Here is a 50,774-nt window from a genome sequence, read left to right as displayed (position 1 = left end):
ACACCGAGTTGGGCTTGCTATTGAGCATGCTGGTGGCAGAGAGATTGTCTTTGCTCATGATCTGGCGAGTGGTGAGCGGATTCTCCGGTCTCATGCTGGTCTCCTGCTGGGGTGGCGGGTGGCGTGCTGCTTGGTGTATCTGGCGTTTGCGTGGCGGGTCCTTGCTGTGGTGGATTGCGGTCGCGGCAGCTGCCGGGAGGCGGATTGAGCCGGCGCGGCGCAGGGCTGCGCAGCAAAGGTCATGACAATGGCAATCATTAAGGCGAGTGCTGAGTGCTGCCAATCAGACAGGGAGGAGTCTGTCTGGTGAAATATCGAATTTGAGTAGTGGATGAAGATGGATTAGGGATAAGGCTAAGGAATGCTGCGGAAAAACATACTGTTCAATAACAGCAGGGACACCGGTCCGGTGTCCCTGTCGCATTGCACGGTGGTGTGTCGCAGGGCATTACGCTATTTGGTTGGCCGCTCTTGATCTGCAGCGCAGGGCTGTGAGTGCTCTTGCAGAAATACAGGGCTGCTTCACGCTTGCAGCGCCTGCTGCAGCTGGCATTCCAGCAGCCGCAAGAAGGTGCTGACCGCGGCGGGCAGGCGGCGGGCTTTCATGGTCATCAGTTGCAGCTGCCGTTGTTGCAGCAGCGGTTCATCAATGTTCTTGGCCAGCAAGCTGGCACCATCCGGCAGGCCGTGAATCGCCAGGCGGCTGCCCAGCGCAATGGTGTCGGTGTGGGTGGCAAAGCGATGCAGGGTGCTGGTGTGATCGCTGCTGAGCAGGGGTTCAAATACTTTGCCCTGGGCCGCAAAGCTCCATTCCAGCAGCTGGCGCACGGTATTGCCCCTTTCCAGAATGGCCAGCGGAAAGCGTGTCAGATCCGCCAGGGTCAGCAGCGCTTGTCCGGCCAGGGGATGGCCGGGGCGCAGCAGGGCACACACCGGCGCGCAGCTTTGCAGTATCAGCTCAATTCCATGCGTGTTTTCCATGGCAAAACCCAGCCCGATATCGGCCGCTCCGGTTTCCACCCAGTGGCGCACCTGTTCCGGAATACCGCTCTGCAAAACAAAGCGAATCTGGGGGTAGAGCCGGTGATAAGTCATCATGACATCGGGTAGAAAAACGTGAGCGAAACCATCGGTACACGCCAGCCGTACCAGGCCGTTGCTGGTGGCATGGCGTGAGGAGATTTCTCCCAGCACGCTCTGGGCATCCAGCAAGGTGCGGCGTGCATGCTCGGCCAGTAGCTGCCCGGCCTCGGTCAGCACCATGCCGCGTGGCAGGCGCTCAAACAGCGGGGTGCCGGTTTCCTGCTCCAGTTTGCTGATTTGCCGGCTGATGGCGGATACCGCCACTTGCAGGTTTTCCGAAGCGGCGGCCAATGAACCGCAGCGTGCGACTTCAACAAAATACTTCAGTGCAATGCCATGCAACATACCGCCCTCTCCTTTGCGTTTTAGGCAATGCCACTTGCTGAAATGGCAATAATGTCAATAGTCATCAAGGTATTACCTTCCATAGACTGTGCCAGTTATTCAACCTTAAACAAGGTGCGAGGTAACTGCTAATGACTCAGATGTATGCGCAACGTAGCCATGCCATTGCCAGAGCACAGGCGTATTTCGATCAGGGAGGCTTGCTGGGGGATTTGCAACGCCGTGTCGCCTTTCATACCGAAAGCCAGAATCCGGTACAGGCTGATACCCAAATCGCCTATTTCCAGCAGGAAATCATCCCGGCACTGCAGGAGATGGGATTTTCCTGCCGGCTGCTGGACAATCCGGTGGCACCGCTGGCGCCTTTTTTGCTGGCCAGGCGGCATGAGGCGGACTATCTGCCCACCGTGCTCAGCTACGGTCATGCCGATGTGGTGCGTGGCGACGAGTCGCACTGGCGCGCCGGGCTCAGTCCATGGCGGGTGGCTAGCGAGGGCGAACGCTGGTATGGCCGTGGCACGGCGGATAACAAGGGCCAGCACAGTATCAATCTGGCCGCGCTGGCGGCGGTGTACGCGCAGCGCGGTGGCCGTTTGGGCTTTAACTGCAGCTTCCTGTTCGAGAGCGGCGAGGAAATCAGCTCGCCTGGTTTGCGCGAGATTTGCCAGATCGAACAAGCGGCCTTGCGGGCGGATGTCTTTATCGCCTCGGACGGACCGCGTGTCAGTGCCGAGCGGCCGACGCTGTTTCTGGGTTCACGCGGCAGCGTGGTGTTTGAATTACAGCTGATATTGCGCGAAAGCGGCCACCATTCCGGCAATTGGGGCGGAGCGCTGCGTAACCCGGCGCTGGTGCTGGCCCATGCGCTGGCCAGCCTGGTGGATGCACATGGGGTGATTCAAGTGCCGGGCTTGCGCCCGCCGCCACTGGAAGAGGAGGTGAGGCGGGCATTGGCTGGCCTGACCCTGGGCGGGGAGCCGGACAGCCCGACGGTAGACAGCGACTGGGGCGAGCCCGGTCTGAGCCCGCTGGAGCGGGTGATAGGCTGGAACGCGCTGGAAGTGCTGGCCTTGGAATCCGGCAATGCCCGCAAGCCGGTGAATGCCATCCCGCCCAGCGCCAAGGCTGTTTGCCAACTGCGCTTTGTAGTGGGGACGGATTGGCGCAATACCCGCCAGCATATCGAGTCGCATTTGCAGCGGCACGGGCTGGGGCAGGTGCAGGTTCGCGTGTTGTCCGCCACGCCGGCGACCCGGCTGAGGCTGGACGACCCCTGGGTGACATGGGCGCTGACCTCCATCCGTCACAGTACCGACAAGCAGGCGGCCTTGCTGCCCAACCTGGGGGGCACGGTGCCCAACGATGCCTTTGCCGACATCCTGGGGCTGCCCACCTTGTGGTTGCCACATTCCTATCCTGGCTGCGGCCAGCATGCGCCCAACGAACACTTGCTGGCACCGGTGGCACGCGAGGCGCTGGCACTGATGGCGGGCATCTGGTGGGACCTGGGCGAGCAGGGCAGTCAGATCATTGCGCAACGCGCATCTTTCACTGGAGCAGCGCATGTCTGAACGCAAACCGCTCAGCCTGACCCGCATTGTGCTGGCCACTTCCATCGGCAATGCGCTGGAATGGTTTGATATTGCCATCTATGCTTTTTTTCGCCGTCCATATTGCCCATCACTTTTTCCCGGCGGGTAATGAAACCGCCTCCATGCTGCTGACCTTCGGTTCGTTTGGGGCCTCCTACCTGATCCGGCCGCTGGGCGGGGTGGTGCTGGGCAGCTATGCAGACCGCCATGGCCGCAAGGCCGCGCTGCTGCTGACAGTCAGCCTGATGATGGTGGGCACCGCCATCATCGCCTTGCTGCCCACCTATGCGCAGATCGGCGTGGCCGCGCCCATCGGCATTTTTCTGGCGCGGCTGATTCAGGGCTTTTCCGCCGGCGGCGAGTTTGGCGCGTCCACCGCCATGCTGATCGAACATGCGCCGCACCGCCGCGGGTTTCTGGCCAGCTGGCAGTTTGCCACCCAGGGCCTGGCCACCTTGTTTGCTTCGCTGTTTGGCTATGCCCTGGTCAAGCTGCTGACGCAGGAAGAACTGCTGGCCTGGGGCTGGCGCATTCCCTTCTTCTTTGGTTTGCTGATTGGCCCGGCCGGTTTGCTGATGCGGCGTTATCTGGACGATGCGCCCAGCTTCAAGCAGGCCGCGCACACCGCCACACCGGTGCGGGATGTCCTGCTAAGCCAGAAAAGCATGGTGCTGGCGGCCATCGGGGTGATTACCGTGTCCACCGCCGTCAATTACATGCTGCAATACGTGCCCACCTTTGCCATCCGCCAGCTGAAAATGGATGCCGCCACCGGTTTTGCCGCCAGCATGCTGGCCGGGGTGATTCTCACCGTGGTGACGCCGTTTTCTGGCTGGCTGTCCGACCGCATCGGGCGGCTCAAGCAAATGACTGTGGCCGGGCTGCTGTTTGCCCTCACCATTTACCCGGTGTTTTTGTATGTGTCAGTGAGCGGCAGTGCCTGGGCGCTGTATGTGCTGGTGGGCTGGCTGGCCTTGCTCAAGTCCATTTACTTTGGCGCCTTGCCCGCGCTGATGTCGGAAATCTTCCCGCCTGCCACCCGTGCCACCGGCATGGCCATTGGCTACAACGTAGGGGTGACGGTGTTTGGCGGTTTTGCCCCGGCCATCATCGTGTGGCTGATCAGCGCCACCGGCAGCAATCAGGCACCCAGCTTTTACCTGATGTTCACCACCCTGATCAGCCTGGCCGCCCTGGCCTATATCGCGCAAAGCCGACGTACACCGCAAATACAACCGTCAGCTGCCTGAGCATGGGGTGCGTGCCGTGGTCTGGTACGCACCCCCAGTCATGCAAGATGCGTTGACTTACCCCCGCCCGGCCTTGGACAATCCGCTTTTGTTTTCTCATGCCGGAATGTCATTGGAATCGCTCGCCGACTTTTTCCAGCCGGGCATCGCGCCGGATTCGCTGTCCGGCGTCAATCGCCTGCAACAGGCCTGGCCTTATCTGTCTGTCTTCGTGACCCTGTTTCGTGGGGGTGACGAGGAGGTGCTGATGCGCCTCCTGGTGCTGCGCGAGCTGGGCAGCCGCGCCGATGCGCCGCGCTGGACCCCGCAGGAAATCGCCCAGCGTTTTGCCTACCTCAACGACACCAAGCTGGCCACCATTCTGGGCCGCCTGCGCGAGGGCGAATTGCTGGTATACGACAGCGATGGCGGCCAGTACCAGCTGTCCGAAGGCGCACGCGTGGCGCTGGCCGCGCTGGCCACCTTGATTGATTTTGCCGGTGATGATGTCGAACTAGGCTACCTCACCAGCCAGGTGGCGGCCGGGCAGGCGGTGGGGCAGTTGTCCGATGACGCGCTCAAGCATTTGCTGGCGCGACTGAACGAGCTGTATGGCGAGTTTGCCGAAGCGCTGGAATCGCAATCGGAATTCCGCATCCGCGCTGCGCAGCACCGGCTGGAAGCCGTGTGGCGCTGGGTGGCCAAATCGACAGAAGTGATCCGCAGCCTCACCGCTGACGACACCCTCAGCCTGTCCGCGCTGAACCAGGCGCAGGCGGTCGCCTTGGCACAAAGCCGCATGCTGGCGCTGGCCGGTACCTTCGAGCGCCGTCTGGCGCAACTGGCGGCGCAGCGCGTGCATCTGGGCAGCTCCGGCCTGACTTCCACCGATATTGCCGACTGGCTGCGCCGTCAGGCGGTGGGCCAGCTGGCCGATCAGTTGAGCGGCTGCCTGTCCATCAACCCGGAACCGGCCTTCATTGCCACGCCGGAACTGGCCGACATGGCGGAATTCGAGCTGCTGGCGCGCGAACGTGCCAAGGCCGGCAATACCACCTTGCCCGGCAGCGTGGCCGCGCCCCTGTCCGGCGAGCTGGAAGTAGAGCGCCTGTTTGCCGCCGAGGCCATGTACGACGAATTGCTGACCCTGGGCCTGCAACTGGGCGAGAGCGGGGCGGACCACATCCCCATCCGGCAGGCAGTGCTGGCCGACAGCTACAACGAAACCGCCTACCGGCTGTCGCTGCTGTCGCTGATTGGCGACCCGGAAAGCCATGGCGATGCCAGCATTGTGGCGGCGCTGGCCAAATTGCCGTTCACCCTGCACGGCGGCGAAGCCGTGATTGAACCCGAACACCCGGAAGTCGCCACGCTGTCTGACGCGCGGCTGCTTCCTCATCCCCCGAATTGAGCCATGGAACAGCAACTGAAAACCCTCACCGCCCGCCTGCTGGCGCAGCGCGTGGTGCCGCGCGGCGATGCGCTGGCGCGCAAGGCGCTGCTGGATGACCTTTTCCGCCAGGAGCTGGACAAGCGGCTGGCCGATGTCGGCCTGCGCCTGGTGGAGAACCCCTACGCCGAATACATTGCGGTGGCGCTGCTGCCGGAGATGACCGAGCCGGTATTCGGCAGCGGCGAAGCCTGGCTGAACAATAATCTGGGCCTGCCGCGCGATGGCGTGGCGCTGCTGGTCATCCTGTGGGCGCTGATCATCCTGCCCAAGCGCGAACGGCAGATTGCCCGCGTGGAAGCCGGGCGCGAAAACCAGAGCGATATGTTCGGCGCGCAAAAGCCGCTGGAAACCGGCGAGGGCGTGTCTACCGGCGTGTCGGAAGACGCGCTGTATGCCGACTTTGGCAAGGCGCTGGGCGGCCGTACCCGCTTCAATGCCAATCTGGGCCGGCTGGTGAACCTGGGCTTTGTGGTGCGCCGTAACAAGTGGCTGGATGAAGGCCCGATGCTGGATCTGATGATCGACTACAGCCAGCTGGCTCCACGCATCATCGAAGGTGCGCTGTCCGAGGTACTGGGCCAGCGCCGCAGCCAGGCCGCCGACGCCCTGGCCGACAAGACCGCCAGCGCCATTGCCCAGGCAGTACAGCCCACGGTGGTGGATGATGGCACCAGCCTGTTCGCTGCTGTTGAAGGCCCCGAAGACGACACACAAGCCCCCGCGCAAGAGGAAGACCGCTGATGTTCCAGATGAAATCGGTAGAAATGGTGCACTGGGACTTCTGGCAACGGCTGGCGGTGCCGCTGGACGCGCAGATTGTCACCATCATCGGCCCCAATGGTTCGGGCAAGACCACCTTGCTGGATGCCATGCGCACCCTGCTGGCCATCAAATGCTCCGGCAAGCGCGACTACAAGCGCTATGTGCGCAACAACCGCGAGCCCTTTGCCTATCTGCGCGGCGTGGTGGACAACCCGCGCCGTCCATCGGGCGGCCTGTATCCCACCCCCTTCTTTCCCATCGTCAGCGAGGCGGTGACGCTGCTGTGCCGTATCAAGAAGCAGGGCGGCGACTGGGTGCGCCATTACGCCATTCTGGATGGTGATGTGCCGCTGGAACTGGCCGAAGCGCAAGCGCAATGGCTGGGCGTACAGGAATACCGTCGCCGCCTGGAAGTGGCTGGCCTCACCCCGGCAGTGGGCGAGGTGTTGGCGCTGGAGCAGGGCGATACCGACAAGCTGACCGAATACAGCCCCAAACAATTGCTGGACCTGGTGTTCCAGGTATTCGGCGACAAGGACGTGCTGGACAACTACCAACGCGCCCGTGATGAACAACGCGCCACCGAGCTGGAACTGGAAGCGCTCACCCGGCAGGAGGAAGCGCTGGAAGCGCGGGTGGAAACCATGAAAACCCGCGCCGGGCGTTTTCTGGAATGGCGTCAACTCAGCCAGACCATTCGCCGCCTGCAGGACGAAGCCTTGCCGGTGCTGGCCTATCTGGATGGCAAAAGCGCGCTGGGCCAGACCTGGCAAAACTACCGCGCCGCCTACGGCCAGCTCAGCCGTACCCGGCGCGAGCATCACGACACCCTGCAACTGGTGGCCAAGCTCAAGGCGGCCGAAGTGGCCGCTGGCGCAGCACGTCAGGCCGCCGAGCAGGCTCGTTTGCAGGCGCAAGAGCAGTTCATGGCCGCCAAGGCCGAACATGCCAGCGTCAGCGGCCAGTTGAAGGAGCGCGACCGCCTGCAAGCGCTGGCCAGCCGCGAATACGGTGCCGATGCCGCCGCGCTGTCCGACAAGCTGTCCGGCTTGCGCGGCGAGGCCGAGCAACTGAAAGACGGCCTGCGTGAGCTGAACCGCCAGCGCGTCGACCTGAAAAACCATGTCGAGGCGCTGGAAATCGGCCGTGGCCGTTCGCCGGAAGAAGTACGTCAGTTCAAGGCTGCGCTGGATGAGGCCAATATCGGCCACGCCATGCTGTCCGACATCATCGAGGTGATGGACGCTGGCTGGCAGGGCGCGGTGGAGGCCATGCTGCGCCCCTACCGCCATGTGGTGCTGCTGGAAAATCCGCAGCAAAAGGGTGAAGCCTGGCGCTTGGGCGAAAAACTGCGTTTCCGCCATTTTGTGGTGCCGGAGCGCAGCAGCCCGCCGCCAGCACGCAAGGGCAGCCTGCTGGAAGTGATCCGCTTTTCCGCCAATGCCCCGGACTGGCTGTATCAGCAGCTGAACAAGGTCAATCGGGTGGAAAACGCCCAGGCGGGCGCAGGCGTTGATGGCGACTGGATTACCCGCGACGGCTATTTCCGCGAACGCCGTGGTGCGCGCCATATTGGCGTGGCCGCGCATGAGTTCGCCTTTGGCGAAGGCGCGCGCCAGTCGCGTCTGCTGGCACTGCGCGATGAGCTGAAGCAGCTGAATGTGCGCATTCTGGCCGATGAAGAAAAACTGGTGGCCATTAGCCGCGAGGCGGCTGGGCTGGCCGAGTATCTGGGCGGCATGGATGCCATCCGTCAGCTGGACAGCCGTGCCGAAGAATTCGCCGCCCTGGCCGCCCGGCTGGATAGCCTGCAAGCGCAGCAGCAGGAACTGGGCGCACAACTGGCCGAAGCCAGTGCCACCAAGGATGCGGCAGACCAGCGATATAGCGATGCGCGGCTGGAGCACGACCGCATTTGCCAGCGCGAACAGGAAAGCCTGTCGCGTTACGACGGCAAGCGTCAGGAGGTGGAAAACAGCCGCCGCCAGCTGCGCCGCCTGCTGGCCGAACTGCGCGAGTGGGCTGGTCGTCTGCCGGCCGATGCCTTGGCCGCCGAGCATGTGGCCGCGCTGGAAGAGGAATACGAAAGCGCCGCCGATGCGCGCCATCAGTTGAATTATCTGCAAGAGCGCCTGCAAGGCGGCGAATGGGAAACCGACGAAGCCGTGCTGGCGCTGCGCGACAAGCTGGCCGACGACCTGGCGCAGATCGACCGCGAACGTCAGCGCCGCCAGAGCGAAGTGGACCGCTCGCGCGAACTCACCGACGACGCCCGCGCCGCCTATATGGGCAAGCTGCGCGCCACGGTGCGGGCTTATGGTGCCAATATCAAGCGCCTGGGCGAGCTGGCTGGCATTGGCGTGGATGTGGAACTGCCCTCACTGGAAAACGACGACGCCGCGCTGGCGCAAGCCGGGCTGACGCTGCGCTTCAACTTCGACCAGAAGGGCCTGATGGGCATGAACGACGGCGAGGCGTCCGGCGGCCAGCAGGTGATGAAGTCATTGATTCTGCTGATTGGCCTGATGATGGATGAGGCTAATCCGTCCGGTTTTGTGTTTATCGACGAGCCGTTTGCTCACCTGGATATTTTCAACATCGACCGGGTGGCGGGCTTCCTCAAGGCCACCGAGGCGCAGTATCTGATCACCACGCCCAACACCCATAACATCAATATCTTTGCCCCGTCGGAACTGACGCTGGCCACCCGCAAGAAGCGGCCGGGCGAGCAGTGGGCCCCGCCCATCCTGCAAACCCGCCGCCGGGTGGATGCGCCACCCGCAGATACGCAGGCCTGATGCCATCACGCCGGCAGGAAACTTGTTTGCTGCCGGCGGTCTACTCTTCTCACCCCCAACTCTGGCAGAACCCCATGTCCAGCTGGTTAGCCCGTATTTCCCCGGAACTGGTCGAACGCCTGCCCATTGGCGCACGCGGCCATCATCTGCTGCTACAACCCACCCTGGCGGCCACGCCGCTACTGTTGCCGCAGGCCGACCAGGCCCTGCTGCAGCGCTGGCTGGCCCTGCGCGTGATGCGCCAGCGCTGGACCACCCTGCTGGCGCAAAGTGGTGATGCGGCCCAGGCCGAAGACTTGCTGCGCCGCTTGCTGGAATGCGGCTGGTGCGAGGTGGAGCTGCATGCCGAACCCGGCCGGCCAGGCCAGTGGGAGCCGTTCTGGGTCAGCTGGCGCGAGGTGTACCAGTTGCGCAGCCTGATCGGCCTGCCGGATGCCGACGCACGCGACGAGGTGGTGCAACTGTGGCGCGGCTGGCAGCCGCAAAATCCACAACTGCAAGCGCTGGCCGCCAGCCTGGCCCAGCGCCTGCAATCGTCCACGCTGGAGCGACGGCTGAAAATCGCCCAGGCGCTGGATGGCTGGCTGACAGCCGGGCTGTGGGGTACGGAACGGCAGTTTTCCCAATATGCGCTGGGCCGCAGCAAGGCTTTTGGCGAGGCCGACCGGCGCTGGCTGGCCGAATTCGGCATTGCGCTGGAAGCCTGTGGCATCTCGCGCCATACCCCGCACGTTTTCCTGTCCGGCGCGTTGACACTCTATGCTGCGGGTCAGCCCTTGTTGTCGGCTGCCTTGTTGCAAAGCGGGCTGGCGCTGGCGCCGGAAGCACTGCAACAGGTGGATGCCGTCCGCGGCACGGTACAGATGGTGCGTATTGTGGAAAACCTCAGCGTGTTCGAGGTGCTGACCCGGCAGGCCGAACCGGTACTCACCATCTGGGTGCCGGGTTACCCGCACCGGCGCTGGCTGGCCGCGGTGGGCCATCTGCTGGCGGTATTACGCTTGCCGGTGCAAGTGGCCTGCGACCTGGATCCGGCCGGGGTGGCCATCGCCCTGCAGGTGGGCGAGCTGGCCGGGCAGGCCGGCTGCGCCTGGCAGCCCTGGCGCATGCAGGCGGACGAGCTGACGCTGGCGCATGGTGGCCAGCCGCTGAAAGAGGAAGACCAGCAGGCACTGGCCAGGCTGGCCCGCCTGCCGCTGCCGCCCATGCTGGCCGATCTGTGCGCCGCCATGCTGGAGCGCCAGCTGAAGGTGGAACAGGAGGCCTTGTTTATCGGCCATGGCGACGAGGGGCTGAGCGGCTGACCGTGGCCATGCAAAGCGGGTGACAGAACCGAGCGCTTGCTTGATAATCATCGGCACTGCATCTTGAGCGGAGCACCCATGCGTACCCTGACTTCCCTGCTTGGCAATTCCCAGAAACTGGACGGCGGCGCCATGTTCGGCAATGCGCCGCGCGCCATGTGGAGCCAGTGGCTGGCCCCGGACGAGCAACATCGCGTACCGCTGGCCTGTCGCTGCCTGCTGGTGCGCGAGGACGATGGCCGTCGCATTCTGCTGGAAGCCGGCATTGGTGCCTTTTTTGCCCCGGAGCTGAAAACCCGCTACGGCGTGGTGGAAGACGGCCATGTGCTGCTGGACAATCTGGCCGCTGCCGGCTGCAGCCACGAAGATATCGACGTGGTGGTGCTGTCCCATCTGCATTTCGATCATGTCGGCGGCCTGCTGGCGGCCTGGGATGGCGGCCCGGCGCGGCTGCTGTTTCCCAAGGCGCAGTTCGTGGTCAGCCGCAGTGCCTGGCAGCGGGCCAAAGAGCCGCATGCGCGCGACCGTGCGTCCTTCATTCCCGAACTGATTACCCTGCTGGAAAACAGTGGCCGGCTGGTGCTGACCGACGGCGAAACACCAGACTGCCTGCCAGCGGATTACCGTTTTCATCTGAGCGATGGCCATACCCCCGGCATGCTGCTGACCGAGATTCCGCTGGAAGGCGGGCCGGTGGTGTATGCCGCCGACCTCATCCCCGGCGCGTCCTGGGTGCATGTGCCCATCACCATGGGTTACGACCGTTTTCCGGAACAGCTGATCGATGAAAAGCGTGGCTTGCTGGATGATTTGCTCACCCGGCAAGGCCGGCTGTTTTTCACCCACGACCCGCAGCATGCACTGGCGCGGGTGGCGCGTGATGGCAAGGGGCGCTTCCATGCGGCAGAGCAGCTGCCGCGGCTGACGGCGCTGGCCAGCTGACTGTGGCATTTGTTTAACATTTTGCACGCGGGCCAGGGCCTTGCCGCGTGCTCATCGGCGGCGGCCTTTGCCGGTGGCGGCGGGGCGGCTGTTGCGCAAGTGATTGTATTATTTGATCAAACAATAGCGATAAATCTTGATATTGCACAGTAAGTGCTTGTTTGTATGATTGTATACAATAATGTTTGATCAATTGTGTTGGAAATATTTCACAAATCCATCGACAGACCCTCAGCGCCCGCTTATGCTGACTGCTTCTGACTGGATGCTGTCCGGCTCGCCATGGCGGTGGCCGCGGCAGCGCCTTGCAGTTTGTTGATGGGGAATACATCTCGTGGGGGATGTCGTTGACCGGGGCTACGGCTCCGGTTTTTTTTTGCCTGCCTGCGATGCAGACAACAGGCGTCGTGTCGATGCCAACCGTGATGTGATGCGCCCCAATCCCCGTGGCGCGCGCCGCGTGTTTACGTGGCGGGGCTGCCCGCCGCGCAGGCAGGGGAGCTGCGTCGCCAGCCCCCCTGCACCCCCAGGCGACCCCGGGTTGCGCGAATTCCCGCTCTTTCCGGGCCGGGCAAGGCGCCGCCGAACTCGCCATTCGCTAACGTCGAATGGCTCAAACAGAGCGGCGGCTTAAAACCTTGCCCAATCCCGGCTACAGCGGCGCGCGCCACGGGGTAATGCTGCGTTGGCCGCGTAAATTCTTAGCGACAATATCCTGAGTCGAATATGCCGTGCATTCACCAGCCAGGTAGCATAAAGCCAGTAAAAGCCTTGTCTGCAGCAGGCTGTTCAGTTTGATTGAAATGTTGCGCCGCAAAACAGTTGCCAGCCTTCCGCCCGGCATGGCATGGTTGAAACCATGAATTCACCACGTTCTTCCCACACTGCCGCTTACTGTCTGCTTAGCCTGGCCGCCCTGTTCTGGGCTGGCAACTTCGTCTTGGGCCGTGCCGTCCATGCCAGCATTCCACCGTTGACCCTGGCTTTTGGCCGCTGGTTGATTGCGCTGCTGGTGTTGCTGCCTGTCGGCCTCAAGCCCATGCTGGCGCAGCGCCCCTTGTGGCAGCCACACTGGCGCCGCATCATCCTGCTGGCCTTGCTGGGCATTGCCAGTTTCAATTCGCTGGTTTATCTGGGTTTGCAGTCCACCAGCGCCACCAATGGCGTGCTGCTCAATTCCTTCATTCCCATCCTGATCGTGCTGTTGGGCGCAGTGTTTTTCCAGCTGCCGCTTAATCGGGGCCAGCTGGCTGCCGTGCTGTTGTCCTTTGCCGGGGTGTTGCTGCTGGTGGCGCATGGCGAACCGGCACGCTTGCTGACGCTGGATATCAATCACGGCGATGCGCTGGTGTTCTGCGCCATGCTGGCCTGGGCCGTCTACACCCTTTTGCTGCGTGGCCTGCCCGCCGGGCTGGACCGCCTGGGCTTGCTGACCCTGCTGGTGGCCATCGGCCTGCTGGCCATCCTGCCGCTGTTTTTGCTGGAATATGCCCAGGGGCGGCGGCCGCTGCTGAGTGTCACCACGCTGGCGAGTTTTGCTTACGTCGGCACCCTGCCTTCGGTGCTGGCTTATCATTTTTATAATCAGGGCGTGGCGCGGGTGGGGGCGGCGCGGGCGGGCAGTTTCATCCACCTGATGCCAGCCTTTGGTGCCGTGTTGTCCATGCTGCTATTGGGTGAGGCCATTCATGCTTATCACCTGCTGGGGATTGCTGCCATTCTGGGTGGTGTGTTGTTGTCGGCGCGTAGCGCAGGACGTTAACAGCCGCTGAAAAAACTGCGTCGTCGCACCCTGCACTGTCTGCGTCGGCGCGCCTTGCATCAGGGACGCGATGCTATTTTGTTAGCCGCTCTCAATGAACTACAGGCTGCGCGGGTCGTGGCCGGGAAAGGTTGAATCATGAGTCGTTTCTGGAGTCCGGTGGTCCATCAGCTCACGCCCTATGTGCCGGGCGAGCAACCCAAGCTGGATACGCTGATCAAGCTCAATACCAATGAAAACCCCTACGGGCCGTCGCCCAGGGTGCTGGAGGCCATCCGTGCCGCCACCGACGATAGCTTGCGCCTGTACCCGGACCCCAGCGGCGACAAGCTGAAGGACGCCATTGCCAGCTACCACGGTGTCAGTCGCCCGCAGGTGTTCGTGGGTAACAGCTCGGACGAGGTGCTGGGCATCGTGTTCCAGGCCCTGCTCAAGCATGAACAACCCTTGCTGATGCCAGACATCAGCTATGGTTTTTACCCGGTGTATTGCGGCCTGTTCGGCATTCAGGCGCAACAGGTGCCACTGGACGACAGCCTGTCCATCCGCGTGGAGGACTACCGCCAGCCCTGCGGCGGGGTGATTCTGGCCAATCCGAATGCGCCCACCGGCCGCCTGCTGCCGCTCTCGGCCATCCGCCAGCTGCTGGATGATCATCCCGACCAGGTGGTGGTGATCGACGAAGCCTATGTCGATTTTGGCGGCGAGAGTGCCATCGCGCTGGTGGACGACTATCCCAACCTGCTGGTAGTGCACACCTTGTCCAAATCGCGCTCGCTGGCCGGGCTGCGCGTGGGCTATGCGGTGGGCGATGCCACGCTGATCGAGGCGCTGGAGCGGGTGAAGAACAGCTTTAACGCCTACCCGCTGGACCGCTTGGCGCTGGCCGGGGCGGTGGCCTCCTTCGAGGATGACGACTACTTCCGCCACACCTGCCAGGCGGTGATGCGCACGCGTGCACAGCTGACCACGCAATTGCAGGCGCTGGGCTTCGAGGTATTACCGTCGGCGGCCAATTTCGTGTTTGCCCGCCACCCGCAGCACGATGCCGCCATGCTGGCCAACGGCTTGCGGCAGCAGGCGGTGATCGTGCGTCACTTTACTGCGCCGCGCATCAACCAGTACCTGCGTATCAGCATTGGCACCGATGCCGAATGCGCGCGGCTGGTGCAAGTGCTGGGCAGCCTGTTGTCCTGAGACGGCTGGCCGATTTCAACCTTGGAAAGGAAGCGACATGAGCGAACAAGACCGCGCCGCCGGCAAGGCCCGCCGCACCCAGGTCATGGGTGAGGCCTTTGTCGAGCGCGCCATGAGCAATCTGGATGGCTTTTCCGCCCCCTTGCAGGACTGGCTGAACGAGCATGCCTGGGGCAGCACCTGGCAGCGCGAGGGGCTGGACCTGAAAACCCGCAGCCTGATCACCTGCGCCATGCTGGCGGCACTGGGGCGCAGCACCGAGCTGAAAGGCCATGTGCGTGGTGCCATCAATAATGGTGCCAGCCTGGTGGAAATCCGCGAGGTGCTGTTGCACAGCGCCGTCTATGGCGGTGCCCCGGCGGCGGTAGAGGCTTTCCGCAGTGCGCGTGAAGTGCTGAACGAGCTGGGACTCAAACTGGAAGAATAGGCTGACTGACGGCAGGGTTGATTTTCTGCCGCCAGGCCCCACACTGAGTGCATCTCCACCCCCGGCGACCGGTCGCAGCATTGGTCGCTCTTGCTTGAAGGACATGAAGATGGCATCTGTAACCCTGCGCGGTAACCCGGTTGAAGTGGCAGGCACCCTGCCGGTCAAGGGCGACAAGGCTCCGGCCCTGACGCTGACCAATGGCGATCTGGCCGACGTGAGCCTGGCTGATTTTGCCGGCAAGAAGAAAATCGTCAACATCTTCCCCAGCGTGGATACCCCCACCTGCGCCACTTCGGTACGCAAGTTCAACGAAAAGGCTGCCGGCAAGGCCGACACCGTGGTGCTGTGCGTTTCTGCTGACCTGCCGTTTGCGCAAAAGCGTTTCTGCGGTGCTGAAGGCATCGAGAACGTGGTGAACCTGTCCACCTTCCGCAATGCCGACTTCCTGCAAGCCTGGGGCGTGAAGCTGGCTTCCGGCCCGCTGGCCGGCCTGACTGCCCGTGCCGTGGTGGTGCTGGATGCCGACAACACCGTGCTGCACAGCGAGCTGGTAGCCGAAATCGGCAGCGAACCCGACTACGATGCCGCGCTGGCTGTGCTGTAAGCAGCCCGTCGCTACGCAGTAAATACCAACGGCAGCCCGTGATGGCTGCCGTTTTTCATGGTGCAGGGGCCGGATCAGCCGGCGTCGTGGGCCTGGGCGGTATGCGGTCCGCTGTGGCTGGCGCGGATGGTGGTCTCACCCTGGGGGCTGCCGAGCACTTCCGGGCGACTGCCCAGTTGCGACAGCTTGTCGCGGTGGCGCTCTGCCAGGCGCTGGTAGTGTTCGTCGGAGCGGCGGAAGAAAATCAGCTCCTTGTCGGTCATGCGTCTGACCTTGGTGGCCTCCACCGCCGCCTCGTGCGCCAGCAGGCTGCTCTGTTCGGCCATGTCGCGAATGCGCAGTCCCAGCTGGCTGATATCCTCGACGGCGCGGCCCAGCTTTTGCAGCTCGGCCACCGTGCTTTCCAGCTTGGCCTGCAGGCGCGCGCTGGACAGGCCGCCTGCTTCGCGGCTTTGCTGCAGGATGTCGGCACTCAGCCCGGCCAGCAGCTGGGCCACTTGCTGGCTTTGCTCGCCATACTGGATTTGCTGGCGCGTCTGTTCCACCACGCGGGTGGTCAGTTCCAGGACTTGCTGGCTCTGGCCTTCGCTATGAATGGCCGAGACATGCACGTCCTGCATCACCTCCAGCAGCTTGTCCAGTGCCAGATTGACATGGCGGGCTGCCTGGCCAAGCTCGTCCTGGCTGGTGTCGGGCAGGCGGGCGGCGGTATTGCCGGCGGCAATCTTGTCGGCAGCCTGACACATCATCAGGATGCGGTTTTTCAGGGCGCGGGCGGTCGCCAGCTGCAACAGCACCACCACGATGCCCATCAGCACCAGCGGGCCGAGAATGGCGAACAACAGCCGGCCCACCGTGGCCTGCATGTCGGCTTCGACCATGGCCAGGCCATCGTGCTCGGCCTGCAGTTGCTGATCGATGGCGGCGATCAGCGGCAACATGTGCATCTTGTAGGCGGCATCCGGAATGTTCAGCGCATCTTCCGGCGAGGTTTCGGCAATCTTCAGCGCGCTGGCAATCTGGCGGGTAAAGGCTTCCCAGCGTTGGGTCAGCGTCTGGTCGAAGCTGTCGCGCCGTTCGGCCGGCAGGGCAGGCAGGATGTCACCGCGCAGTTGCTGCACTTGCCGGCTGGTATCGGCCAGCTGGCGGGTGGTGCTGTCCAGCATGGGGTCGGCGCGCGCCAGGCTGAGCATGGCGGCTTTCAGTTGATTCAGGTGGGCCGACAGCGCCTGGCGCTGGCGGTATTGTTCGAATTGATGGGTCAGCGAATACAGTTGCACACCGGTCAGCGACAGTGCCAGCACCAGGCTGAGCAGGGTGAAGGCAATGGTAAGCCAGAGGCGTTTGACGAGCGACATGGCAGGCTGTCCACAATGGAAAGCCAACACGCTACGGCAAGATCATGACGCGGTTGTGACGGTTTTATGTCAGGTCATGCCCGCTGTCGCTGCTGTAAAACGCCTGCTGGCGCAGGCCCTAGCTTGCTTGCAGGCGGAACCAGCTGAGCGCCTGGTTCAGCACGCTGGCCGATTCTGCCAGCTGGCGCATCACCGGGCTGGCATCGCGCATCTGTTCGTCGATGGTACTGGCCAGGTGCGCCAGCTCGAAACCGTGCTGGCGGATGCTGTTGCCGGCCTCGCTCTGTTGCTGGCGCGAATGGCTGATATTGCCCATCAGCTCGTCCAGCTGCGCCAGGGTTTCATCCACACTGCTCAGCGCTGCATCCAGCGATTGCTGGGCATGCTGGTTGTCGTGGCTGGCCTTGCCTGCGGTATCGATGGCATCGCCCAGCGACTGCTTGACGGTTTCCACCTTGGCCAGGCTGTCGAAAATGCGCGAGGTGGCGCTGGCCGTGCGCTCGGACAGCTTGCGCACTTCGTCGGCCACCACGGCAAAGCCGCGGCCCTGCTCGCCGGCACGGGCGGCCTCGATGGCGGCATTCAGCGCCAGCAGATTGGTCTGGTCGGCCACATCGCGAATCAGCGTGCTGATCTGGGCGATGTCGCCAATGGACTGGTTCAGTTGCTGCATTTCCTGCATGGCAATGCCGATGCGGGCGGCCAGATGCTGCATGGCGGCGGCATTGGCATTGCCCAGCTGGCGTGCCTGTTCGGTGCGTTGCAGCGCCTGGCGCGAGCCGGCCTCGGCCTGTTCGATGAATTGCGCCACGCTGTCGGCCTGGCTGGCAATCTGCTCGGCGGCCTGATTGCTCAGATTGGCCTTGCCGGTTTGCAGGCGGCTGGCATCCGCCGCCTGGCTGGTCAGCAATTGCAGCTGCTGGCTGTCACGCTGGTTGCGGCTGGCGTGCTGGTGCACATTGGTCAGCAGCTCGCTCAGGCGCTCGAGAAAACGGTTGATGCGCGCCGACATCTGCGCCAGCTCGTCCTTGCCGTTTTCCGGCAGGCGCGAGGCCAGATTGCCTTCGCTCAGGGCATCGACAGCCCGTCCCATGGCCGCCATCTGCAATTTCAGGCGGCGCGCCAGTGCCAGCTGGATCAGCACCACGGCCAGGCTGGCCAGCGCCAGCGGCCCCAGGATGAATACGGCCAGCCGGCTCAGCATGCCGTGCATGGCGGCTTCTTCGCTGCTCTGGTTGCGGCTGGCCTGTTCCAGTTGTTTGTCGAGCAGGGCCACCAGCGGCACCAGGCTTTGCTGATAGGCCTGCTCCGGAATCGACAGCGCATCCTGCGGCGCACTCTGGGCAATGGTGAGTGCGCTTTCCAGGTTACGGGTGTATTCCTGCCATAGCTGGCCGGTCTGCTCCTTGAAGGTCTTGGCTTGCGCTTCGGGCAGGCTGGCGGCGATATTCACGCTCAGCCGTGCAACTTGCTGCTTGATCTGCTGCAGATGCTTGGCCGTGTCCGGCTGCAGGGGGTCGGCCCGCGCCAGGCTCAGCACCCCGGCCTTGAACTGGTAGAGGTTGGCCGACAGCTGCTGATGCTGGCTGTAGTCGTCCACATGCTGGGTAAGCGAGAACAACTGCTGGCTGGTGACGGCCAGCACGATAAGCAGGCTGGCCACGGTAAACAGAATGGTCAGCCATAAACGCTTGATCAGGGACATGTCATGCTGCTTCAGGACGGATGATGCTGCGCAGTGTAGACCCTGAAAATGTCAGTTCCATGACATGACTTAATGCCAAATGCTTATAATTATCTGGGGAATGGCTACATCATTTACAAGCAGGTCTTGCTAATCCGGCTGAATGCCGCGCAATACGGCCGCCGTGGCAGCCATGCCAAGGCGCTTGCCATCCCTGGCTGGCAGGGCGGCCAGCACACCGCGGTGGGGGCTGCCACGCCGCTTGTTCAACGCTCAGGTCGCGGAAGCGGAATCAGCCCGTGGCGCTCATGTTCGGCTTGGTTGCAGTCGGGCCCGTGATGGCAAATACCCGTGCCGGCAGCTTGAATTGCAACAGCTTGAGCAAGGCCAGCGGTCCTTCACCGGCGCTGGTACGCAGGATGTAGCGTGCGGTCAAACCGTCCGGCAGGGCAAAGTCCAGTTGAAAGCGTGCTTTGTCCAGTTGGACTACCCTGGCTTTTTCCAAGAGGCGGATAAAGGCCCAGCGGCCACTGAACTGCAGCGTTTGCCGCATGCCTGTCGCCAGCGACAGCCACTGCAAGTGGGTGCCGGTGTGCTGCCCGGTTTGCGGCCACTGCATGGGGACCCAGGCTTCTTGCTGGTTGAAGTACTGCAACGCCTGGCCATCAATCATCAGCGTGGTTTCGGCCAGCCCCGGCATGGCAACCGGGCGCAGCTCAAACTGATAGCCGGCATCGCCTTCGGCATACAGCAGGCTGGAGAGGCGGCTCAGTGCATTCACCGCATTGAGGAAGTCGGCATCGAAAGGGGCGGCATTCTGCAAGGTGGGGCTGGGCAGCCACTGGTCGCCCTCCTGCACCAGCGCCCCGGCCAGCGTACTACCCAGAAAGCGGGCAATCGCCCCTTGTTCCGGGGCCAGAAAGCCGGTCAGCACTGGGATGGAGCTGTCGTTATCCGTCGCATTGAAAGGATAGCGCCCGGCCAGTTGACTCCCCCAGGGCAGGTAGATGCTACGGCGCCACACATCATTGATGTCGAAGGCCGCAGGCAGCATCACCACCTGGTTGGCACTATCCAGCGGGCTGACAAACAGCTGCTGCGCAAAGCCGGCCCATTCTGCCCCCATGCTGGCAGCCTGCATGGCCGCGTACTCCTGGCCATGGGCCAGCGCATTCTGCTCGCCTTTGAACAGCGCCTGTGCCAACTGCCGTGCCGCCGCATCGGGATTGGGCGAGGCCGCCAGTTGTTGCAGTTTCAGCCGCACCGAGGTGACGGATTCCAGATAACGCGCCAGGCTGACGGTGTTGCCGGTTTGTACATCATCCGGAGCGGCCAGTCGCAACAAGGGGCCAAAGGCGCGGGCCAGCGGGTCGGTGGGCTTGCTCTGTGCCATGGCCGCCTTGTCGCGGGACTTGCCCACCAGTGCGCGGGTTTTGTCCAGCAAGTCACTGGCCAGGGATTTTTCCGCCGCGCCAGCCTGCCCCTGGTACTGGATCATGCTGATCAAGGCCAGCAGCGGCGAGCGTTGCGGGTCGGCATAGGTGTTCAACTGCTCTACCGTGCTGGACAGGCTGTTGGCCGATTGCCAGCGCATGCCGTTCAGCCAGCGTTGCCAGGCGGCGGCGTAGTCATTGAAATACCGTTGCTGCAAACGGGTCTTGAGCAGGCTGCCTTCACTGCGCGCCGCTTCAGCCCCCATCACCCACAGCGCCTCGCCGCCTTGTTTGGGGTCGGCACTGTCGATGGCCGCACGGACATAGCCTTCCCATGCTTCGCGGGTATAGGCACCGGGCAGGGTGCCCGGCAGCAGGAACAAGCCACGGCTGTCCACGCCCGGCAACAGGCTGCTGGCGGTACGGGGCGGATATTTGTCGGCAGCCTGTTGCAGGATGGACTGGTAAATCGTCTCGTCACCATGTTCCACTCCATTCAGGCCAAGCAAGGTCTGCCGGGCTGCCGAGACCACGGCAGGGAGGGCCGCCAGCTTCCATTCCGGGTGTGCTGCCAGATGCTGCGCATAAAAGCGCATGATGTCCACGCGCGGCTGATCGCTGAATCCACTGCGCTGGCCTAGCTGATCGGACAGGAAGGCCGCCTGGGTACGGGAGGGCGTATCCAGCATCAAATAGGCTTTCAGGCTGTCGAATCCCACCTTGCTGGCCAGCGAAATCGCCTCACCACCACCCGACAGCGGCAGCTTGTTCAGCTCAAGCAAAACGCGCTGCATATTCTGCTGGGCAGGCGCAATCACCCACTGCCTGGCCGCCTTGCCATAAGCGGCAAACAGCGGTTCTTGCACCTTGGCATTCAGGTTCAAGCCAAAGCGCGACAGCAGCGGAATCCCCGCCCTTGCCTGCTGCGACAGCTGCTGCAATAACCGTTGGGTGTTGAGCAGCGCCGGCAAGGCTTGCTGGATATTGCGGGCGGCATTCAGCTGTGCGATACGGGCCTGGGCATCCATCAGCAGCGTGTGATTGCGCACGGCCGACACCGCCACCCCCAGGATCAGCAGCAGGGATAGCGCCAAGACCAGCCAGCCGATGCGGTCGGTCAGGGTAAGGCGATGGCGGCGCGGTGGACACTGCACACAGTCCTCCACCACATGGCCCGCGATATCCGGTAAATCACTACCCGCAATCCAGGCCAGGCGAATGATGTGCTGCCCGTCTGGCAGGTGGCGGCTGATCTGCGCCAGCGACTCCGCCAAGTCGTCAATTACACCGGGCTGTTCCAGCGCCGCGGAAAAGGCCAGCGTGGCCGGACCTTTATCCGCCAGCAAGGCTGCCTGGCCGGCAATGGCGCTGTGCCAGACCAGCTGGTGCAAATCGGCCCGCGTTTGTGCGGTATCGCCGGGCTGGGTCAGTACACAGGAAATCCCTTGCGGCGGCACCGTCCAGCCAGTCAGGGCAAAACAAACCGGCAGCCGCCACTGGCAACGCGCATTCAAATCCAGCAGCTGCCGTAGCTGCACGCTCCCGGCGGTGGGCAATGCTTGCCCCACCAGCATGACGGCATCCAGCGGCACCCGCCAACGGCCACGCAAGCGGGAGAGCAGCTTGGCTGGCTGCTCCGGGGTAATGCGCAGCAACAAGGCATCAGGACTATCCAGCCAGAGCGGTGCCGGGGCCTGGTCAACATCCGCCAGGCTGGATACCGCTTTCTCCGGCAACAGCATTGCCACCCATGGCTTGATGCGGCGCCATTTGCCCGGGTATTGGTGGCGCATGTATTGCAGAACGGCATCCAGACCGGCCGTCGTGCCATCCATACCGGTGTTGGCACGGCTCAGGCGCGGTGCCATCAACGCAGCAGGCCCGCGGATCAGCAGCAGCAACCAGACAAACACCGCCAGGGTTGGCAGTAACACCGCCCAGAAGAAAAGACTGGTTTGCAACAGGAAACCATCCGTCGGTCCCTGAACCAGCGTTTTCCCATACAACCAGACCAGCAACAGTGCCAGCACTCCAATTGCAAACAGGATCAGGGGTATCCAGTAAACGCGGCGGGTGGGGGAGGCGGTTGGCAGGCTGGTCATGGCGATGGCTTCTCACGTTTGGCAATGCAATTCAAAAGGTATTCACGCTTACACACGGTCAGCGCTGGCGGAGTTATTGCAAATCAAGATGTGGTTTGAGCGACTACTGGTCGGCCTATGCGCCCTGCCTTTGTCGTTATTGGTGGAAAACGCTGGGTGTTATTTGCTTTCATCACCATCCAGTAAATCTGATTTGGACCAGTCGCACAGACTGGCAGGTGGGCTAGCCTTGGCCGCGCCTGAATCAGGGAAGAAAAAATACTCTTTTTTTGTTTTTTTGGAAAAGTAACGCAGAACTGTTATGCCATCTTGATATAGGTAAAATGAGTAGTAACCAGTATTTTTCTTGTTAATCATTTCACGGTATAAGTTCTCATAATCTTTGGTTACTCCAGAAAACGCAATATTATAATTAGATGAATATTTCAATGGAATTGAAGCGCCATTATTGTATTTTACATAACCATTTCTGAGTGGGCCTTGCGGCAGGGTCAGGCTGATAAAAATAGGCTTTTTATCTCCCATGGCAGAAAAGCAGTAGGTATTGGTTTCATTAATTCTGTTTTCGGATGTGGCCGGGAGCGCGGATGCATGCGCCGTGATGACAATAAGGGCGCTAATTAGGCTAGTGAGTTTTATTAGCATGACAGTCCTTGATAAGTAAATTGAACAAATCAAAACCAATACTTCATACTTATGTGCTTGATTATTTTTTCAACAGGCTAGATTTTGACCAGTCGCAGACTATGCCTGTTGCATCTTCTTTTTGTGCTCCTCGATCAAGAAATAATTTATAGTGTTTATTTTTTTTCTTGGAGAAATACACAACGTCTGTACTTGGAGGGGCTTTCATGTATACGGCGTAAGTATAATATCCAGTCATTTTGTTGTTTATTAGTTCGGCATAAGTTTGTATTTGACCATCAAATGTTGATTTTTCTGTTTTTATATCTTCTGAATAGAGATATTTCAAACGTCGTTTTTGACCATTTTCATGCTGTGCTTCGCCAGTGTTCTGTTCATCATAAAATAAGCTGAAATTAATAAAAATAAATTCATTTTTGTCTTGTGCTGAAAAGCAAGTGGGCACAGATATTTCTAATTCATATATTGAACTTCCCTGGCTGTTGGTTGGAAAGCTTGCGATAAAGACAAGAGTAGATGAGAGGATGGTGAGTTTTTTTGACATATGCACGTCCTTTTAACTTGTTAAGTAATGTGATATCTATTAATTTGATTCCTCGGCCTTTGTAAAGTGTAGGGTAGGTTGAGCAAGTGGGTAGTTTTGACGTATTTCTTTTTTTAACCCCATTTCCATTGTTAATTTTTGCTTTTCGCCATTCCTGCACCATTCATTAGCATGGATCATCCTTGGTGATGAATAATAGTGTTCTTGCTTTTTTTAAGTGTTCTGTGTTGGTGCTTAATTGATATTTTCGCTCAGTCGACTTGATTTAGACCAATCACACGCAATGCCTGGGATATTGGAGTCTGATGCTCCTTGGTCAGGGAAGAGGGTGTATATTTCTTTTTTCTTCTTGGATTTATATTCAAGACTTGATGTTCCCCCCCATTTGCCATGTGTAAATGTAGTGTCCAGTAATTTTTTTGTTAATAATTTCAGCATAGGTGTATGAATCTATATCAACTCTTGCTCCTGGTATCGAAAATGATTTGTAAGATATAAATTTTAGATATATTTTAGGTTGGTTAATATATTTAACGTAGCTATCGTGATGCTTATCTTCAGGCGATGTGAATTCAAGAAATATAATCTTCCCATTTTGATTTGAAGAGTAGCAGTCTGTATAAAATATGATATTGTTTCTTTTATTATTTGCCTGACTATTGGTTGCATAGCCAATCGAAAAAATAATTACGCAGACTAGTCTGGTAATTATTTTTGTCATGTGTTTTTCCTTTAGGTTAATTAAATGCCTGTATGTGCGCATGATCAATTATTAAGGTCTTTGTAGAATGTAAGGTGGATTGAGAATGTGTGTGGCAGGTATGAATTTTTCTTTTTCATCTTGGTTTATCTTTTCCATTTTACTATTTCTGCGCCAGACAAAGGTGATGCTTATACTGTTTTTAGGAGGGGTGTAGTCATGTAAAATCCATTTGCAATATTCTAAAGCTTGAAGCCTTAGCTCAAGTCCGTTGATATATTGATCAAGGACCCTACCATTGACACCTTTACTAACCTCTATGCCATCCTTAATTGTGGTTCCTGCATCACACCGACGGTGCAGTGTAACTGCATATGGTGATTGATTGCTTATCCAGTAAAAGCCACAGCTATCGACACAACCAAATACATTGTTGATGGACGGAGGTTTTTTATTTTTTGGGCCTGGTACTCCTGGCTTTGCAATCATCAGGTCTGGGTCCCAGCCTAATTCCGCATACACACCAAGCTGTGTATTTTTGGCGGATGGTATTCCACGAAATTCACCATACTTTGAATAAGAACCTTTGTGTGTGAGTTGAATAATGCCGCGTCCCCAATAGGGCTTGTATTTTGCGCTTTGAAGATGTGGCTCGGCTAAAAATGCCAGATAACTTGTTTCTGGAATGGTCTGGGCAATAAAATGGGCTAATCTGCCTTTGCTGTGTAATATTCCATATTTGTTAAAGCCTTGGCATAGTGCCTTTGTCCAGGTTTTGGCCGTGGAGAATGCTGCCTCCCAACTCTTGGATTCTGTTTTAAATTGCGTATCAACAAGGCGTTTTAGTGTTCTTGGCAGTAATTGCGCAAACTCAAACTCCGACAGCCAATTACATTTCCTGAAATGCAGGATGAACTCCCTGGGGTTGAAGAACCAGACGTCTTCCGTTATCGCGCCCTGGTAAAACGCCTTGCTGGCATTATCTACAGCAGGTAGACAAGCACTGGGGAATTGATTGTTGTTGTCGACGAATCGCTGCCAGAAGCAGGCTTTGTCCAGGTCGTCGATTAATTTCTGGAATTTGCTATTGTCTAGCGGTGTGGGGTTAAGTGGGGATGCCACTTTGCGCCATTGTTGGCGCATTGCCTTCTTTGCTTTGTCCCATTCGCTGGGGATTTTGCAAATCATTTTTGATAGTTTGCTACTGACAGCCGGGTCAGTTAATGCCCGTTGCAATGCGGCTGCGTTTTTCTCGCTGCCCGCTGGATACAGTAGTGAATGAACGATTTTGCTATCACACAGGCCGTTATCAACCGGGTCATCATCGATGAGGGTCCAGTCTGCCCAGTCCGGGAAATCGCCATCACTAAATACGGTAATGGGCTTTGCGCCCTGGGCGGGTGCGGCATTGAGATTGACCCAGGCCAGTCCCTGCGGTGTGTCAATCTGATGCCAGTGTGGAATGTCATGGCCAATTTTCTGGGTGTTGACCTCATCAATGATGCGGCCAAATTTCAGCATTTCATAAATTGCGCTGGGGGCGATTTTTTTATACTGTTCGCCCATCTTGACTGCTCGGTTATAGAGTGTGTATTCGTATGCCTGGTAGAATTTGCTGTCTTTGGCGCGTTGTGGGATGCTGATGTATTGATTGTCTTTTAATAACTTGCTGCTTATCGTGACTTCACCCTTTTCAAATTTGATGGTGACGTATAAATCTGACGTACTCGGTGTTGGATTTTTGAGGGTGGATGCGCTGTAATCTGGCGCTGTCGCCTGGAAATATAAGGGAGTGCCTGCCGGGATGTAGTAGTGGGTATCGCCGTAAACAATGTTTTTCCGGCCGGATTTGGCGAGGTTCAGCTTGCCGCTGCTGCGGCCAGTGATTTTCTTTACATTTGCGCCGCTGCAAAAGATTTCAAAATGGATGCCGCTATTTTCTGCCACGTTACCGACATGGCCAATCAGGTCTTTTCTATAGACGGGGCTGCCCTTGGCGTAGGCTGTCTTGATTGCTTCATTGATGATTTGCAGGTGTTGATAGCAGGAGTAATACACAATGCAGCCTTCTGCCTCGCTACCAATCTGGGTTTCATGCCTGATGATCACCACTCCGTTGGAGTTGGCGTTCTCGCTGAGGTCTGTTCCTTTATCCTCGGCGTAATACATGACGGCACCGTCGGCAATGGCCCATACGGCGTTGTTGTCCCCCGATCCGACAAAGCCGGTAATGTGCAGGCCGGGGTGCCATTGGCCGGATTTTCCTACTGGAAATCCGCCCCTGTCGCGATTGGGCATCATGCTTTCCAGCCATGCCCTATCTTCTTTCTGGGTGGTGGTTTGTGCTTGTGCTGGTTTTAGTAGTACGGGTGGTCCGATTAACATTTTTATTCCTTGTTCGGATTGAATGATGAGCTGGCGAATAATCAATACCCTTCATTCCGAGTAGTTCTGATCAAGGCTTAATTCGGTTTTGGGGAATGAGCTAATCGGATTAGCCAGCCCCGCCTTCCCTTCATTACTCAAGGTGCCGTGCAGCTTGATATCGCCAAACACCTCGATGCCCTTGGCGCTGATGCGGATGCCATGGCCGCCTGCCGCCAGTTCTATGCTGTCGTGCCCGGCGATGGTGATGTGCTGGTTGCTGTTCAGCCGCAGTGCCTTGGCGGCTGACACCGCCAGCGGGCCGCCTTGTGCCTGGATGTCTACGCTGCCCTGGTTGGCATAGAGACGCGCGCCGCCGCTGCGGGCAAACAGGCTGATGGCGCCGTTGGCGTTGTGGCGGATGTCGCCCAGGGCGGCGTGGCTGATGTGCTGTCCGGCGGTGACGGCATAAGTGGCACCGGCAGCGTGCTGGATGGTGTGCGGAGTGGTGAGGCCGATGCCGGCCGGGGCGCTGATCAGGATGCCGGCCTGTGCCAGTTGTTTGAGCGACTGCTGTAACAGGTCGACCTGGGCCTGCACATCCGGCGGCAGCGCCCTGGCGGTGGTGGCCGCATCGGCCAGGGCTTTGGCCAGCCGGTTGGCTTGTTCCAGCTGGTGCAGCGCTGCGGCCATGTCCAGTTGTGGCGTGGCGGCCACGGCTTTGGCTTCGGCGCTGATCAGCAGGCCCTTGCCGGCGCGGAGGGCACCCCAGTGATCGGTACGCAGCTCAAAGCCTTCGCCGCGTGGCGCGCGGGCGGCATCCACCAGGTGGCCGATATTCAGCTGGCTTTTGCCGTATTCGCTGGCCAGCTTGATATGTTCCTTGCCCTGCAAATCCTCCATGCGCAGCTTGTTGTTGGCCTTGGTGCGGATGACGTTGCGGCTGTGCCACTGGCTGGTGATGGGGTCGGGCCGCTCGCTGTCGTGGGTGATGGCGGCAATATAGGGCTGGTCCGGATCGCCATCGCTGAAGGCGAGGTGGACGATGGTGCCGGCGTGGATGGGCATATGAAAGCCGAATTGCCGTCCGGCAAACGGTTTGGCCAGTCGCACCGCGCGCGAGTCACCGCCGGGGCTCCAGCTGTCCAGGTCGAACAGATAGCGCACGCGGTAGCGGCCATGCTCGTCGAGGAAGGGGTAGTGATAGCTGTTATTGCCGGGGCTCACCACCCTGGCGGGCAGGGTGCCGTGTATACGCGGTTTGGGGGGAAGGGCGGGGCGCCAGACGCGATCCGCCGGTATGGCGTGGAAGCTGTTGTGGTAGGCGCTATCGCGGCTGCCGGCGTGGGTCACGGCGGTAATCAGCCAGCCGTGCGGGGCGTCGGCAAAGGGGTGGGTCAGCTTCAGCACTTCGCCGGGGCGTAGCAGGCTGACATTGCTGTCGCCCCTGGCGCAGCATTGCCGGCTGACGGAAAGTTCGTGGCGGATCTGTGCCAGCCGGACGGACTCCTCGTCATCACGATTGCCATCGCCCCAGTCATAGTCCTCGCCATGGGCGGCAGGCACTTCGCCAGTAAAACCGGCGCTGCCATCGGGTAGCTGGCTGGCGGCCATGTCGTTGAAGTTGCGCCGCCGTGTCGTGTGCAGCATCGGGCTGTGCCGGATGCGAAAGGCGGTCACTGCCTCGGTGCCAACACTTTCCAGTCCGGCCTGCTCGCGCAGCGGGATATTGAGCAGCTGGCCGCGGCGGTAATGCTCCAGATTGTTGCCAAACTGGATGACATCCTTGCCGTCACTGGACTGGGTGAACTGGTAGAAGATGCCGGCCTGCGCGGCCAGGCGGCTGAGAAAGGCCAGATCGCTTTCGCGGAACTGGGTGAGGTGTTCGTAGCTGGCTTGTGCGCCGGTCAGGGTGAAGTGGAAATCGCTGCCAGCCAGCCCATGTTTGCGCAACAGCGCTTCGATGACCTGCGCCACCGTCATGTTCTGGAACAGTCGGGTAGTGCAACTGTCCTGCAGCGGGGCCAGGCGCGGGCCGATGGTGAAGGTGTACAGCGTTTCCTCCGCCGTGCTGCGGCCACGTTCTCCATGGCGCACCACGCCGTGCCAGCTGCGTTGGCCTGCCACCTCGCTGAGCAGTGGCGGGAGGCCGGGAATGGCCAGCGGCGGTACGGTGGATTGCGGGGTGATGCTGAAGGTGACCGGCAGGCCGATCAGCGGGGCGAGGGCCAGGTCGCGGTCGGGCAATGTCACCGCCACGCTGAGTTGGTAAGGCGTATCCAGCGCTTCTTCAATCTGAAAGGAATGCACGGACGGGGCGAGGCGGAAACGGGCGGGGAAGTTCAGCTGGTAAGCGTTGCGCATGGGGTGGCCTCTGGTGGGTCAGGTGGCGACCTGCCATTCCTGGCAGTCGTGGATGAGGCGGGGATGAACAGGGCAGCGGCACAGCACCAGGTCACCGCTCAGTGCCAGGGTTTTGCCCTTGATATTGTTTTGCCCCAGCGTGCCGCGTGGCCCGGCCATGGCGATGACGCCGATACGGTTGCAGACGTCACAGCGCACTTTGGCTCCGATGAAGGACACCGGAATGCCAAGCAATGTCGGTCCATCGACCATGCCTTCCACTACTTCGCCGCGTCCGGTGATGCGGCAGCCTTGGCGGATGACAAATCTCATGCGGTGGCTCCTGTTGTGGTTGATGCGGGTGGCAGTGCAACACCGGCCCAGTGCTGAATTCCCTGCCGGCTGTGCCAGCCCATGGGCTGTTGTCGCAGCGTCGCGGCTTCCAGTGCCATCGCCGTCATGATCCAGCAGCCCAAGGCTCCGGGATTGCCCCAGTAAGGTTCATGTTCCACGGCGTCGATTTGCCAGCCTGCCGCAGACAGCTCTGCCAGGCCGTCATGGTTCAGGCTGAAAAAGGATGCGGGCGGATCGGCCAGTGCGGCATTGCCTTGCGCCAATGCCAGATGTTCTGGCGCGCTGAACAGCACTGGCCGGGACAGGCTGGCACCTTCGCCGGTATTGCTTGCCAGCATGGCAAAGGCAGCTTCGGCGGCGGGTGGGCCATGGCTTGCACCGAAGCTGGCTGCAGGCGTGACGATGCCTGCCAGCAGGTGGTAACTGGCATCCGGTTGGGTGTGCAGCGCATCCATCACGGCATCGATATCCTCGGGGCTGTGCAAGCGATGCGGGCGGGGAGTCAGAAAGATGCCCAGCTCGCTGGCATGCTGGCGAAAGCGTAACCACGTGTCTTCGCTACCACTCCAGGAGACGGCAAGTGAGGCGTTCAAGGCGGGTTGAGGCCACTCGGCCATCAGCGTGGCCAGCTTGGCAGGGAGGTAATGGGTGGCAGGAAGGCTTTGTTGGCTGTCGTCCGGCATGGGTGGCATTTCAGCAAGTGGTGTGACAGCGTGCGCGGTCGCAGCGTCGTTTGCGTCGCTGGTTTCCTCATCCCCCATCTCATCATCTGTATCCGGATAAGGAAGCCACGTGGCCTCGTCGTCATCCTGCGTGTCGTCTGCGGCGGCGGTGGATTCAGGTTCAGCCAGATAGGGCGGTGCCGCGGATTCAAACTGCGGTACTGGTAACACCTTGCTGAACGGGACAGGTGTTGCGCGTAGTCCCTGGAGCAGAATCTGGCGATCTGCCGCGTGCATGCAGGCCGGGCCAAGCAAGGCGATCTGCCGGATATACAGCCGCGCTTTGCGGCGCTGTTCTTCCTGGTGATAGGCGGCGAGATGCAAGGCATTGCGGTGATCAATAACCCAGCCTGCCAGCAGCCAGCCGCTGTAGCGCAACAGCGTCCAGAAGCTGGAAAGAATGAAACCGGGCGCGGCAGCCTTGAGCCAGAAGCCGGTCAGAGGAGCCGCCGTGGCGGTGCTGACTGCCGTGGTGTAGGTGCTGATCAGCGTAGAAAGCAGGGTGCAGGCAAGTATCAACATCACATAGCGTGGCCAGTTGGGCTTGGCGGGTAACGCTTCTTGCTGCAGTCGATTTTCGGATGCTTGCATGCCATGCAGACCAATCGCAGGGAAGATTGATCAGGCATTACACTGCGCTAGATTTTGATCAGCAATGCCCACTCAGCCAGTTTTGCCGACTGCTCATGTCTAAAGAATGGCGGGTGTCGAGTGGCCTGCCATTGCTAATGGCGCGCAATGATTGTGAGCCCATGCCAGGCAGGACGGGCGTGATGACTGACATGCCAAGCCATCACTGCCAGCTGGCAAAAATCCATTCCCCCGCAGTCCGGATGAGGTTGCCAGGTCAGATAGGCGGATGGGCAGTAGATGAGGAAGGGAAAGGCCCGCCCAGCTGGCAGGCCATGGTACTTAGCGGCTGCTCAGTAACACGCAGGGCTGGCCATTGAGTTCGAACTGCGCCTCCACCACCATGCCCAGCCTGGCATGCGCCTTGAGCGAGGCCTGGTTATCGGCATGGATGAACAATACGGCCTGCTGGCCGGGCAGTTGCCGCTGCAGCTGCTGCCACATGGCGGCCAGCAAGCCCTGGCCGCGTGCGCGTGCTGCCAGGCAAACCGGGCCATAGAAATAGAATGGCCCGGTGCCGTGATGCAGCTGTGCCATCTGTATTGCCACCGGACTATCCTGATGCCGGCTGCTGCTGGTAAACAGCACGCCCAGCAGGCCGGCCTCGTCTTCCGCCAGCAGTATCGGCATCTGGTCTGCCGTGGCTTGTGCCAACCAGTGACTGATCTTTTCCACCGGAAAATCGCCGTGCAGCGTACCGCCCTGGCTGCTGCTTTCCGGCAACATCAGCGCGGCAATGGCCGCGACATCGCTCTCGTTGGCATTGCGTAGTTGCAGCAGCATGGCAAGTCTCCGGTGAGGGTTTATTGCAGATTGGGTTTGTGCTTGTTGGCGACGCGGATGTAGTGCTCGGCCGAGTACTTGAAGTAGGCCAGTTCCTGCTCGGTCAGCTTGCGCGCCTGTTTCACCGGGTTGCCCAGGTAGAGATAACCGGACTCCAGCCGCTTGCCCGGTGGCACCAGGCTGCCAGCGCCAATCAGCACGCGGTCTTCGATTACGGCGCGGTCCAGAATGATACTGCCGATGCCCACCAGCACTTCATCGCCAATGGTACAGCCGTGCAGGGTGACGTGATGGCCGATGGTGACGTGCTTGCCAATATGCAATGGCGCGCCCACCGGGTCGCTGTCGCGCTTGTGGGTGACGTGCAGCATGGCAAAGTCCTGGATATTGCTGCCCTCGCCAATATGAATGGCGTTGACGTCGCCACGGATGACGGCAAACGGCCACACCGAGGCATCATCTGCCAGCGTCACGTCGCCAATCACCACAGCGGCAGGGTCGATATAGCAGGAGTCGGCAATCTGCGGGGTCGTGCCATCATAGGGGCGGATATTGCGATTCATCAGAACGTCCTCATCTAACAGGTTCAGGATTCCCTATCATATAGCAATGGTCGCCGCCGGTTCGCCGGCTGGCCGCCTGATTTCGATACCGGCGCAGTGCTGTGCCAGCCACTGCCAATTGCCCACAGGAAGTGAACAATGAGCCAGAACCCGCTCCTCGACTTTACCGGTCTGCCACGCTTTGCCGAGATTCGTCCCGAACACATCAGCCCGGCCATCGCGCAATTGCTGAGCGAGGCCCGTCACACCGTGGCGCAACTGACCGCGCATGTGGATAGCCCAAGCTGGGAGAACTTTGTTGATCCGCTGACTGATGCCACCGAGCGCCTGTCGCGTGCCTGGGGCGTGGTGGGGCATCTGAATGCGGTGGTGAATACCCCGGAACTGCGCGATGCCTACAACGCCAACATCGCGCCCATTTCCGAATTCTGGACCGAGCTGGGCCAAAACCTGGCCTTGCTCGGCCAGTTCAAGGCCATCGAGGCCAGCCCGGCCTATGCCGGCTACAATGCCGCCCGCCAGAAGATCATCCAGAACGATCTGCGCGATTTCCGCCTGTCCGGTGCCGAATTGCCCGAGGCGCAGCGCCAGCGCTATGCCGCCATCCAGAGCCGTCTGGCCGAGTTGTCCGCCCGCTTCGAACAGAACGTGATGGATGCCACCGACGCCTTCAGCCTGTATCTGGAAGACGCCAGCGAGCTGGACGGCGTACCGGAAGACGCGCTGGCCCTGTTTGCCGCGGCTGCCCAGGCCGATGAAAAAACCGGTTACAAGATCACGCTGCAGTTCCCGTTTTACTTCCCGGTGATGCAGTACGCCCATAACCGCGCACTGCGCCAGAAGCTGTACGACGCCTATGTGAAACGTGCGTCGGAGTTCGGCCTGCCCGAGCACGACAACACCGAAATCATCCGCGAAAAGCTGCAACTGACGCGCGAAGAGGCCCAGCTGCTGGGCTTTGCCAATTATGCCGAGCTGTCCTTGTTTACCAAGATGGCGGAAAGCCCGGCGCAAGTCATTGCCTTCCTGCGCGACCTGGCCGCCCGTGCCAAACCGTTTGCAGCAAAAGACCGTGCCGAGCTGGAAGCCTTTGCCAGCAAGGAGCTGGGCCTCTCCGACCTGCAAGCCTGGGACATTGCCTATGCCGCAGAAAAACTGCGCGTGGCGCGCTATGCCTTCTCCGAACAGGAAGTGAAGCAGTACTTCCCGGAGAGCAAGGTGCTGCCCGGCCTGTTCGGCGTGGTCAACACCCTGTATGGGGTGCAGGTGCGCGAGAGCAGCGCGCCGGTATGGCATGACGATGTCCGTTTCTACGACATCCTCAAGGATGACCAGCTGGTGGGTAGCTTCTACTTTGATCTGTACTCGCGCGAGGGCAAGCGCCCCGGTGCCTGGATGGATGACGCCCGTGGCCGTCGCAAGAAGGGCGACACCATGCAAACCCCGGTGGCTTATCTCACCTGCAATTTCACCCGTCCGGTGGGCGACAAGCCGGCGCTGTTCACCCACGATGAAGTCATCACCCTGTTCCACGAATTCGGCCACGGCCTGCACCACATGCTGACCCAGGTGGATGAGCTGGGCGTGTCCGGCATCAATGGCGTGGAATGGGATGCGGTAGAGCTGCCCAGCCAGTTCATGGAAAACTTCTGCTGGGAGTGGGATGTGCTGCAAGGCATGACCGCCCATGCCGAAACCGGCGCAACCCTGCCGCGTGACTTGTTTGACAAGATGCTGGCCGCCAAGAACTTCCAGAGCGGCATGATGACGGTGCGCCAGCTGGAGTTTTCGCTATTCGACATGCTGCTGTATACCGATTTTGATGCCAGCACCGGCGATTGGCTGGCCTTGCTGGACGAGGTGCGCCAGGAAGTGGCGGTTAACTTCCCGCCGTCCTACAACCGCTTCCCCAACAGCTTCAGCCACATTTTTGCTGGTGGTTATGCGGCGGGCTATTACAGCTACAAATGGGCGGAAGTGCTGTCGGCCGATGCCTATGCCGCTTTCGAAGAGGCTGGCGGTGCCAATGCCGCCACCGGCAAACGCTTCTGGGATGAGGTGCTGGCCGTTGGTGGCAGCCGTTCGGCGCTGGAATCCTTCCGTGCCTTCCGCGGCCGCGACCCGCAGATCGACGCACTGTTGCGTCACTCCGGCATGGTGGAACAGGCGGCCTGAGTCACAACAAATATTTACAGGAGGGGAGGGAACTCCCCTGATTTGCTCTGGCTCTAATCTTTGCTCAACGGGTTATCTCCAAGAGCAGCAAGCGAGCCAGACGCTTATCTCTGCCCCTCAACGGACATCGATATTGTGTCTTTTCCCCTACCCCCAATCCCCCTTGGGGGTATTTTTTTGCCTGCTGTTCCACGGCAGACATGAAAACACCGCCATGCGGCGGTGTCGGATCGTGCTTTCAGTGAGATGACGCCTCGGTGAAACAGCCTGGCGCTAAGCGGTACATGACCGGGCGCAGGGCGGAATCGCCATTTCACTAAAATCAGCTGGAAGGTTCGTTGTCTGCCTTGTCGGGACGATGCGGACGATGATGCTGGGCAAAGCCGGGCGTGCGCAGGGTAAAGGCATCGCTAAAGGGGCGCAGCGTGGAACGATTGGGGTTTTTGGTCGGGCAGAGGGGATGTTGCTGGGACTGCAGGGGTTTGCTTTGTCTGGACAATTTGCTTCTACCGGTGATGAACATAGGTCCATTCTAGCCAGCAATCGCCTGCTTCGGCAAATTTGATCAAATTTACTGTTGTTTATTTGTTCAAGCCAGCGGCTGTCCGGCGCTGCATATCCGTTAAAACAATTGCTACAGAAATGCCATATTGCCCCGCGACTAATCGGGTAAGATGGCGTCGATTTTCCGCCATGCCAGCCCGCTTAGCCGGTTGGTCTTGGCCACCTGATAATCAAGGCAGACCGCCGCCATGGCCGGTCTGTTCCATTGCCGGGCCGCTTGTACCGCACAGAAGTGCGGCGGCCCCTTGTTGACGAGGGCAAGATGGTTTCCAACCGCTCCATTCGACCCGAGCGACTCACCCTGCTGGTGTCGCTCGCGCTGGTATTGTTTTACAACCTGCCATTCTGGCGCGAAATGTTGCGCATCGTCGGCCCGCTGGATGGCCACGGCATCAAGCTGCTGCTGGAATCCTTCCTGCTGGTGACAGCGTTTTACAATCTGGTGCTGTCGCTGTTCAACTGGCCGTATATCGGCAAGCCCTTGATGGCGCTGTTGCTGCTGATTACCTCTTTCATCACCTATTTCATGAACCAGTACGGGGTGATGATTGATGTACACATGGTGCAAAACGCAGTCCAGACCGATAACAAGGAAGTGCGCGATCTGCTGACCGGCAAGATGGCGCTGTTTGTCGTGGTGCTGGGCATACTGCCCGCCTGGTGGCTGTGCCGGCGCCAGATCCAATGGCGCTCGCCGCTGCGCGAGAGTGGCGCACGCCTGCTGACCCTCCTGATTTCCGCCGCGGTGTTGCTGGGCATCGCCTTTGCCGCTTACCAGGACTTTGCCTCGCTGTTCCGCAACAACCGCCAGCTGCGGCATTACCTGACGCCTTTCAACTATATCCAGGCCACCAATGGCTATATCCAGGACCACTACAATAGCGGTCCCATCGTGGTCAGCCCGCTGGGAGAGGATGCCAAACGCGATGCCAGCTGGCAGCAGCACAAGCGCAAGACCGTGTTTGTACTGGTGGTGGGCGAAACCGCGCGTGCCGATCATTTTTCCCTCAATGGCTACCCGCGCAATACCAATCCCAAGCTGGCGGCACAGAGCGGCTTGATCAACCTGCCCAATGTGCATTCCTGCGGCACGGAAACCGCCGTCTCGGTGCCCTGCATGTTCTCCGATATCGGCCGCGCCAATTACGATGGAGACAAGGCCGCACGCCAGCAAAACGTGCTGGATGTACTGCAGCGCGCCGGCTACAAGGTGATCTGGCGTGACAACCAGTCAGGCTGCAAGGATGTGTGCAACCGCGTGACGCTGGAAGACGTTAGCAACAGCAAGGATGACAAGCTGTGTACCACGGGCGAATGCTGGGACGAAATCCTGCTGAAAAATGCCCAGCAGCTGATCGACCAGTCCGACCGCGACGTGGTGCTGGTGCTGCACCAGATGGGCAGCCACGGCCCGGCCTATTACAAGCGTTATCCGCCAGCGCAGGAGCAGTTCAAGCCGGTATGCCAGACCAGCGAGCTGTCACGCTGCCCGCGCGAGCAGATCGTCAACGGTTTCGACAACACCATCCTGTATACCGATACCGTACTGTCCGGCATCATCGACTTCCTGCGAGCCAACCAGCAGCGCTATAACACCGGCATGCTGTATATGTCCGACCATGGTGAATCGCTGGGCGAAAACGGCATGTACCTGCATGGCACGCCCTATCTGTTTGCGCCGGAAGCGCAAAAGCACATCGGGGCGATGATGTGGTTCTCCGACAGTTTCCAGCAGGAAGTCGGGCTGAACCAGCGCTGCCTGGAAGGGCGCAAGGCTGAGCCTTATTCGCATGACAATCTGTTCCACTCGCTGCTGGGCTTGCTGGGGGTGCATACCAGCGTCTACAACAAGCAGCTGGACATGTTTGCCCCGTGCCGCCAGCCGGGCTGATACCTTGTCTGTAATGTGTAGTGGCTGCCTGCAGGCAGCTGCTTTCATCCGTAAACGAGAACTGAAGATATGCAATTAGCCACCTGGAACGTCAACTCACTCAAGGTCCGTCTGCCACAGGTATTGCAGTGGCTGGCAGATAGCCCGGTGGACGTGCTCTGTCTGCAGGAACTGAAGATGGATCAGGACGTGTTCCCGCTGGCCGAGATCGAGGCCGCCGGATATCGCGCTGCCTGGTTTGGCCAGAAAACCTATAACGGCGTGGCCATCCTGGTACGGCAGCCCCTGCAGCTGGACGATGTGGTGCAAGGTATTCCCGGCTATGACGACCCGCAACGCCGGGTGATTGCCGCCACGGTAAACGGTGTGCGCGTGATCTGTGGCTACTTCGTCAACGGCGAAGCCGTTGATTCGCCGAAGTATCCATACAAGCTGGAATGGCTGGGCAAGCTGCATGCCTATGTGGCCGACGAGCTCACCCGCCACCCGCAGCTGGCCTTGCTGGGCGACTACAATATCGCGCCGGAAGACCGCGATGTGTACGACCCGGAGAGCTGGCACGAACAGGTGCTGTGCAGCACGCCGGAGCGTGCGGCATTTCAAGCCTTGATTGGCCTGGGGCTGGCCGACAGCTTCCGCCTGTTCAATCAGGAGGACAAGCAATACAGCTGGTGGGATTACCGCGCCATGATGTTCCGCCGCAACAAGGGCGTGCGCATCGACCACATCCTGATTACGCCGGCGCTGCAGGCGCGCGCCAGCGCATGTGTCATCGACAAGACCCCGCGCAAGTGGGAACGCCCGTCCGATCACACCCCGGTGGTGCTGACCCTGGCAGACTAGGCCGCATTCCATGCGTACAACGGCCCGGCAGGGCCGTTTTGCATTGGTAAACAGCAGCTTGCCGGATCGGGATAAAGCTTGGCCTAGCTCAATAATTTGCATATTAGCATTTGCTAAAATTTATTGATGAATAGCTAATGCCAAGGTGCCACCATGAGCCGCAACCACCCACCGCTGCCGTGCAACCCCTATTACGAAGGGGTGCCGGACTATATGACCGAAGTCTACGACTGGGCCTACGTCAACCCGCGCCGCGCCGCGCTGCTGGACCGCAATCTGGTGGTCAGCACGCTGTTGTTTATGAATGACCAGCGGCTGATGCGCCGCTATCTGCAGCAGATCCAGCCCGGCATGCTGGTGTGGCAGGTAGCCCATGTCTATGGCGATCTGGTGCAAAAGGCCGCCGCCAGGGTGGGCAGTCAGGGCGAGTTTGTACTGACCGACATCACCCCGGTCCAGGTCGAACATGCTGTGCGCAAGCTGCGTGACTATCCGCAGGCCCGCGTGGTGCGCGCCGATGCGGCCACATTCCGCCTGGAACAACAGCCAGACCTGGTGTGCAGCTTCTTCCTGTTGCATGAAGTACCGGATGATTTGAAGCAGCGCATTGTCGACAATATGCTGGCACAAGTCCCGCAAGGGGGCAGGGCGGTGTTTGTCGACTATCATCGGCCGGCAGCATGGCAACCGATAGGATGGTTGCTCAAGTGGGTCAACCGCAAGCTGGAACCCTTTGCCGAAGCACTGTGGCGTAATGAAATTTCAGCGTATGCCAGCCATGCCGAACGGTTCAGCTGGCACAAGGAAACCTTGTTTGGCGGGGTTTATCAGGTTGTGACCGTCACCCACCGCTAGTTTTGTACTTAGCGTTACACGGGCTTACATAGCACTCACAGACGGGCTTGACGGGCAGGGCTAGGATACGACTCATGGAAACACCGCTGCGGTGTCTCGGAAAGAACACTCCCCACTTGATATTGGAGAACGCAACATGAAAAAACTGACCCTGCTCGTTTTGTCTGCCGCCTTCGGTCTGAGCTCCGCTGCTGGTTTCGCCGCCACCAACGCTTCTGCTCCGGCTGCTTCCGCACCGAAAGCCAAAGCTGCCAAGATTCACCACGCCAAGAAGGGCGAAAAGAAAGTAGAAGCTTCTGCTCAGAAAGCCCAGGCTGCTGACGCTTCCGTCCCGGCTAAAAAGGCTGTGAAAAAGCACCACGCCAAAAAGCATGCTGCCAAGAAGGTAGATGCTTCCGCTCAGAAAGCCCAGGCTGCTGACGCTTCCGCACCGGCTAAAAAGGCTATGAAAAAGCATCATGCTAAAAAGCATGCTGCCAAGAAAGTAGACGCTTCCGCTCAGAAAGCCCAGGCTGCTGACGCTTCCGCTCCGGCTAAAAAGGCTGCCAAAAAGCACCACGCCAAAAAGCACGCTGCCAAGAAAGTAGACGCTTCCGCTCAGAAAGCCCAGGCTGCTGATGCTTCCGCTCCGGCTAAAAAGGCTGCCAAAAAGCACCACGCTAAAAAGCACGCTGCCAAGAAAGTAGAAGCTTCCGCTCAGAAAGCCCAGGCTGCTGACGCTTCCGCTCCGGCTAAAAAGGCTGCCAAAAAGCACCACGCTAAAAAGCACGCTGCCAAGAAAGTAGAAGCTTCCGCTCAGAAAGCCCAGGCTGCTGACGCTTCCGCTCCGGCTAAAAAGGCTGCCAAAAAGCACCACGCTAAAAAGCACGCTGCCAAGAAAGTAGAAGCTTCCGCTCAGAAAGCCCAAGCTGCTGACGCTTCCGCTCCGGCCAAGAAGCACGCTGCCAAAAAGCACCACGCTAAAAAGCACGCTGCCAAGAAAGTAGAAGCTTCCGCTCAGAAAGCCCAGGCTGCTGACGCTTCCGCTCCGGCCAAGAAGCACGCTGCCAAAAAACACCACGCTAAAAAGCACGCTGCCAAGAAAGCCGCTCCGGCTTCCGCAGCAAACTAATCAGACGTCAGCGTCTGGCTCGCAATAAGTAAAGGGAGGCTTCGGCCTCCCTTTTTGCATCTGTTGTTTCCGTCTGTAGCCGACATCGTTGGAATACAGGCAAATAAAAACGCCATCCTGCTGGATGGCGTTTTGTCTGTGGTCAGTGAAAAATCAGATCACTTTTCCACGAAGGCGCGTTCGATGGCGTAGTCGCCCGGCTCGCCCATGCGCGGGGATTCCTTGAAGCCGAGGCCATTCAGGATTTCGCACAGGTCGTGCAGCATGGACGGGCTACCGCAGATCAGCACGCGGTCGTTTTCCGGATTCAGTTGCGGCAGGCCGATATCGGCGCACATCTTGCCACTGGTGATCAGATCGGTCAGGCGGCCCTGGTTGCGGAAGGGTTCGCGGGTCACGGTCGGATAGTAGATCAGCTTTTCTTTGACGATATCGCCGAAGAACTCGTTTTCCGGCAGTTCATTGGTGATGTAGTCGTGATAGCCCAGTTCGCTGACCCAGCGTACGCCGTGGGTCAGAATGACCTTGTCGTAGCGCTCGTAAACTTCCGGGTCCTTGATGATGGACATGAACGGTGCCAGGCCAGTACCGGTAGACAGCAGATACAGGTTTTTGCCCGGCAGCAGGTTGTCTTGCACCAGAGTGCCGGTGGGCTTCTTGCTGATCATCACGGTATCACCAACCTGCAGGTGTTGCAGGCGCGAGGTCAGCGGGCCGTCTTGTACCTTGATGCTGTAAAACTCCAGATGCTCTTCGTAATTGGAGCTGACAATGGAGTAGGCGCGCATCAGCGGCTTGCCGTTCACTTCCAGGCCGATCATGACAAATTGGCCGTTGATGAAGCGCAGACCGGCATCGCGGGTGCAGGTGAAGGTGAACAGGGTGTCGTTCCAGTGGTGAACCGACAAGACCTTTTCAGCGGTCAGATTGGGGGAGGACATATAAATTGCTGCTCGCTATCCAAAAGAAATCAAGGAATGAGTGGTTGCCGCGATTTTACCCTTTTCGGGTCCGCTTGACTAAACATTGCTAGCCGTTCTCACTATGTCATTGTACATAATGATCAAATCGCCGCGCTGCCAGGCCTGGTCACTGCCTGTGGCGTACAAGGCATGCGGCCTGGCGGGGAAAGTCAACTGGAACAGGATGTTACCTTAAAGCATGGGCTAGCCCTAACGATTTCTTTCCGCTGTGTTTATTCCTGATTGTTCTTAATCACTGATTGATTTAGATCAGCAAATTGTATTGCACGCTGCGCTAGTGCATAAAGGTATTGGCCTGGTTGCTGTTGTCCGACAGTGTACCAAGCCAAATCCCGTCGCCATTCTTTTGTCATTATTTTTGGGCGCTTGCAGTTCTGGCGAGTACAATCTGCTGTTCTGCAGACAAAAAGCGGAGCGTGCAATGAAGCTGTGTGTGATTCCCGGAGACGGGATCGGTCATGAAGTGGTGCCGGTGGCGGTCGGGGTGCTGCAAGCCGTGCTGCCTGGCTTGCAGCTGGTATTTGCCGATGCGGGCTGGGAAGAGTTCTGCCGCAATGGCAAGGCGCTGCCTGAGCGCACCCTGGCCGCTGCCCGTGAATGCGGGGCAGTGTTTTTTGGTGCCGTCAGCTCGCCCATGCAACTGGTGGAGGGCTATCGCTCGCCCATTGTGCAATTGCGCCGCGAACTGGGTTGCCATGCCAATATCCGCCCCACGCTCAGTTTGCCGCTGGCCAGCAGCCGTAACGGCATTGATCTGATCATCGTGCGTGAAAATACCGAAGACCTCTATGTGGGGGATGAGCAGTCTGATGGTGAAGTGGCGGTGGCCATCAAGCGCATTACCCGCAAGGCATCCCTGCGGGTGGCGCGTAGCGCATTCGAACTGGCGCGCAATGCTGGCCGCCAGCGCATCACCATCATTCACAAGGCCAATATCCTGCCACGCACCGATGGCCTGTTCCGCGACTGTGCACGCGAAGTGGCACGGGACTTTCCGGAAATCGCGGTGGACGAAATGCTGGTGGATACCGCTGCCTTGCGTCTGGCACAGGCGCCGGAAAGCTTCGACATGCTGCTGGCACCCAATCTGTATGGCGATATTCTGTCGGATCTGGCGGCGGCATTCGGTGGCGGGCTGGGTCTGGCGCCTTCATTGAATCTGGGTGTGGCGGCGGCGATTGCCGAGCCCGTGCATGGTTCGGCCCCGGACATCGCCGGCCAGGGCATTGCCAATCCGCTGGCGGCCATTCTCAGTGTGGCCATGTTGCTGCGGGTCTGGTGGCAGCGGCCGGAACTGGCGCTGCGTATCGAGCAGGCAGTACGGGCCACATTGCTGGATGGCATTGCCACGCCTGACGTGATGTCGCCCGGGGTGACGACCCAGCATCTGGCACGGGTGGTGATTGAGCGCATCAGGCAGCAGCAGGACTAGAATGTGAAAGAGGGCGGCTTGACTGGCCGCCCTCCGAGGTGTGTCACTGCATGTTTCAGAAGGTTTTGCGGGATAACGCAAACATTACATACAAGACTGCAACCCGAGCCGCGGCGAACATGTTTGCCAACGATGTTCTGCAAAACCGCGAACAGGTCATTACCAAAGAACAGGCTGTATGCACAGCACCAGATAAGTCGTAAAGCACTGATATTACGTGAACCATGCCCTTGGCTGTGCGGGCGGTAACATCATGATCGCTGCCTGTTAGGGTGGCGGATAAGGGCTTTCCAGCCCCGGCTAACTCATCAAGCTCAAGCAAAGTCTGTTGTTTCGTGTCTGGCTTACCGACGACCTGTCGTTGATGCATCCGTGATGGACGCTGGGAGTGCTCCCGGCTACGCTGAAGCAGCCGCCATCAAACCTGAGAAGGCGATGGGTTCTGAACACAAGGTTGAACAAGGTTGTCGGAATCCGGCCAATGACTCATCCCAAACCCTCCCTGTTACTGAATGATTTCAGTATAGGCCGGTGCTGGCCGGACTCAAGTTTTTTTTGTAGCGCGCTGCAGGCCGCGGCCATGGCAATGTGCTGAAGTCTTGTCCCTGTTGCCATGGGCGCTGCGACCATTTTGCAACGCCAGCGCTGCTGGCGGCCTCAACCTGCCTGTGGTTTGAGGATGGCGATGCGCTCTGGCGGATTGGGATGCAAGTGTTGTTCGAACTGGCGTGCGGCAGCTGCCCAGGAAAATCCTTCGGCCACCCGGCGCACATGGCTGCGGTCGATGTTCATTGCATCCAGGCAGGCCTGGCGCAGATCGTCGGCGAGCACGCCCGCACCGCTGTCACCCACCACATCCAGTGGTCCGGCCACCGGATAGGCCGCGACCGGCGTGCCGCAGGCCATGGCCTCCAGCAGCACCAGGCCAAAGGTGTCGGTCAGGCTGGGGAAGACAAACACGTCTGCGGCGCGGTAGAAGCGCGCCAGTTCGTTTTGCGGAAATACGCCGGCAAAGTGGACTTCAGGATATTCACGTTGCAGGCGGGCCATCAGCGGGCCATCGCCCACCACCCATTTGCTGCCCGGCAGGTCGAGCTTGAGGAAGGCTTCGATGTTCTTTTCCACCGCGACCCGCCCGATATAGACAAAGCGCGGGGCCGTGCTTTCATCCAGCCGGTCGCGTTCGCCGGGAGTGAACAGGTTGGTATCCACGCCGCGACTCCATAACACCACCTTGGTAAAACCGCGGGCGCGCAGGTCATCGGCAATGGACTGGGTGGGCACCATGGTGGCGGCACCGGCATTGTGGAAGTGCCGCATCCAGGCATAGCTGATGGACAGCGGCAGGCGGGTGCGGGCGGCGATGTATTCCGGAAAGCGTGTGTGATAAGCAGTGGTGAAGGCCAGTTTGTGGCGCAGGCAGTAGCGGCGTGCCGCCAGTCCCAGCGGGCCTTCGGTGGCGATATGGATGGCGTGTGGCGCCAGTTCGGCAATCCGTCGTGCTACCTGGCGGTAGGGCAGGATGGACAGGCGGATGTCGGGATAGGTGGGGCAGGGCAGGGTCTTGAATTCCAGCGGCGTGATCATGTCCACCTGATGGCCGAACTGGGTCAGCTCGCGGCTGGTTTCGGTAAGGGTACGGACTACGCCGTTGACTTGCGGTTTCCAGGCGTCAGTGACGATCAGGATGCGCATGGTGTCTCCTGGGTGGGGTCGGACAGTTGGGCAGTGGTGTCTGCCTGCGTCAGCATGGCCGGTGTGGCCGGTTGCGGCAGCCAGGAGGGTTGGGTGGCGGCTGCCTGGCCGGCGGGGGGCGGTGTCACGCCGGGGCTTTGCTTGTTTTTGCGGCGGGTGGGTTCGGGGGCGGATTGCAATTCGGTCCAGTACACCACTTCCAGCCGGCCATCGGCGTGTTCGACCAGGGCCGACAGGCTTTCCACCCAGTCGCCGCTGTTGCCGTACAGGATGCCGTCGATCTCGCGCACTTCGGCCTTGTGGATGTGGCCGCAAATCACGCCGTCGTAGTCGCGGCGGCGGGCTTCGCCGGCAAGGATCTTCTCGAAGTCGCTTATGAAGTTGACCGCGTTTTTTACCTTGTGCTTGAGATATTGCGACAGCGACCAGTACGGCATGCCCAGCTGCTTGCGCAGCCAGTTGAAGCCACGGTTCAGTTCCAGAATGACGGTGTAGAGCGAGTCGCCGACATAGGCCAGCCACTTGATGTGCTGGATGACGCCGTCGAATTCGTCGCCGTGGATGATCAGCAGGCGCTTGCCATCGGCGGTGGTGTGCTCGGCCTCGCGGCGGATGGCGATGCCTCCGAAGTCCAGCCCCACATAGTGGCGGGCGGCTTCGTCGTGATTGCCCGGCACATAGACGACCTGACAGCCCTTGCGCGCCTTGCGCAGCACTTTTTGCACCACATCGTTGTGGCTTTGCTTCCAGTACCAGGACTTTTTCAGTTGCCAGCCGTCGACGATATCGCCCACCAGATAGAGGTAGTCGGATTCGTTGTGCTTGAGGAAGTCGAGCAGATGGTCGGCGCGGCAGCCGGAGGTGCCCAGATGTACATCGGAAATCCAGATGGAGCGATAGTGGCGGCTGCTGGTGGAGGCGGTGTCGGGCTGCATGTCGGGTCCGTTCTGCCGTGTTGTACCGCGTCATGCTGCATGGTGCAGATGACAGCGCGATGTGGCTTTGGTGACGGACGCATGACGCAATGCGCAATGCCAGAGATCGGCTGTTTAAGCGGCATTTAAGCGATACCCGTTTTAATGGGCCCTACCCGTTTTAATGGGCCCTGTCGCCGGAATGAACCGGTTTAATCCTGGAGAGTCGAGAAATGAACAAACTGCTGCTGCCCGCCCTGTGTGCTGCCTTTGCCGCCCCTGCCGTATGGGCTTCTGCCAAGTGTGAAACCCACCCCAGGAGTGAGTGGATCAAGCAGGAAGATTTCAAGAAACAGCTGGAAGCTCAGGGCTACAAGATCGACAAGTTCAAGGTGAGCGGCCAGTGCTATGAAATCTATGGCAAGAACAAGAATGACAAGAAGGTGGAAATCTACTTCGACACCAAGACCGGCAAGCCGGTGAAGAGCGAAGTACAGCAATAAGGTGTTGCAGGCCGGGGACTCCCGGCCGGCTTGTTGGCTGAAAGGAAATGGATTGATGGCTGACAATACCCAGGGAATCAAGGTGTGGGACCGTTTTGTCCGGGTGTTCCACTGGACGCTGGCGGCCTGTGTGCTGGGCAATTATTTTGTGCTGGAAGATGGCGAAGGCCCCCATCGCTGGGCTGGCTATCTGGCTGCGGGGCTGGTGCTGTCGCGGGTGGTGTGGGGCTTTGTCGGTAGCAGGCCTGCCCGCTTTGCTGATTTCTTTCCTACGCCGCGCCGCTTGCGGGCACACTGGCAAGACCTGCGCCAGGGCCGGCTGGATGCCCATGCCGGGCATAATCCGCTGGGCGCCTTGATGATGTTGTGGCTGATGGCGCTGGTGCTGGGATTGGCTGTCACCGGCTACCTGCTGGGCAGCGATGCTTTCTGGGGGGACGATGGCATGCAGGCACTGCATGGCGCGCTGGCCAATATCCTGATCGGCAGTGTCGGCCTGCATGTGCTGGCGGCACTGGTGATGAGCCGACTGGGTGGCATCAATCTGATCAAGGCCATGGTGACTGGCATCAAACCCGTGCCACAGCGCGGCGTGGAGCAGGCCAGGGCCGGAGTCGAGGCAAGGAAATAAACATGCGCATATTGGTGGTGGAGGATGATCCGCTGATTGGTGATGGCCTGAAAATGGGGCTGGGACAGCTGGGCTTTGTTGTCGACTGGTTTCGCCAGGGGCGGGAAGGGCTGGCCGCGCTGTCGGCGGCTCCATTTGATGCCGTGGTGCTGGACCTGGGTCTGCCGGGCATGGACGGCATGGACATCCTCGCCGCCTGGCGTCAGGCCGGGCAGGATGTGCCGGTACTGGTGCTGACCGCGCGCGATACATTGGACGAGCGCCTGCAAGGGCTGGATGCCGGCGCGGATGACTATCTGGTCAAGCCGTTTGCCTTGAGCGAAGTGGCGGCACGCTTGCGGGCGCTGATTCGGCGGCGCCATGGCCAGAGTGTGAGCCGGCTGGTGCATGGTGCGGTGAGCTTTGATCCGGTGGCCCGTACCGCCTGGCTGGAGGACAAGGCTCTGGAACTGACGGCGCGTGAGCTGGCCTTGCTGGAGCTGTTGCTGTCCAGCAAGGGACGGGTGCTGTCGCGCGAGCTGATCGAAGAAAAGCTTTACGGCTGGGGGCAGGAGCTGGAAAGCAATGCCGTGGAGGTGTACGTCCATCACCTGCGCAAAAAACTGGGGGCTGGCTTTATCCGCACCCAGCGCGGTATTGGCTACGCACTGGGCGAGCCGCAATGAGGCAGCGACCAACCCTGCAGCGGCGGCTGGCGGTGCTGTTGCTGATTACCGTGCCGCTGATCTGGCTGGTGTCCACGGTGGTGGCCGCCTATGCAGCCCATCACGAAGTGGACGAGTTGTACGACACCCAGCTCACCCTGTTTGCCCGGCAATTGCTCAGCGTCAATATGGGGGAGCATGGCGAGGGCGAGCTGCCGGTCTTGCCCAAAACCAAAAAGCTGATCCGTGGCGGTGACCGCGGCGATACCGAAGATGACGACATCGGCGTGGCGGTATGGAATGAGCAGGGTGATTTGTTGCTGAGCGACGGCAAGGGGCGTCATTTCCGCTTCGATGCCGCGCGGCGCGGTTTTTATACGGTCAGCGGGCAGGATGACAAGGATGAGTGGCGTCTGTTTTATCTGCCGGCACCGGATGGCTCGCGGCTGGTGGCGGTAGGCCAGCGGCAGAAGCTGCGGCACGAGGTGGTGCGCAAGGTGATACAGGGCCAGCTGCTGCCGTGGCTGCTGGGTTTGCCGGTCTTGCTGCTGCTGATTCTGTGGGCGGTGCGCCAGGGGCTGCGCCCTCTGCAGCTGCTGGCGGACAATCTGGCCCGGCGCAGCCCGCTGGAGCACAGCCCGCTGCCGGAGAATGTACCGGGCGAGGTCCTGCCCATGGTGCGTGCGCTGAATGCACTGCTGGCGCGCATTGCCGCGGCCATGGAGCACGAACGCCGCTTTACTGCTGATGCCGCGCATGAGTTGCGCACGCCGCTGGCGGCCTTGCAGGTGCAGGCCGAGGTGATGGCGCTGATGCCGGACGAAGCCGGCCGCCAGCATGCGCTAGGGCAGTTGCAGCAGGGCATTGGTCGCGCCACGCGCCTGGTGGAGCAATTGCTGGCGCTATCGCGGCTGGACCCGCTGCAGGGCTTGCCGGCGGCGCAGCCGGTGGACTGGGCCGTGGTATGCCGCGACGCCATGGCCGATGTGTCTGCCGCCGCCGCGGCCAAGAACATGCAGCTGCAACTGCATTGGCAGGACAGCGCGGCACAGGTCTTGCCCTTGGCCGGCGATGCCACCTTGCTCACCCTGATGCTGCGCAATCTCTTGGACAATGCGGTGCGCTATTGCCCGCCCGGTGCCTGCATCGAATTGCAGGCGGCTGCGACTGGCCTGCTGGTGCGGGATAACGGGCCGGGTATTGCGCCGGAGTGGCTGGCGCGGGTGCATGAACGCTTTTTCCGTCCGCCCGGCCAGGACATGCCGGGCAGCGGGCTGGGCTTGTCCATTGTCGAGCGCATTGCCAGCCTGCACGGCCTGCGCCTGCAACTGGCCAATCGCCCCGAGGGCGGCTTGCAGGTGAGCCTGCATGTGGCCTGAGTGGCTGCCTGCGACAATCTGTCGCATTGGCGGCCACGGCAGCATGGCGTAGGCTGAGTCAATGTTAGCCGGGTTGCCCAAGGTTTTGCCCGGCACATCCAAGAGTTGCAGCCCGCCCCGACCCGGCGGGCTTTCTTTTGGTCACCGCCCCTTGCCGGGTGCGGTGGATCAGCCTTCTGGCCCGGCCTGGCTGCGCAATTGCCAGAACAAGGCATTGCATACCCCGCCCGCCACGGCCCCGACATAATAGTTGAACAGCGGGTCGTACAAAGCCGGCTGCAGCCAGCGGCTGTAATACACGGTGACGACGCCGCCGATGAGGGCGCCGGGCAGGGCCGCCAGCGCCAGCAGGCGCCAGCGCGGCCAGCTTTGCTGCCAGCGGCTGATGCCGGCATCCAGCGACAGGCGCAGCAGCACCAGCAGCATGCCGGCCAGCGCGGCCGGTAAGGCACCGATGATGTAGGCCAGCATGGGGATGACCCCGCTGGCCAGCAAGCCCACCAGTGGCCCCAGCGCGATAAACAGGATCAGGCCGCAGCCTGCGAGTTTCAAATGTTTCATCCGGCTCAGTTCGACAAAAAGTGTTGCAAGACTAGCAGACTGGCCGGGCGGCGACGAGCAGGGCAGTGCTGTCGCGGCTTGCCGCCGCGGTGAGGGGGCGGTCGGTCCGACAGCGCAGCCGGCCATGGTGTGCGGCATTATGTCGCAGTCACCATCGGCGCTGCGGGATGCTAAAGTGTCGGCCATGCTGGCCCAACTGTTTTCCTCCTCTTCCCGTCTGGTCGCCGATCTGCCGGATGCGGTGCGCCTGATCGCCCGTCTGCGCTGGCTGATGCTGGCCGCCGGTGGCCTGTTGCTGCTGCTGTGCGCACTGTCCGGCCTGGCGCTGCCCTGGCTGCTGCTGTTGCAGGCGCTGGCCACACTGGCCTTGTTCAACGCGGTACTCAGCCAGCGCTTGCGCCAGGGTAGCCCGGCCCTGCCCCTGTTGCGGCTGGGTTTGCTGGCCGACCTGCTGGCCCTGACCGAGTGCATGGCGTTCAGCGGCGGTGCGGCCAATCCGCTGGCCTCGCTGTATCTGCCGCCGGTGCTGTTTGCCGCCCTGCTGTCGCCCGGCCTGTTTGCCTGGGGCCTGTCCTTGCTCAGCATGCTGGCCTATGCCGCGCTGTTTGGCTGGCACCTGCCCTGGCCCTTGCAGGGCAGCGATGCCGCCTATGCCTTTTCCCTGCACCTGGTCGGCATGTGGCTGACCTTTGCCCTGTCGGCGCTGCTGATCACCAGCTTTGTGTCCTGGCTGGCCCGTCAGCTGGCGGCGCGCGAGGCGGCGCTGGCCGCGGCGCGGGAAACCCAGTTGCGCGATGAACAACTGCTGGCGGTGGGCATGCAGGCAGCCGGCGCGGCGCATTCGCTGTCCACCCCGATCAATACCCTGACCCTGCTGGTGGATGACATGCTGCAACAGCATGCGGCGGATGCGAATCTGCAAGAGGACCTGCAATTGATGCAGGCCCAGCTGGGCAGCTGTGCCCAGGCGCTGGCGCGGCTCAAGCAGGGCATTCAGCAACAGGATGCCGCCATTCCGCTGTTCGCCACCCTGGCGCAGCAGCTGTCCGGCTGGCGCAGCCTGCGGCCGGATGTGCAGCTGGACTGGCAGGCCCCGGCCGGTGCGGACCCGCGGGTGCGGCTGGATGCCGCCTTCTGGCCGGCCTTTTTCAATCTGATCAATAATGCGGCCGAGGCCGGTGGCGGCGCGCTGACGGTTACCGCATCCTTGCTGGACGGTCAGTTGCAGCTGGACATCATCAATCGCGAAGGCTGTCTCAGCGCCCAGCAATTGCAACGCGCCGGCCTGGCGCCGCTGGATTCGGACAAGCCGGCCGGCATGGGGCTGGGGGTGATGCTCAGTCATGCCACGCTGGCGCGGCTGGGCGGAACCCTGACCCTGGATAACCGTGCCGAGGGGGGCGTACACGCCTGCGTGCGGCTGCCCTTGTCACAGGAGGAGTGAAATGGCGCTGGATTTCCTGCTGGTCGATGATGACCAGGCTTTTGCCACGGTGCTGGCGCGTTCGCTGACGCGGCGCGGCTTTCGCGTCGAGTGCGCCGCCGATGGCGCTGCTGCGCTGCAAACACGGGATGAACCACCGCTGCGCATCCTGCTGGACCTGAATCTGGAAGGCGAAAGCGGCCTGCGGCTGTTGCCCGAATTGCGGCAGTGCTATCCGCATGCTGCGGTGGTGGTGCTGACCGGCTATGCCAGCATCGCCACCGCGGTGGAGGCGACCAAGCTGGGCGCGGTGCAATACCTGGCCAAGCCGGCCGGGGTGGATGACATCCTGGCGGCCTTCCAGCAGGTGATGGCCAATCCGGAGCTGCCGCTGTCACCACAGCCGATGTCCCTGCGGCGGGTTACCTGGGAGCATCTGCAACGGGTGCTGAACGAGCATGATGGCAATATCTCGGCTACCGCCCGCTCCATGGGCATGCACCGCCGCACCTTGCAACGCATGCTGGCCAAGCGCCCGGTCAAAAGCTAAAACGCATCAGCTGTTGTATTGCCAGCACAGTGCCGCCGCGGGCCAACTGGCAAGCTGCTTGTCGTCCGCCTTTGCAGTGGGCTGGCCGCCAGAACGCCGCCCTTTGCTGCCTTGCCCGCCTTAGCCCTGCTGCAGCAGGGCTTTATTGTGCTTTCTGCCAAGCAAGCGCTAGGAAACTTCCCATCCATTCCCCTGCAAACCTCTGTTTTCATCAGCAGGTCTTTCCGGTTTTCATCAGAAAATGTGATTGGAGCAAATGCCCCAAAATGCCTATGGTCTTTTGATGCATTCCAAACCACGACAATAGAGGGGAAACAAGATGCGTGGACAAATGATGGAGCAGCCGCTGCTGATCTCCGCCCTGCTGCAACATGCCGAAACCTACCATGGCGACAGCGAGATCGTGTCGCGTACCGTGGAAGGCCCGATTCACCGCTATACCTACCGTGAAGCTGCCCGCCGCAGCCGGCAGCTGGCCAATGCGCTGGCCGGGCTTGGTGTGCAGCACGGCGACACCGTGGGCACCCTGGCCTGGAACGGTTACCGCCACTACGAAATCTACTTCGCCACCTCCGGCTCCGGTGCCATCTGTCATACCGTCAACCCGCGCCTGTTTGCCGAGCAGATCAGCTACATCATCAATCACGGCGAAGACAAGGTGCTGATGTTTGATCTCAGCTTCCTGTCCGTGGTGGAGCAGATCGCTGCCGAACTGACCACCGTGCAGCATTTTGTCCTGCTGACCGACCGCGCCCACATGCCGCGCGAGTCCACGCTGGACAACCTCTTGTGCTACGAAGACCTGGTCAACAGCCATAGCGACCAATACCAGTGGCCGGATTTCGACGAAAACACCGCCTCCAGCCTGTGCTACACCTCGGGTACCACCGGCAA

General features: G+C 60.4%; 43 protein-coding genes (1 of these 43 cut by a window edge). 25 read left to right on the top strand and 18 right to left on the bottom strand.

Annotated features, from left to right (window positions below; all coding sequences use genetic code 11):
* Positions 1-522: 522 nt before the first annotated feature.
* Entirely contained in the window at positions 523-1,428 is a 906-nt protein-coding gene (locus DFR38_RS06400) for a LysR family transcriptional regulator (RefSeq protein ID WP_059284485.1), read from the bottom strand.
* Positions 1,429-1,559: 131 nt separating this feature from the next.
* On the opposite strand from DFR38_RS06400, the gene DFR38_RS06395 reads away from it, so the two are divergent.
* From DFR38_RS06395 to tpx, 12 genes are all read left to right on the top strand, one after another.
* Positions 1,560-2,999 (top strand): M20 family metallopeptidase, encoded by a 1,440-nt coding sequence (locus DFR38_RS06395; protein WP_059284486.1) that lies wholly within the window; start codon positions 1,560-1,562, stop codon positions 2,997-2,999.
* Positions 2,992-3,129, top strand: coding sequence for a hypothetical protein (locus tag DFR38_RS21425; RefSeq protein WP_204377391.1), 138 nt, complete (start codon positions 2,992-2,994; stop codon positions 3,127-3,129). The genes DFR38_RS06395 and DFR38_RS21425 overlap by 8 nt, the downstream gene beginning before the upstream one ends.
* Before the next feature lie 13 nt (positions 3,130-3,142).
* On the top strand, positions 3,143-4,270 hold the full coding sequence (locus DFR38_RS06390; protein WP_204377392.1) for an MFS transporter: 1,128 nt from the start codon (positions 3,143-3,145) through the stop codon (positions 4,268-4,270).
* 106 nt (positions 4,271-4,376) lie between these two features.
* A complete protein-coding gene (locus tag DFR38_RS06385; RefSeq protein WP_059284487.1) occupies positions 4,377-5,660 on the top strand; it encodes a hypothetical protein in 1,284 nt (427 codons plus the stop codon).
* 3 nt (positions 5,661-5,663) lie between these two features.
* Positions 5,664-6,443 (top strand): hypothetical protein, encoded by a 780-nt coding sequence (locus tag DFR38_RS06380; protein WP_059284488.1) that lies wholly within the window; start codon positions 5,664-5,666, stop codon positions 6,441-6,443.
* On the top strand, positions 6,443-9,262 hold the full coding sequence (locus DFR38_RS06375; protein ID WP_110313156.1) for an ATP-binding protein: 2,820 nt from the start codon (positions 6,443-6,445) through the stop codon (positions 9,260-9,262). Before DFR38_RS06380 ends, DFR38_RS06375 begins: the two co-directional genes overlap by 1 nt.
* 74 nt (positions 9,263-9,336) lie before the next feature.
* Positions 9,337-10,566 (top strand): DUF2399 domain-containing protein, encoded by a 1,230-nt coding sequence (locus tag DFR38_RS06370; protein ID WP_110313155.1) that lies wholly within the window; start codon positions 9,337-9,339, stop codon positions 10,564-10,566.
* Between the two features lie 78 nt (positions 10,567-10,644).
* Complete coding sequence (locus DFR38_RS06365; protein WP_110313154.1) at positions 10,645-11,508, top strand: MBL fold metallo-hydrolase; 864 nt, start codon at positions 10,645-10,647, stop codon at positions 11,506-11,508.
* A gap of 859 nt (positions 11,509-12,367) precedes the next feature.
* Positions 12,368-13,270 (top strand): DMT family transporter, encoded by a 903-nt coding sequence (locus tag DFR38_RS06360; protein ID WP_059285719.1) that lies wholly within the window; start codon positions 12,368-12,370, stop codon positions 13,268-13,270.
* Positions 13,271-13,408: 138 nt separating this feature from the next.
* Complete coding sequence (hisC, locus tag DFR38_RS06355) at positions 13,409-14,467, top strand: histidinol-phosphate transaminase (protein ID WP_059285701.1); 1,059 nt, start codon at positions 13,409-13,411, stop codon at positions 14,465-14,467.
* 37 nt (positions 14,468-14,504) lie between these two features.
* The gene (locus DFR38_RS06350) at positions 14,505-14,894 is read left to right on the top strand and encodes a carboxymuconolactone decarboxylase family protein (RefSeq protein ID WP_045847912.1); all 390 of its coding nucleotides are present in this window, start codon (positions 14,505-14,507) and stop codon (positions 14,892-14,894) included.
* A gap of 109 nt (positions 14,895-15,003) precedes the next feature.
* Entirely contained in the window at positions 15,004-15,501 is a 498-nt protein-coding gene (gene tpx, locus DFR38_RS06345) for a thiol peroxidase (protein WP_059285720.1), read from the top strand.
* A gap of 74 nt (positions 15,502-15,575) precedes the next feature.
* Here tpx and DFR38_RS06340 read toward each other — a convergent pair whose 3' ends face one another.
* From DFR38_RS06340 to DFR38_RS06300, 12 genes are all read right to left on the bottom strand, one after another.
* Positions 15,576-16,859 (bottom strand): HAMP domain-containing protein, encoded by a 1,284-nt coding sequence (locus tag DFR38_RS06340; protein ID WP_059285702.1) that lies wholly within the window; start codon positions 16,857-16,859, stop codon positions 15,576-15,578.
* 118 nt (positions 16,860-16,977) lie between these two features.
* Positions 16,978-18,564: a methyl-accepting chemotaxis protein gene (locus DFR38_RS06335; protein ID WP_110313153.1), complete on the bottom strand. Its 1,587-nt coding sequence runs from the start codon at positions 18,562-18,564 to the stop codon at positions 16,978-16,980.
* Positions 18,565-18,835: 271 nt separating this feature from the next.
* The gene (locus tag DFR38_RS06330) at positions 18,836-22,078 is read right to left on the bottom strand and encodes an ImcF-related family protein (RefSeq protein WP_059287304.1); all 3,243 of its coding nucleotides are present in this window, start codon (positions 22,076-22,078) and stop codon (positions 18,836-18,838) included.
* Positions 22,079-22,237: 159 nt separating this feature from the next.
* Positions 22,238-22,723, bottom strand: a complete 486-nt coding sequence (locus DFR38_RS20915; RefSeq protein ID WP_146215929.1) for a hypothetical protein — start codon at positions 22,721-22,723, stop codon at positions 22,238-22,240.
* 61 nt (positions 22,724-22,784) lie between these two features.
* The gene (locus DFR38_RS20910) at positions 22,785-23,267 is read right to left on the bottom strand and encodes a hypothetical protein (RefSeq protein ID WP_146215928.1); all 483 of its coding nucleotides are present in this window, start codon (positions 23,265-23,267) and stop codon (positions 22,785-22,787) included.
* A gap of 361 nt (positions 23,268-23,628) precedes the next feature.
* Positions 23,629-23,988 carry a hypothetical protein gene (locus DFR38_RS20905; protein ID WP_146215927.1) on the bottom strand — a complete coding sequence of 120 codons (360 nt, stop codon included), beginning with the start codon at positions 23,986-23,988 and terminating at the stop codon, positions 23,629-23,631.
* Positions 23,989-24,039: 51 nt separating this feature from the next.
* A complete protein-coding gene (locus DFR38_RS06325) occupies positions 24,040-26,397 on the bottom strand; it encodes a M23 family metallopeptidase (protein ID WP_059287412.1) in 2,358 nt (785 codons plus the stop codon).
* Positions 26,398-26,403: 6 nt separating this feature from the next.
* On the bottom strand, positions 26,404-28,695 hold the full coding sequence (locus DFR38_RS06320; RefSeq protein ID WP_110313152.1) for a type VI secretion system Vgr family protein: 2,292 nt from the start codon (positions 28,693-28,695) through the stop codon (positions 26,404-26,406).
* A gap of 18 nt (positions 28,696-28,713) precedes the next feature.
* Positions 28,714-29,007, bottom strand: coding sequence for a PAAR domain-containing protein (locus DFR38_RS06315; protein WP_059286960.1), 294 nt, complete (start codon positions 29,005-29,007; stop codon positions 28,714-28,716).
* Positions 29,004-30,341: a hypothetical protein gene (locus DFR38_RS06310; protein WP_059286959.1), complete on the bottom strand. Its 1,338-nt coding sequence runs from the start codon at positions 30,339-30,341 to the stop codon at positions 29,004-29,006. The genes DFR38_RS06315 and DFR38_RS06310 overlap by 4 nt, the downstream gene beginning before the upstream one ends.
* Before the next feature lie 321 nt (positions 30,342-30,662).
* On the bottom strand, positions 30,663-31,163 hold the full coding sequence (locus DFR38_RS06305) for a GNAT family N-acetyltransferase (protein ID WP_059286958.1): 501 nt from the start codon (positions 31,161-31,163) through the stop codon (positions 30,663-30,665).
* 20 nt (positions 31,164-31,183) lie between these two features.
* On the bottom strand, positions 31,184-31,726 hold the full coding sequence (locus DFR38_RS06300; RefSeq protein WP_059286957.1) for a gamma carbonic anhydrase family protein: 543 nt from the start codon (positions 31,724-31,726) through the stop codon (positions 31,184-31,186).
* Between the two features lie 138 nt (positions 31,727-31,864).
* Here DFR38_RS06300 and DFR38_RS06295 point away from each other — a divergent pair, with 138 nt between their 5' ends.
* The gene (locus DFR38_RS06295; RefSeq protein WP_059286956.1) at positions 31,865-33,901 is read left to right on the top strand and encodes a M3 family metallopeptidase; all 2,037 of its coding nucleotides are present in this window, start codon (positions 31,865-31,867) and stop codon (positions 33,899-33,901) included.
* Positions 33,902-34,223: 322 nt separating this feature from the next.
* Here DFR38_RS06295 and DFR38_RS21205 read toward each other — a convergent pair whose 3' ends face one another.
* Positions 34,224-34,424 carry a hypothetical protein gene (locus tag DFR38_RS21205; protein WP_059286955.1) on the bottom strand — a complete coding sequence of 67 codons (201 nt, stop codon included), beginning with the start codon at positions 34,422-34,424 and terminating at the stop codon, positions 34,224-34,226.
* 303 nt (positions 34,425-34,727) lie between these two features.
* Between DFR38_RS21205 and DFR38_RS06285 the strand changes: the two genes are divergently transcribed.
* The 4 genes from DFR38_RS06285 to DFR38_RS06270 all read left to right on the top strand — a co-directional run bounded on the left by DFR38_RS06285 (position 34,728) and on the right by DFR38_RS06270 (position 39,165).
* Positions 34,728-36,356: a phosphoethanolamine transferase gene (locus DFR38_RS06285; RefSeq protein WP_059286954.1), complete on the top strand. Its 1,629-nt coding sequence runs from the start codon at positions 34,728-34,730 to the stop codon at positions 36,354-36,356.
* Between the two features lie 69 nt (positions 36,357-36,425).
* A complete protein-coding gene (xth, locus tag DFR38_RS06280) occupies positions 36,426-37,199 on the top strand; it encodes an exodeoxyribonuclease III (protein ID WP_059286953.1) in 774 nt (257 codons plus the stop codon).
* Positions 37,200-37,352: 153 nt separating this feature from the next.
* Positions 37,353-38,054 (top strand): rhodoquinone biosynthesis methyltransferase RquA, encoded by a 702-nt coding sequence (gene rquA / locus DFR38_RS06275; RefSeq protein WP_059286952.1) that lies wholly within the window; start codon positions 37,353-37,355, stop codon positions 38,052-38,054.
* A gap of 136 nt (positions 38,055-38,190) precedes the next feature.
* A complete protein-coding gene (locus DFR38_RS06270; protein WP_110313151.1) occupies positions 38,191-39,165 on the top strand; it encodes a hypothetical protein in 975 nt (324 codons plus the stop codon).
* Between the two features lie 158 nt (positions 39,166-39,323).
* On the opposite strand, the gene DFR38_RS06265 is transcribed toward DFR38_RS06270, so the two are convergent.
* Positions 39,324-40,106: a ferredoxin--NADP reductase gene (locus tag DFR38_RS06265; RefSeq protein WP_059286481.1), complete on the bottom strand. Its 783-nt coding sequence runs from the start codon at positions 40,104-40,106 to the stop codon at positions 39,324-39,326.
* Positions 40,107-40,569: 463 nt separating this feature from the next.
* On the opposite strand from DFR38_RS06265, the gene DFR38_RS06260 reads away from it, so the two are divergent.
* A complete protein-coding gene (locus DFR38_RS06260) occupies positions 40,570-41,580 on the top strand; it encodes an isocitrate/isopropylmalate dehydrogenase family protein (RefSeq protein ID WP_059286482.1) in 1,011 nt (336 codons plus the stop codon).
* 657 nt (positions 41,581-42,237) lie between these two features.
* Here the strand turns inward: DFR38_RS06260 and DFR38_RS06255 are convergent.
* Positions 42,238-43,275 carry a glycosyltransferase family 4 protein gene (locus tag DFR38_RS06255; RefSeq protein WP_059286483.1) on the bottom strand — a complete coding sequence of 346 codons (1,038 nt, stop codon included), beginning with the start codon at positions 43,273-43,275 and terminating at the stop codon, positions 42,238-42,240.
* The gene (locus DFR38_RS06250; protein ID WP_082693504.1) at positions 43,263-44,210 is read right to left on the bottom strand and encodes a UDP-2,3-diacylglucosamine diphosphatase; all 948 of its coding nucleotides are present in this window, start codon (positions 44,208-44,210) and stop codon (positions 43,263-43,265) included. The genes DFR38_RS06255 and DFR38_RS06250 overlap by 13 nt, the downstream gene beginning before the upstream one ends.
* A gap of 212 nt (positions 44,211-44,422) precedes the next feature.
* On the opposite strand from DFR38_RS06250, the gene DFR38_RS06245 reads away from it, so the two are divergent.
* The 4 genes from DFR38_RS06245 to DFR38_RS21680 are packed head-to-tail and all read left to right on the top strand — an operon-like array spanning position 44,423 to position 47,346.
* Positions 44,423-44,692 (top strand): PepSY domain-containing protein, encoded by a 270-nt coding sequence (locus DFR38_RS06245; RefSeq protein ID WP_059286484.1) that lies wholly within the window; start codon positions 44,423-44,425, stop codon positions 44,690-44,692.
* Positions 44,693-44,747: 55 nt separating this feature from the next.
* The gene (locus DFR38_RS06240; protein ID WP_059286485.1) at positions 44,748-45,323 is read left to right on the top strand and encodes a cytochrome b/b6 domain-containing protein; all 576 of its coding nucleotides are present in this window, start codon (positions 44,748-44,750) and stop codon (positions 45,321-45,323) included.
* 2 nt (positions 45,324-45,325) lie between these two features.
* Positions 45,326-45,988 carry a response regulator gene (locus DFR38_RS06235; protein WP_059286486.1) on the top strand — a complete coding sequence of 221 codons (663 nt, stop codon included), beginning with the start codon at positions 45,326-45,328 and terminating at the stop codon, positions 45,986-45,988.
* The gene (locus DFR38_RS21680) at positions 45,985-47,346 is read left to right on the top strand and encodes an ATP-binding protein (RefSeq protein ID WP_110313150.1); all 1,362 of its coding nucleotides are present in this window, start codon (positions 45,985-45,987) and stop codon (positions 47,344-47,346) included. The genes DFR38_RS06235 and DFR38_RS21680 overlap by 4 nt, the downstream gene beginning before the upstream one ends.
* Before the next feature lie 168 nt (positions 47,347-47,514).
* On the opposite strand, the gene DFR38_RS06225 is transcribed toward DFR38_RS21680, so the two are convergent.
* Positions 47,515-47,898: a hypothetical protein gene (locus tag DFR38_RS06225; protein WP_146215926.1), complete on the bottom strand. Its 384-nt coding sequence runs from the start codon at positions 47,896-47,898 to the stop codon at positions 47,515-47,517.
* A 148-nt stretch (positions 47,899-48,046) separates the two neighbouring features.
* Between DFR38_RS06225 and DFR38_RS06220 the strand changes: the two genes are divergently transcribed.
* From DFR38_RS06220 to DFR38_RS06210, 3 genes are all read left to right on the top strand, one after another.
* Positions 48,047-49,351: a sensor histidine kinase gene (locus DFR38_RS06220; protein ID WP_244909886.1), complete on the top strand. Its 1,305-nt coding sequence runs from the start codon at positions 48,047-48,049 to the stop codon at positions 49,349-49,351.
* A gap of 1 nt (position 49,352) precedes the next feature.
* Positions 49,353-49,880, top strand: a complete 528-nt coding sequence (locus DFR38_RS06215; RefSeq protein ID WP_059286121.1) for a response regulator transcription factor — start codon at positions 49,353-49,355, stop codon at positions 49,878-49,880.
* A 319-nt stretch (positions 49,881-50,199) separates the two neighbouring features.
* Positions 50,200-50,774 carry the start of a 3-(methylthio)propionyl-CoA ligase gene (locus DFR38_RS06210; RefSeq protein WP_059287415.1) on the top strand. 1,048 nt of this gene lie beyond the right edge of the window, so the window shows 575 of its 1,623 coding nt (coding positions 1-575); its start codon is at positions 50,200-50,202; the stop codon falls past the right edge of the window.

This window comes from Aquitalea magnusonii (genome assembly GCF_003202035.1).
Classification (GTDB): Bacteria; Pseudomonadota; Gammaproteobacteria; order Burkholderiales; family Chromobacteriaceae; genus Aquitalea; species Aquitalea magnusonii.
This window is presented reverse-complemented; position numbering and strand designations above follow the sequence as displayed.

Bases quoted from the DNA above. Each gene is read 5' to 3' on its own strand.
- DFR38_RS06270 (WP_110313151.1), top strand. From the start codon at position 38,191: ATGAAAAAACTGACCCTGCTCGTTTTGTCTGCCGCCTTCGGTCTGAGC.
- DFR38_RS06285 (WP_059286954.1), top strand. From the start codon at position 34,728: ATGGTTTCCAACCGCTCCATTCGACCCGAGCGACTCACCCTGCTGGTG.
- DFR38_RS06305 (WP_059286958.1), bottom strand. From the start codon at position 31,163: ATGCTGCTGCAACTACGCAATGCCAACGAGAGCGATGTCGCGGCCATT.
- DFR38_RS06315 (WP_059286960.1), bottom strand. From the start codon at position 29,007: ATGAGATTTGTCATCCGCCAAGGCTGCCGCATCACCGGACGCGGCGAA.
- DFR38_RS06395 (WP_059284486.1), top strand. From the start codon at position 1,560: ATGACTCAGATGTATGCGCAACGTAGCCATGCCATTGCCAGAGCACAG.
- DFR38_RS06250 (WP_082693504.1), bottom strand. From the start codon at position 44,210: ATGCAGCCCGACACCGCCTCCACCAGCAGCCGCCACTATCGCTCCATC.
- DFR38_RS06360 (WP_059285719.1), top strand. From the start codon at position 12,368: ATGAATTCACCACGTTCTTCCCACACTGCCGCTTACTGTCTGCTTAGC.
- DFR38_RS06375 (WP_110313156.1), top strand. From the start codon at position 6,443: ATGTTCCAGATGAAATCGGTAGAAATGGTGCACTGGGACTTCTGGCAA.
- DFR38_RS06300 (WP_059286957.1), bottom strand. From the start codon at position 31,726: ATGAATCGCAATATCCGCCCCTATGATGGCACGACCCCGCAGATTGCC.
- rquA (WP_059286952.1), top strand. From the start codon at position 37,353: ATGAGCCGCAACCACCCACCGCTGCCGTGCAACCCCTATTACGAAGGG.
- DFR38_RS06380 (WP_059284488.1), top strand. From the start codon at position 5,664: ATGGAACAGCAACTGAAAACCCTCACCGCCCGCCTGCTGGCGCAGCGC.
- DFR38_RS06330 (WP_059287304.1), bottom strand. From the start codon at position 22,078: ATGACCAGCCTGCCAACCGCCTCCCCCACCCGCCGCGTTTACTGGATA.
- DFR38_RS06240 (WP_059286485.1), top strand. From the start codon at position 44,748: ATGGCTGACAATACCCAGGGAATCAAGGTGTGGGACCGTTTTGTCCGG.
- DFR38_RS20910 (WP_146215928.1), bottom strand. From the start codon at position 23,267: ATGTCAAAAAAACTCACCATCCTCTCATCTACTCTTGTCTTTATCGCA.
- DFR38_RS06310 (WP_059286959.1), bottom strand. From the start codon at position 30,341: ATGCAAGCATCCGAAAATCGACTGCAGCAAGAAGCGTTACCCGCCAAG.
- DFR38_RS20905 (WP_146215927.1), bottom strand. From the start codon at position 23,988: ATGACAAAAATAATTACCAGACTAGTCTGCGTAATTATTTTTTCGATT.
- DFR38_RS21205 (WP_059286955.1), bottom strand. From the start codon at position 34,424: ATGTTCATCACCGGTAGAAGCAAATTGTCCAGACAAAGCAAACCCCTG.
- DFR38_RS21425 (WP_204377391.1), top strand. From the start codon at position 2,992: ATGTCTGAACGCAAACCGCTCAGCCTGACCCGCATTGTGCTGGCCACT.
- DFR38_RS06215 (WP_059286121.1), top strand. From the start codon at position 49,353: ATGGCGCTGGATTTCCTGCTGGTCGATGATGACCAGGCTTTTGCCACG.
- DFR38_RS20915 (WP_146215929.1), bottom strand. From the start codon at position 22,723: ATGCTAATAAAACTCACTAGCCTAATTAGCGCCCTTATTGTCATCACG.
- DFR38_RS06265 (WP_059286481.1), bottom strand. From the start codon at position 40,106: ATGTCCTCCCCCAATCTGACCGCTGAAAAGGTCTTGTCGGTTCACCAC.
- DFR38_RS21680 (WP_110313150.1), top strand. From the start codon at position 45,985: ATGAGGCAGCGACCAACCCTGCAGCGGCGGCTGGCGGTGCTGTTGCTG.
- hisC (WP_059285701.1), top strand. From the start codon at position 13,409: ATGAGTCGTTTCTGGAGTCCGGTGGTCCATCAGCTCACGCCCTATGTG.
- DFR38_RS06235 (WP_059286486.1), top strand. From the start codon at position 45,326: ATGCGCATATTGGTGGTGGAGGATGATCCGCTGATTGGTGATGGCCTG.
- DFR38_RS06340 (WP_059285702.1), bottom strand. From the start codon at position 16,859: ATGTCGCTCGTCAAACGCCTCTGGCTTACCATTGCCTTCACCCTGCTC.
- DFR38_RS06255 (WP_059286483.1), bottom strand. From the start codon at position 43,275: ATGCGCATCCTGATCGTCACTGACGCCTGGAAACCGCAAGTCAACGGC.
- DFR38_RS06365 (WP_110313154.1), top strand. From the start codon at position 10,645: ATGCGTACCCTGACTTCCCTGCTTGGCAATTCCCAGAAACTGGACGGC.
- DFR38_RS06320 (WP_110313152.1), bottom strand. From the start codon at position 28,695: ATGCGCAACGCTTACCAGCTGAACTTCCCCGCCCGTTTCCGCCTCGCC.
- DFR38_RS06335 (WP_110313153.1), bottom strand. From the start codon at position 18,564: ATGTCCCTGATCAAGCGTTTATGGCTGACCATTCTGTTTACCGTGGCC.
- xth (WP_059286953.1), top strand. From the start codon at position 36,426: ATGCAATTAGCCACCTGGAACGTCAACTCACTCAAGGTCCGTCTGCCA.
- DFR38_RS06385 (WP_059284487.1), top strand. From the start codon at position 4,377: ATGTCATTGGAATCGCTCGCCGACTTTTTCCAGCCGGGCATCGCGCCG.
- DFR38_RS06260 (WP_059286482.1), top strand. From the start codon at position 40,570: ATGAAGCTGTGTGTGATTCCCGGAGACGGGATCGGTCATGAAGTGGTG.
- DFR38_RS06390 (WP_204377392.1), top strand. From the start codon at position 3,143: ATGCTGCTGACCTTCGGTTCGTTTGGGGCCTCCTACCTGATCCGGCCG.
- DFR38_RS06370 (WP_110313155.1), top strand. From the start codon at position 9,337: ATGTCCAGCTGGTTAGCCCGTATTTCCCCGGAACTGGTCGAACGCCTG.
- DFR38_RS06400 (WP_059284485.1), bottom strand. From the start codon at position 1,428: ATGTTGCATGGCATTGCACTGAAGTATTTTGTTGAAGTCGCACGCTGC.
- DFR38_RS06295 (WP_059286956.1), top strand. From the start codon at position 31,865: ATGAGCCAGAACCCGCTCCTCGACTTTACCGGTCTGCCACGCTTTGCC.
- DFR38_RS06245 (WP_059286484.1), top strand. From the start codon at position 44,423: ATGAACAAACTGCTGCTGCCCGCCCTGTGTGCTGCCTTTGCCGCCCCT.
- tpx (WP_059285720.1), top strand. From the start codon at position 15,004: ATGGCATCTGTAACCCTGCGCGGTAACCCGGTTGAAGTGGCAGGCACC.
- DFR38_RS06350 (WP_045847912.1), top strand. From the start codon at position 14,505: ATGAGCGAACAAGACCGCGCCGCCGGCAAGGCCCGCCGCACCCAGGTC.
- DFR38_RS06220 (WP_244909886.1), top strand. From the start codon at position 48,047: ATGTCGCAGTCACCATCGGCGCTGCGGGATGCTAAAGTGTCGGCCATG.